38 protein-coding genes and 1 tRNA gene (2 of these 39 running past the window's edge) are annotated in these 57,671 nt (G+C 64.9%); 17 read left to right on the forward strand and 22 right to left on the reverse strand.

All coding sequences use genetic code 11. The features are described 5' to 3' along the window. Positions 1 to 144, reverse strand: partial view of an alpha-glucuronidase family glycosyl hydrolase gene (locus ASF09_RS01915; RefSeq protein ID WP_235529505.1) — the start only. It extends 1,920 nt beyond the left edge of the window; only the first 144 of its 2,064 coding nucleotides appear in the window; the start codon lies at positions 142 to 144; the stop codon falls past the left edge of the window. 176 nt (positions 145 to 320) lie between these two features. Here ASF09_RS01915 and ASF09_RS01920 point away from each other — a divergent pair, with 176 nt between their 5' ends. Beyond that, positions 321 to 2,717, forward strand: a complete 2,397-nt coding sequence (locus ASF09_RS01920; protein WP_443024937.1) for a glycoside hydrolase family 3 N-terminal domain-containing protein — start codon at positions 321 to 323, stop codon at positions 2,715 to 2,717. Positions 2,718 to 2,765: 48 nt separating this feature from the next. Here ASF09_RS01920 and ASF09_RS01925 read toward each other — a convergent pair whose 3' ends face one another. Then, entirely contained in the window at positions 2,766 to 4,823 is a 2,058-nt protein-coding gene (locus ASF09_RS01925; RefSeq protein WP_060524156.1) for a M13 family metallopeptidase, read from the reverse strand. 336 nt (positions 4,824 to 5,159) lie between these two features. Here ASF09_RS01925 and ASF09_RS01930 point away from each other — a divergent pair, with 336 nt between their 5' ends. Beyond that, the gene (locus ASF09_RS01930) at positions 5,160 to 6,743 is read left to right on the forward strand and encodes an alpha-N-arabinofuranosidase (RefSeq protein ID WP_082443989.1); all 1,584 of its coding nucleotides are present in this window, start codon (positions 5,160 to 5,162) and stop codon (positions 6,741 to 6,743) included. Between the two features lie 47 nt (positions 6,744 to 6,790). On the opposite strand, the gene ASF09_RS01935 is transcribed toward ASF09_RS01930, so the two are convergent. Next, positions 6,791 to 9,436, reverse strand: a complete 2,646-nt coding sequence (locus ASF09_RS01935; protein WP_060524901.1) for a glycoside hydrolase family 3 C-terminal domain-containing protein — start codon at positions 9,434 to 9,436, stop codon at positions 6,791 to 6,793. 299 nt (positions 9,437 to 9,735) lie between these two features. On the opposite strand from ASF09_RS01935, the gene ASF09_RS01940 reads away from it, so the two are divergent. After that, positions 9,736 to 11,649, forward strand: coding sequence for an NPCBM/NEW2 domain-containing protein (locus ASF09_RS01940; protein WP_060524158.1), 1,914 nt, complete (start codon positions 9,736 to 9,738; stop codon positions 11,647 to 11,649). Between the two features lie 107 nt (positions 11,650 to 11,756). Here the strand turns inward: ASF09_RS01940 and ASF09_RS01945 are convergent, their stop codons facing one another. The 4 genes from ASF09_RS01945 to ASF09_RS01960 form a co-directional block, all read right to left on the reverse strand. After that, positions 11,757 to 12,512: a FadR/GntR family transcriptional regulator gene (locus ASF09_RS01945; RefSeq protein ID WP_060524159.1), complete on the reverse strand. Its 756-nt coding sequence runs from the start codon at positions 12,510 to 12,512 to the stop codon at positions 11,757 to 11,759. 157 nt (positions 12,513 to 12,669) lie between these two features. Further along, positions 12,670 to 13,980 carry a xylose isomerase gene (xylA, locus tag ASF09_RS01950; RefSeq protein WP_121903487.1) on the reverse strand — a complete coding sequence of 437 codons (1,311 nt, stop codon included), beginning with the start codon at positions 13,978 to 13,980 and terminating at the stop codon, positions 12,670 to 12,672. After that, positions 13,977 to 15,437, reverse strand: a complete 1,461-nt coding sequence (gene xylB, locus ASF09_RS01955) for a xylulokinase (protein WP_060524161.1) — start codon at positions 15,435 to 15,437, stop codon at positions 13,977 to 13,979. Before xylB ends, xylA begins: the two co-directional genes overlap by 4 nt. A 4-nt stretch (positions 15,438 to 15,441) precedes the next feature. Further along, complete coding sequence (locus tag ASF09_RS01960) at positions 15,442 to 16,536, reverse strand: glycoside hydrolase family 43 protein (RefSeq protein WP_060524163.1); 1,095 nt, start codon at positions 16,534 to 16,536, stop codon at positions 15,442 to 15,444. Positions 16,537 to 16,765: 229 nt separating this feature from the next. Here ASF09_RS01960 and ASF09_RS01965 point away from each other — a divergent pair, with 229 nt between their 5' ends. From ASF09_RS01965 to ASF09_RS01975, 3 genes are all read left to right on the forward strand, one after another. Next, a complete protein-coding gene (locus ASF09_RS01965; RefSeq protein WP_156359129.1) occupies positions 16,766 to 17,851 on the forward strand; it encodes a LacI family DNA-binding transcriptional regulator in 1,086 nt (361 codons plus the stop codon). 288 nt (positions 17,852 to 18,139) lie between these two features. Further along, on the forward strand, positions 18,140 to 19,564 hold the full coding sequence (locus ASF09_RS01970; RefSeq protein ID WP_056047701.1) for a sugar porter family MFS transporter: 1,425 nt from the start codon (positions 18,140 to 18,142) through the stop codon (positions 19,562 to 19,564). A 284-nt stretch (positions 19,565 to 19,848) separates the two neighbouring features. Further along, positions 19,849 to 21,630, forward strand: coding sequence for a sensor domain-containing phosphodiesterase (locus tag ASF09_RS01975; protein ID WP_060524167.1), 1,782 nt, complete (start codon positions 19,849 to 19,851; stop codon positions 21,628 to 21,630). 98 nt (positions 21,631 to 21,728) lie between these two features. Here the strand turns inward: ASF09_RS01975 and ASF09_RS01980 are convergent, their stop codons facing one another. The 3 genes from ASF09_RS01980 to ASF09_RS01990 are packed head-to-tail and all read right to left on the reverse strand — an operon-like array spanning position 21,729 to position 24,809. Continuing rightward, positions 21,729 to 22,454 (reverse strand): phytanoyl-CoA dioxygenase family protein, encoded by a 726-nt coding sequence (locus ASF09_RS01980; RefSeq protein ID WP_156359130.1) that lies wholly within the window; start codon positions 22,452 to 22,454, stop codon positions 21,729 to 21,731. Continuing rightward, positions 22,426 to 24,162: a flotillin family protein gene (locus tag ASF09_RS01985; RefSeq protein ID WP_060524169.1), complete on the reverse strand. Its 1,737-nt coding sequence runs from the start codon at positions 24,160 to 24,162 to the stop codon at positions 22,426 to 22,428. The genes ASF09_RS01980 and ASF09_RS01985 overlap by 29 nt, the downstream gene beginning before the upstream one ends. A gap of 14 nt (positions 24,163 to 24,176) precedes the next feature. Continuing rightward, positions 24,177 to 24,809 carry an OB-fold-containig protein gene (locus ASF09_RS01990; protein ID WP_060524171.1) on the reverse strand — a complete coding sequence of 211 codons (633 nt, stop codon included), beginning with the start codon at positions 24,807 to 24,809 and terminating at the stop codon, positions 24,177 to 24,179. 296 nt (positions 24,810 to 25,105) lie between these two features. Between ASF09_RS01990 and ASF09_RS01995 the strand changes: the two genes are divergently transcribed. The 5 genes from ASF09_RS01995 to ASF09_RS02015 all read left to right on the forward strand — a co-directional run bounded on the left by ASF09_RS01995 (position 25,106) and on the right by ASF09_RS02015 (position 33,383). Further along, positions 25,106 to 26,707: a DUF4153 domain-containing protein gene (locus ASF09_RS01995; protein ID WP_060524173.1), complete on the forward strand. Its 1,602-nt coding sequence runs from the start codon at positions 25,106 to 25,108 to the stop codon at positions 26,705 to 26,707. A gap of 11 nt (positions 26,708 to 26,718) precedes the next feature. Beyond that, positions 26,719 to 27,426, forward strand: a complete 708-nt coding sequence (locus ASF09_RS02000; protein WP_060524905.1) for a response regulator transcription factor — start codon at positions 26,719 to 26,721, stop codon at positions 27,424 to 27,426. Next, complete coding sequence (locus tag ASF09_RS02005) at positions 27,411 to 29,003, forward strand: sensor histidine kinase (RefSeq protein WP_235529509.1); 1,593 nt, start codon at positions 27,411 to 27,413, stop codon at positions 29,001 to 29,003. The genes ASF09_RS02000 and ASF09_RS02005 overlap by 16 nt, the downstream gene beginning before the upstream one ends. Before the next feature lie 484 nt (positions 29,004 to 29,487). Then, the gene (locus ASF09_RS20830) at positions 29,488 to 32,091 is read left to right on the forward strand and encodes an AAA family ATPase (protein WP_156359131.1); all 2,604 of its coding nucleotides are present in this window, start codon (positions 29,488 to 29,490) and stop codon (positions 32,089 to 32,091) included. After that, the gene (locus ASF09_RS02015; RefSeq protein ID WP_060524176.1) at positions 32,088 to 33,383 is read left to right on the forward strand and encodes an McrC family protein; all 1,296 of its coding nucleotides are present in this window, start codon (positions 32,088 to 32,090) and stop codon (positions 33,381 to 33,383) included. The genes ASF09_RS20830 and ASF09_RS02015 overlap by 4 nt, the downstream gene beginning before the upstream one ends. 80 nt (positions 33,384 to 33,463) lie before the next feature. Here ASF09_RS02015 and ASF09_RS02020 read toward each other — a convergent pair whose 3' ends face one another. From ASF09_RS02020 to ASF09_RS02035, 4 genes are all read right to left on the reverse strand, one after another. After that, the gene (locus ASF09_RS02020; RefSeq protein WP_060524177.1) at positions 33,464 to 34,918 is read right to left on the reverse strand and encodes a class I SAM-dependent DNA methyltransferase; all 1,455 of its coding nucleotides are present in this window, start codon (positions 34,916 to 34,918) and stop codon (positions 33,464 to 33,466) included. After that, on the reverse strand, positions 34,915 to 36,330 hold the full coding sequence (locus ASF09_RS02025; protein WP_156359132.1) for a restriction endonuclease subunit S: 1,416 nt from the start codon (positions 36,328 to 36,330) through the stop codon (positions 34,915 to 34,917). The genes ASF09_RS02020 and ASF09_RS02025 overlap by 4 nt, the downstream gene beginning before the upstream one ends. Positions 36,331 to 36,345: 15 nt before the next feature. Further along, the gene (locus ASF09_RS02030) at positions 36,346 to 39,078 is read right to left on the reverse strand and encodes a type I restriction endonuclease subunit R (protein ID WP_060524181.1); all 2,733 of its coding nucleotides are present in this window, start codon (positions 39,076 to 39,078) and stop codon (positions 36,346 to 36,348) included. A 67-nt stretch (positions 39,079 to 39,145) separates the two neighbouring features. Beyond that, positions 39,146 to 44,752 (reverse strand): DUF3320 domain-containing protein, encoded by a 5,607-nt coding sequence (locus ASF09_RS02035; RefSeq protein ID WP_060524183.1) that lies wholly within the window; start codon positions 44,750 to 44,752, stop codon positions 39,146 to 39,148. A 458-nt stretch (positions 44,753 to 45,210) separates the two neighbouring features. Here ASF09_RS02035 and ASF09_RS02040 point away from each other — a divergent pair, with 458 nt between their 5' ends. Beyond that, positions 45,211 to 46,434 carry an MFS transporter gene (locus tag ASF09_RS02040; RefSeq protein ID WP_060524185.1) on the forward strand — a complete coding sequence of 408 codons (1,224 nt, stop codon included), beginning with the start codon at positions 45,211 to 45,213 and terminating at the stop codon, positions 46,432 to 46,434. Positions 46,435 to 46,708: 274 nt separating this feature from the next. Here the strand turns inward: ASF09_RS02040 and ASF09_RS02045 are convergent. Further along, a tRNA-Ala gene (locus ASF09_RS02045) sits at positions 46,709 to 46,784 on the reverse strand. Between the two features lie 236 nt (positions 46,785 to 47,020). Between ASF09_RS02045 and ASF09_RS02050 the strand changes: the two genes are divergently transcribed. Together ASF09_RS02050 and ASF09_RS02055 are read left to right on the forward strand one after the other, a co-directional pair. Then, entirely contained in the window at positions 47,021 to 48,259 is a 1,239-nt protein-coding gene (locus ASF09_RS02050) for a DUF2171 domain-containing protein (protein ID WP_060524187.1), read from the forward strand. A gap of 141 nt (positions 48,260 to 48,400) precedes the next feature. Next, entirely contained in the window at positions 48,401 to 49,390 is a 990-nt protein-coding gene (locus ASF09_RS02055; protein WP_082443994.1) for an NADP-dependent oxidoreductase, read from the forward strand. Positions 49,391 to 49,572: 182 nt separating this feature from the next. Here the strand turns inward: ASF09_RS02055 and ASF09_RS02060 are convergent, their stop codons facing one another. The 6 genes from ASF09_RS02060 to ASF09_RS02085 are packed head-to-tail and all read right to left on the reverse strand — an operon-like array spanning position 49,573 to position 54,708. Continuing rightward, on the reverse strand, positions 49,573 to 50,541 hold the full coding sequence (locus ASF09_RS02060) for a magnesium and cobalt transport protein CorA (protein WP_060524188.1): 969 nt from the start codon (positions 50,539 to 50,541) through the stop codon (positions 49,573 to 49,575). Between the two features lie 38 nt (positions 50,542 to 50,579). Continuing rightward, positions 50,580 to 51,374, reverse strand: coding sequence for a MetQ/NlpA family ABC transporter substrate-binding protein (locus ASF09_RS02065; RefSeq protein WP_056047737.1), 795 nt, complete (start codon positions 51,372 to 51,374; stop codon positions 50,580 to 50,582). 22 nt (positions 51,375 to 51,396) lie between these two features. Beyond that, positions 51,397 to 52,059: a methionine ABC transporter permease gene (locus ASF09_RS02070; RefSeq protein WP_060524190.1), complete on the reverse strand. Its 663-nt coding sequence runs from the start codon at positions 52,057 to 52,059 to the stop codon at positions 51,397 to 51,399. Continuing rightward, positions 52,056 to 52,790: a methionine ABC transporter ATP-binding protein gene (locus ASF09_RS02075; RefSeq protein ID WP_060524192.1), complete on the reverse strand. Its 735-nt coding sequence runs from the start codon at positions 52,788 to 52,790 to the stop codon at positions 52,056 to 52,058. Before ASF09_RS02075 ends, ASF09_RS02070 begins: the two co-directional genes overlap by 4 nt. Continuing rightward, positions 52,787 to 53,803 carry an LLM class flavin-dependent oxidoreductase gene (locus tag ASF09_RS02080; RefSeq protein ID WP_060524194.1) on the reverse strand — a complete coding sequence of 339 codons (1,017 nt, stop codon included), beginning with the start codon at positions 53,801 to 53,803 and terminating at the stop codon, positions 52,787 to 52,789. The genes ASF09_RS02075 and ASF09_RS02080 overlap by 4 nt, the downstream gene beginning before the upstream one ends. Beyond that, positions 53,803 to 54,708 carry an ATP-grasp domain-containing protein gene (locus tag ASF09_RS02085; RefSeq protein ID WP_060524195.1) on the reverse strand — a complete coding sequence of 302 codons (906 nt, stop codon included), beginning with the start codon at positions 54,706 to 54,708 and terminating at the stop codon, positions 53,803 to 53,805. The genes ASF09_RS02080 and ASF09_RS02085 overlap by 1 nt, the downstream gene beginning before the upstream one ends. Before the next feature lie 114 nt (positions 54,709 to 54,822). Here ASF09_RS02085 and ASF09_RS02090 point away from each other — a divergent pair, with 114 nt between their 5' ends. Further along, on the forward strand, positions 54,823 to 55,443 hold the full coding sequence (locus ASF09_RS02090) for a peptidylprolyl isomerase (protein WP_060524197.1): 621 nt from the start codon (positions 54,823 to 54,825) through the stop codon (positions 55,441 to 55,443). Between the two features lie 247 nt (positions 55,444 to 55,690). Here ASF09_RS02090 and ASF09_RS02095 read toward each other — a convergent pair whose 3' ends face one another. Continuing rightward, positions 55,691 to 56,575: a diacylglycerol/lipid kinase family protein gene (locus ASF09_RS02095; protein ID WP_060524199.1), complete on the reverse strand. Its 885-nt coding sequence runs from the start codon at positions 56,573 to 56,575 to the stop codon at positions 55,691 to 55,693. Positions 56,576 to 56,666: 91 nt separating this feature from the next. Between ASF09_RS02095 and hemB the strand changes: the two genes are divergently transcribed. Both hemB and ASF09_RS02105 read left to right on the forward strand, forming a co-directional pair. Then, complete coding sequence (gene hemB, locus ASF09_RS02100; protein ID WP_060524201.1) at positions 56,667 to 57,659, forward strand: porphobilinogen synthase; 993 nt, start codon at positions 56,667 to 56,669, stop codon at positions 57,657 to 57,659. Next, positions 57,652 to 57,671 carry the start of a fused MFS/spermidine synthase gene (locus ASF09_RS02105; protein ID WP_235529512.1) on the forward strand. 2,224 nt of this gene lie beyond the right edge of the window, so only the first 20 of its 2,244 coding nucleotides appear in the window; the start codon lies at positions 57,652 to 57,654; the stop codon falls past the right edge of the window. The genes hemB and ASF09_RS02105 overlap by 8 nt, the downstream gene beginning before the upstream one ends.

Consider the following 57,671-nt stretch of genomic DNA (forward strand, 5'->3'; position numbering starts at 1 on the left):
CCGCAGCTCCTCGGCCGCCGCGCGGAACGTTGGCGTATCGCCGCGCGCTTCGATCGTCGGAACGCGACGCTCACCTGTTGCTGTCGGGGTGCGATAGCGAAGCCAAAGGTCGTAACCGTCTTCGGCATACGCCGTTTCGGTCATACCAATTATCGCCGCAAAAAGCAGCGCGAACCTAACGATCGATCGGCTGAGTGCCGTCATAATCCTCTCCCGCGGTTCCACGATCGATTGACAGGATCGCGGATGACCAGTCATGGTATCGCTATCACGACGATGGCTTCGACAGCAATGCCGCGTTTCAGATCGGGAGATGAAGATTGCCGGGCACACCAACTGTTACGATCGCACCGACGCGGCGCGACCTTCTTGGGTTGTTCGGATCGGTTTCCGTCGGCGGATTGATCCCCGGTATCGCGCAGGCTGCGACCGCGTTGCCGATCTATCGCGACGCCCGTGCGCCAGTCGACCTCCGGGTCCGCGACCTGATGGCGCGGATGACGCTGGAAGAGAAAGTTGGCCAGACCATTTCGCTGTGGGCGACCAAGGCGGACGTGATGACGCCGGGGGGGCTCGATTTTGATCCGGCGCGTGCGTCGGCGGCGTATCCCGCGGGTTTCGGCCAGGTCACGCGGCCGTCCGACAAGCGCGGTGGGCCGTCGGTGGCCGCGGTCGCCGGCGGTACAGGTGCGCAGTGGCGCGGGTCGGCCTCGACGATCGCGTTCGTCAACGCGGTCCAGCGCTGGGCGCGCGGGACGCGGCTCGGCATTCCGGTGATCTTCCACGAAGAGTCGCTGCACGGCTACATGGCGCCCGACGCGACGATGTTCCCGCAGGCGATCGGCATGGCCGGCACGTTCGACCGTGATCTGATGCGGCGTGGTCAGGCGATCATCGGCCGGGAAGTACGCGCGCACGGCAGCCACCTCTCGCTGTCCCCGGTCGTCGATATCGCCCGCGATCCGCGCTGGGGGCGGATCGAGGAAACGTTCGGCGAGGATCCGTATCTGTGCGGGGAGATGGGGGTGGCCGCGGTCGAGGGATTACAGGGCGACAGCACGACGCTGGCGCCCGGCAAGGTCTTCGCGACGCTGAAGCACATGACCGGCCACGGCCAGCCGCAGGCCGGCAACAATATCGGCCCCGCACCGATCGGCGAGCGCGAATTGCGCGAGAGCTTCTTCCCGCCGTTTCGCGCGGTCGTGACGCGGACCGGGATCGGCGCGGTGATGCCGTCGTACAACGAGATCGACGGCGTGCCGAGCCATGCGAACCACTGGCTGCTCGGCGAGGTGCTGCGCGGCGAATGGGGGTTTTCGGGCGCGATCGTCAGCGATTACGGCGCGATCGAGGAGCTGGATACGATCCACCACGTTGCGCGAGACCTGAACGGGGCGGCGAAGCTCGCCTTGGCAGCCGGGGTGGACAGCGCGTTGCCGGATGGGATCGCGTTTCGGACGTTGCCTGCGCAGGTGCGGGCGGGGACGGTGCCGATCGCGGCGGTCGATGCCGCCTGCGCGCGGATGCTGGCGTTGAAGTTCCGCGCTGGTTTGTTCGAGCAGTCGGCAGTCGATCCCCGTGCCGCCGCTCGCCTGACCGGTAACGCGGAAGCACGCGGCGTCGCCCTGGACGCGGCGCGCAAATCGCTGTGCCTGCTAACGAACGACGGCGCGCTGCCGCTCGCGCCCAAGGGCAAGATCGCGGTGATCGGGCCGAATGCGGCGATCGTGCGGCTTGGCGGCTATTCCGCGCCGCCGCGCCAGACGGTGTCGCTGCTCGACGGCGTTCGGACGCTCGTGGGTAACGCAGTGACGATCGTCCACGCGCAGGGCGTGTTCATCACGCAGAGCGAGGACCGGTCGCAGGATGCGGTGCTGCTCGGCGATCCGGCCAGGAACCGCGCGCTGATCGCCGAGGCGGTCGCGGTCGCGCGCGGAGCCGATACGATCATTCTCGCGATCGGCGATACCGAGCAGACCAGCCGCGAGGGGTTCTCGAAGAACCATCTCGGCGATCGCACGACGCTCGACCTGATCGGCGAGCAGAATGCGCTGTTCGATGCGCTGCACGCACTGGGCAAGCCGATCGTGGTCGCCGCGATCAACGGGCGTCCGCCGAGCTGGCCCAATGTGATGGCGAAGGCCAACGCGGTGCTCGAATGCTGGTATCCGGGGCAGGAGGGCGGCACGGCGATGGCCGAGGCGCTGTTCGGGCGGATCAATCCGGGCGCCAAGCTGCCCGTCACCGTCGTCCGCGAAGTCGGACAGGTGCCGCTTTATTACAACCGCAAGCCGTCGACCGAGCGCGGCTATCTGTTCGCGGAGACGGCGCCGCTGTTCCCGTTCGGTCACGGCCTCAGCTACACGCGCTTCGACGTCAGCGCACCGCGGCTGTCGGCGGCGAAGATCGGCATCGCCGGCAGCGTCGGGGTCGAGGTCGACGTAGCCAATATCGGGCAGAGGGCTGGCGACGAGGTCGTGCAGATCTACGTCCGCGATCAGGTGTCGTCAGTGGCGCGGCCGGTGATGGAGTTGAAGGGGTTCGAACGCGTAACGCTCGCGCCCGGCGAGCGGCGGACACTGCGGTTCACGCTGGGGCCGGACGCGTTCGCGCTATGGGACGTCGATATGCGCGAGGTTGTCGAACCCGGCCTGTTCACGATCATGGCCGGACCGAGTTCGGCGCAGGTGAAGACCGCAATCCTCGAGATCGCCTGACCCATCGACAAGCGAGGGTGCGCGGGCAGGCCGCGCACCCTCGGCAGATTACCAGATGTGAACGCGCTGCGCCGGCGTCAGGTACAGTGCATCGCCGGGCTTGACGTTGAACGCAGTATACCAGGCGTCGACATTCCGGACGATGCCGTTGACCCGGTAGAACGGCGGTGAGTGCGGATCGGTCAGCAGGCGCGCGCGCGCCGCGCCCTCGCGGAGCTTCGCCTGCCACGCCTGCGCATAGGCCAGGAAGAACCGCTGGTCGCCGGTGAGACCGCCGATCACCGGTGCCTTGCCGTGCACCGACTGGTATTTCCGATACGCGGCATAGGCGGTTTCGACGCCGCCGAGATCGCCGATATTCTCGCCGAGCGTCAGCGCGCCCTTCACGTGCACGCCAGGGATCGGCTCATACGCGTCGTACTGCTTCGACAGCGCGGCGGTATGCTTCGTGAAGGCGGCGCGCGCTTCGGGCGTCCACCAATTCTCGAACTTGCCCGATGCGCTGAACTGGCTGCCCTGATCGTCGAAGCCGTGGCCCATCTCGTGGCCGATGATCGCGCCGATCGCGCCGTAATTGACCGCGGCATCCGCGTTGGGATCGAAATAGGGCGGCTGCAGGATCGCCGCGGGGAAGGTGATCTGGTTGTTGAGCGGATCGTAATAGGCGTTCACCGTCTGCGGCGTCATGCCCCACAGGCTGCGATCGACCGGCTTGCCGAGGCGCGACAGGTCGAGCTGGTGGTCGAACTCGCCCGATCGCATCGAATTGCCGAGCGGATCGCCGCGCACGATGGTGAGCGCGCTGTAATCGATATATTTCGTCGGATGACCGATCCGCGGATCGAAGGCGGCAAGCTTGGCGAGCGCCTGCGTCTTGGTGGGCGCGTCCATCCAGGTGTTGGCCCCGATCCGCTCCTTGTAGGCGGCGCGCAGGTTGGCGATCAGTTCGCCCATCTTGGCTTCGCTCTGCGGCGGGTAGTGGCGCTTGACGTAGACTTCGCCGACCGCCTCGCCCATCGTGCCGTTGACGACGGCGATGCCGCGTTTCCAGCGCGCGCGCTGCTGCGGCTGGTCGGCCATCGTCTTGCCGTAGAAGTCGAACGTCGCCTGATCGAATGCCTTGGGCAGGACCGGCGCGCTGGCCGATGCGAGACGGAACTTCATCCAGTCCTGCCACGTCGATACCGGCGTTGCGGCGAACAGCTTGGCCAGTTCGGTCAGCGCAGTCGAGTTCGTCATGTAGACGATCGGGAAATTGCGATAGCCGGCGGTCGTCAGCAGCAGCGGCCAATCGAAACCGGGCGCCAGCGCCTTACGGCCGGCAGCATCCATCGGCTTCAGCATCGCCTTGAGATCGCGCGACTGGACCGGCGACCATTGCACCTTCGCCATCGCGGTTTCTAGCGCGACGATCCGGTCCGCCTTGGCCGATGCATCGGCAATCCCCGACAGCGTCAGGATCTTCTCGACATAGGCGCGGTAGGCGGTGCGGAAGGTGTCGTACTTGGCACCCTGTTCTAGATAGTAATCGCGTCCGCCCATCCCGAGCGAACCCTGTCCGGCGGCGACCGCGTAGCGCGTCGGATCGGCAGGATTGGGCAACTGGCCGATCTCGACCGGCGAGGCATAGCCGACCGTCGAGAACAGCGTCTGCAGTTTCTGCTTGTCCCCGGCCGCATCGATCTTCGCGAAATAGGGTTTCAGGGGTGTCGTGCCGGCGCGTTCGATCGCCGCCTCGTCCATGAAGCTGGCGTAGAGATCGCCGAACTGTTCCGCGCCCGGCCCGACCGCCGCAGGATCACGCGCGGCATCGTCGAGTATTGCGCGAACCTGTTGCTCGGCCTGATCGGCCAGGACGACGCTGCCGCCGGCCGAGGTCCGGTCCGCGGCGATCTCGGTACGCTTGTTCCAGTTGCCGTTCGCGTAGGTCCAGAAATCGTCGCCGGGTTTCACCGACTTGTCGGCGGCGGTGAGATCGATTCCGAAGGTTCCGTAGCGCGTGCCGGTCGCGGCGGCGGTTGCGGGCGCCGTCTGCGCGAGCGCGGGTGAGGACAGCGCCAGCACGGCGACGCTCAGCGACAGACGCGAAACATGGTTGAACAGCATCGAGGCTCCTGTGGAAATTGCCGACCGAGTCCAGAGGTATCGGGGCGGGGATCGAATGGGCGAACATGGCGAGGTCGGGCTTTCGCCCTGTTGGGGGAAGCTGACGCGGAATAGGGACCGTAGCAATATGAATTCGATCGCGATTGGATCGGTCGTCTGTCCTCGGCACGGCGGTCTGCTCGGACAAGATCAGCCAGTGGCAGGGTGGGTTGTTCGGCCCTAATTGTATGCAAAGGCGGTCTTGCCGTGAGATCCTGTCGCGCAATTAGTCTTACATATTGACCGCGCTTCGACGGCCCAATATCGGTTGCGGCAGATAAAAACGGGAGGATCGAAATGCGCCAACTGTATCGCAACGTCGCGCTGGCAATGACTCTGATGACGACCACGGCGATGTCCGCCTCCGCGCAGGATGCGCCCGCGGCCGCTCCGGCTAGCGGCACGGCGACGGTCGGTATCGATGCGAGCCGGCCCGGCCCGGTGATGAACCGACAGGTGTTCGGACAGTTCGCCGAGCATCTTGGCCACGGCATCTATGGCGGGATCTGGGTCGGCGAGAAGTCGTCGATCCCCAACGACCACGGTTATCGTCGCGATGTGCTGGAGGCGCTGAAGGCGGTCAAGGTGCCGATGGTGCGCTGGCCGGGCGGGTGCTTCGCCGACGAATATCACTGGCGCGACGGCATCGGCACGCGCGGCAAGCGGCCGATCAAGATCAACACCAACTGGGGCGGCGTGAACGAGGACAACGCGTTCGGGACCAACGAGTTCATGGGGTTCGCCGAGCGCTTGGGCGCCGAAGCGTATATCTCCGCCAACGTCGGCAGCGCGCCGCCGAGCGAAACCGCGCAGTGGCTCGAATACATGACCTCGCCGAATGGCTCGACGCTCGCCAAGGAGCGTGCGGCGAACGGCCATCCTGCGCCGTACAAGGTGCCGTATGTCGGCATCGGCAACGAACTGTGGGGCTGCGGTGGCAACATGCGCGCCGAATATGCCGCCGACCTGACCAACCGCTACGGCGTGTTCGCCAAGTCGGGGAACGGCAAGATGCTCCGGATCGCCAGCGGCCCCAGCGAGGGGGATTACGACTGGACCGAAACGATGATGCGGATCGCCGGCAAGAACATCGATGGCCTGTCGCTGCATTATTACACGCGGCCGCGCGACAAGGTCTGGACCGACAAGGGGCCGGCGCTTGGCTTTTCCGAGCACGAATGGGCGCTGACGATGCAGCACACGCTGCAGATGGACGAGTTCGTCACCAAGCATTCCGCGATCATGGACAAATATGATCCGGGCAAGACCAAGTGGCTGGTCGTCGACGAATGGGGCACGTGGTATGATCCGACGCCGGGCAGCAACCCCGGCTTTCTGGTGCAGCAGAACAGCGTCCGCGATGCGGTGGTCGCCGGGCTCAACCTCAACATCTTCGCGCATCATGCCGACCGGGTGAAGATGGCGGCGATCGCGCAGATGGTGAACGTGCTGCAGGCGATGCTGCTGACCGATGGCGCGAAGATGGTGAAGACGCCGACCTATTGGGTGTTCGACCTCTACAAGCCCTGGCAGGATGCGACGACGCTGCCGGTCGATCTGAAATCGCCCTGGTATCACGAGTCCGAAGTGGCAGTGCCGGCGGTCAGCGTCTCGGCGGTCCGTGATGTCGCGGGCAAGGTGCATGTCGCGCTCGTCAACCTCGATCCGCATCGTGCGATCCCGGTGGCGATGACGCTCGCGGGCGTTCAGGCGAGCGGCGTGACCGGGCGGATCGTCACGGGCACGACGATGGACGCGCATAACAGCTTCGAGCAGCCCGATACGGTACGCCCGGTCGCGTTCAACGGCGCGCAGGCGGCGGGCGGTACGGTGTCGGCGACGTTGCCGCCGATGTCGGTGGTCGTGCTCGACCTGCAATAGGACGGCGCCCTACCGCTCCCGGTCGGGAGCGGTAGGGACTTTCGTATTCAGAGCGGTAGCGGCAACGCGCGCGGGGTGGTGAACGCCGCCGACTGGCCGGGGACGCCGGTGCCGGGTTGGCCGCTGCCGACCGTCACGCGGTATTTACCGGCGATTACCTGGCGCGTGCCGTCGGTCGCGACGCTGCTGAGATCGCGCGGCGACAGGTCGAAGCTGACGCTGCGGCGTTCGCCTGGTTTCAGTGCAACGCGTTTGTATCCGCGCAACGCCACGCGCGGCGTGCCCGGCTGGTCCGGAAAATTGAGATACAGCTGGACCACCTCGTCGCCGGCCCGCGCGCCGGTATTGCGGACTTCGGTGCTGACGCGCAGGCCGGTTTCGGGGCCGGTGGGGGCGGGAGTCACCTTCAATGGCGTGTAGGCGAAGCTGGTGTAGCTCAGGCCGTGGCCGAAGGCGTAGACCGGCTTGCCCTCGAAATAGCGATAGGTGCGGCCTTTCATCGCGTAATCGCTGAACGGCGGCAGGTCGGCGACGCTGCGATAGAAGGTGAGCGGCAGGCGGCCTGCGGGGTTGGTCCGGCCGCTCAGGACGTTGGCGATCGCGAGGCCCCCGGACTGTCCCGGATACCAGGCCTCGACGACCGCGGCGGCGTTATCCTTCGCCCAGGCGAGGTTGATCGGACTGCCGTTCATCGCGACGACGATCACCGGCTTGCCGGTCGCCTTGGCCTTGGCGAGCATCGCCACCTGATCCGCAGGCAGGTCGAGCGTCGTCTTGTCACCGCCTTCGAAGCCCGGCACCGTGACACCGGTCTCCTCCGCCTCGAGGTCGGACGTGAGCCCAACGACCGCGACCAGCACGTCGGCGGTCGCCGCCGCGCGAGTCAGGTCGGCATCGGGCGAGGCCGAGATCCGCTTCCACACGAGGTCTGCGCCATCGTTCGACGTGACGCGGAACGGATAGCGACGGCCCTTGACGAGGTCGATCGTGGTGAAGGTCGGCAGGTCGTTCCACTGCGACCCCTTGCGATCGGACGCGACCGCGCCGGCGAACTCGAGCACGCCGCCTTTGCCCGAGAGGCCAATCCGGTAGGTGCCGCTTTCGGGGGGAGTCAGCGATCCCGCCCACACGGTGCGGTGGTGCGTGTCGACCTTGGCGAGCGAGAGATTATAGTCGCCGACGTCGCGCTCGACCCGTTCGGCGACGGGGGTGTCCTGATAGCGGATCGCATCGAGTTGCTGCTTCATCGTCGCGGGATCGAACAGCGCGGGCAGCTTCTTGGTCGGGTTGTAGTAGCGCACCAGCACGCCCGGTTTGCCGTCGGGCGTCCGCAGCGCCGACGTCGGTACACGGTCGCCGTCGGTGACCGAGGGGGAGAACGGCACCAGCGTGACGTCGCCCGCCGGCATCACCGACCGTAAGCCGTCGAGGACCGACACCGGCGGCGCGGACAACGGTGACGAGTAATTGCCGCGCAGCACCCGCGTCGCGTCGCCGAGAGGGCCGATGACCGCGAGTTTCGTGCCCGGCTTGAGCGGCAGGATGCCGGCGTTCTTGAGCAGGACGAGGCTTTCCTCGGATGCCTTCAACGCCAGCGCGTCGTGCGCCGGCGTGCCGATCTGCGCGACCGGCACGACACGATCGCGCCCGGTCTGTATCCCCGGCAGGTCGCCATTGCGGATCCGCGCGGAGAACAGCCGGACGAGCGACCGATCGATGTCGCCGACCGAGATCAGATCGCGGTCGAGCGCCTCGCGGAAGCGTTCGCCGAGCCCCGCCTGATCGCCGAGCGTCGCGGTGTTGCATTCATTGTCGACGCCGGTCTTCAGCGCGGTAGCGACGGCACTCGCCTGATCGGGGGCGTAGTGATGGTTGTCGGCGATATCCTTCACCGCATCGCAGTCGGATACGACGAAGCCGGTAAAGCCCCAAGCCTGGCGCAGATGATCCTTGAGCAGCAGGTCGCTCGCGCACGCCGGCTGCCCGTCGATCCGGTTATACGCGCACATGATCGAGCCGGCGCCGCCCTCGACGATCGCCGCGCGGAAGGCGGGGAGATAGGTGTCCTCAAGATCGTGCGGCGAGACGAACACATTGGCCTTGTGACGCGTCGATTCAGGCCCGCTGTGCACCGCGAAATGCTTGGGCGTGGCGATCACGTCGGGCAGCGACGGATTGGGCCCTTGCATCCCGGTGACGAAGGCGACGCCCATATGCGCGGCGAGGAACGGATCCTCGCCATAGGTCTCCTGGCCGCGACCCCAGCGTGGATCGCGGAAGATGTTGACGTTGGGCGACCAGGTGTCGAGCCCGGTCCCGATCCGCCCAAGCCGTCCGGTCTGGCGCCCCAGCGTGTGCAGCGCGCGGACCTCCGTGCTGATCGCACCGGCGACATCGTGGACGAGCGGTGCATCGAAGCTTGCGGCGAGGCCGATCGGCTCGGGGAAGTTGGTGGTCGGTACCGGCCCGAGCGCGCCGTGAAGCGATTCGGTCCACCAGTTGTACGCAGGGATACCGAGCCGTGGGATTGCCGGCGCGACGTTGAGCAACTGCGGGAGCTTCTCGTCGACGGTCATCCGCGCGACGATCGCCGTGGCGAGCTCGTCGGCCTGGGTACGCGCGGCATCAGTCTGTGGTGCTGGCGACGTCTGCGCCTGAAGGGGCAGGGTGGCGAACGCAGCTCCGGTCAGCATGAGTGCGCGCAGTGCGCCGAACGTCGATTTGCCCTTCGCAGTGTTTCGCGACTGTATCACCCCAGCATCCTCCTGTATTTTGTAGGAGTGACCTTAAGCCGGGCGGCAGCGCAATGGCTACGACATTTCGTAGGTTCGACTTGGAAGTTGAGATTTTCTACTGGCGAGCGGAATATCGAATACTATCCTGCTGCGTTGACAGCGCCGCTATATAGCCTGACAAGATCCCGCATAATCAGGGGATACGCTCGCTGACGCGCAGGTCGTGCGTGACGATCGGCACGGATGAGGATCACACAATGCGCGCTACTCGCCGACACGGGATAACGGCTGCTCTGACGGTTTTGCTGTCGACCGCTGGAGCGCAGGTCGCGGCGGCGCAGGCCGATCCGCTGACGCCGACCGGCCGCTGGAGCGCGAACCAGCGCGGCGATGCCGCGCTGCCGCCGATGGGCTGGAGTTCGTGGAATGCGTTCGCCACCGACATCACCGAGGACAAGATCCTCGCATCGGCGCGGGTGATTGCGGACACGGGACTGGCGGCCAAGGGCTATCGCTATATCAATATCGACGATGGCTGGTGGCTGAAGCGTCGCCTGTCGGATAGCCGGATGATGATCCGATCGGCGAATTTCCCGTCCTCGGTGATCGCGGGCAAGGACCCGAGTTTCCGGCCGTTCACCGACAAGCTTCACGCGATGGGGTTCAAGGCGGGGATCTACAGCGACATCGGGCGCAATTCCTGTGGTCAGGTCTTCAGCTCGACGATGCCCAACCAGCCCGAAGGCAGCGTGATGGAGCGCGAGATCGGCCTGTACGGCCATGTCGATCAGGATATCCGGCTGTATTTCAAGGACTGGGGGTTCGACTTCATCAAGGTCGATGCGTGCGGTATCCGCGGTTTGCCGGCGAGCAATCCCGCCGTGAAAGCCGGCAAGTACCGCGCGTTCGTGCCACTGATCGACGCGGACTCGCTAGCGCGCACCGACATCCCCGCGGTGCGCGGGCTCTACACCCAAGTCGCCGACGCGCTGGCGAAGTATAACGACGCGAACGACTATCTGTTCTCGCTGTGCCTGTGGGGATCGGCCGATGTCCGCGCCTGGGGCAAGAATGTTGGCGGGATATCACGGACCAGCGAGGACATCTCGCCGCATTGGGGGCGGATGCTGCACAATCTCGACACCGTGTCGCGGCGCGCGCTGTATGCGCATCCCGGATCGTGGAACGACCCGGACATGCTGTTCGTGGGCAGCGGCGATTTCGACGAACGGCATATGACCGAAGCGAAATCGCATTTCGCGCTGTGGGCGATCGAGAACGCGCCGCTGTTCATCGGCTACGATTTGCGCAAGGCGTCGCCCGCCTTGCTCGACCTGATCGGCAACGCACGGATCATCGCGGTCAATCAGGATCGCGCGGGCAACCAGGCGACGCTGGCGTTCGATACCGACGAGGTGCAGATCTTCGTCAAGACGCTGGCCAACGGCGACAAGGCGGTGGCGGTGTTCAATCGCGGCAGCGGCGCGGCGGACGTCGTCCTGACCGCCGATCATCTCGCGTATCGCGATACCGCCGATGTCGAACTGACCGATCTGTGGACCGGCGCGCACAGCAAATTCCGCAAGCAGCAGAGCCTGAAGCTGGCCCCGCGTGAGACGCTGATCTTCACCGCGAAGGGCGATCGGCAGTTGCGCGATGGCGTTTTCCTGTCCGAGCAACCGGGCAGCGTCAATCCGGCGGTCGACGGGGTGGAAACGCCGCAACCCGATCCGCTGGTGCACCGTGCACCGTTGGCGTGGCAGGGTACGCGAGGAGCGGGGGACTTCCCGCGCTATGGCGGCTGGGGTGGCGCGCGCGTCGATCGCACGCCGTACGACCAGCCGCTGGGGGTGGCGGGGGAGGCACTGCCGCACAGTCTCGGCGTGCTCGCCAATTCGCGGCTGGAGGTACGCAACACCGGCTATCGCACGCTGCGCACGCGTGTCGGGATCGACGATTCGACGACCGACCGTGCGCGGGCGGTGACCTTCCTGGTGTACGGCGATGGGCGGCTATTGGCGCAGTCGCGGGCCGCGCGGGGCGGCGAGGCGGCGCAGGAGCTGTCGGCGAACGTCGCTGGGGTGAAGATCATCGAACTGGTCGCACGCAGTCCGGGTGCTGGCGGCGCGCAAATCTCGGTCGATTGGGGATCGGCGGCTCTCACGCCCTGACTTTTGGTTTTGCGGTGCCGTGGATGCCGGAACGAGCCCGGCATGACGAAGAAAAGGGCTGATCTGTCGGTCTCAAACGTGAATGGCAATCCGCCTTGGCACGTTGCTCAGCGCTCCATCGCGCTGCGCGTATCCTCCAGCGCCAGCGTGACGAGCGCGGTCATCGCCGCGCTGGCGCCTTCGGCATCCTCGGCGGCGATCGCGTCGAAGACCTTGACGTGATCGGGGATCGGATCGCGCGGCAGCGCGCGCAGGCGTTGCTTGTACTGCGTCGTCCAGTTGACCGCCGCACCGATCGACGCGCTGAGCACGACCATCGCGTCGTTCTGCGTCGCCTGCAATATCGTGTCGTGGAACGTACGGTCGGCCTGGCGGCCCTGCTCGGTCGCGAGCGAGAAGCGCTTCATCGCGGCAAGCGCGTCGCGCATGATCTTCAACTCGGCCTTGTTGCGCCGTGCCGCCGCCATCGCCGCGGCGGCGGGCTCGATCACCATCCGCATCTCGAACAGGCTGCGGACGAGTTGCGGATCGGGTTCGCCGGTAAACGCCCAGGCGAGCACGTCGGGATCGAGCAGGTTCCAGCGGTTGCGCGGCAAGACCCGCGTTCCGGCCTTGGGGCGACTCTCGACCAGCCCCTTGGCGGTCAGGACCTGGATCGCCTCGCGGTAGGCACCGCGCGACACGTTGAGTTCCTCGGCGAAGGCGATCTCGCCCGACAGCGTCTCACCCGGCGAGAACTCGCCCGACAGGATCGCCACACCGAGCTTGTTCGCCACCGCCCCGCGCAACCTGCGGCCCGACGATCGCAGCGGCAACGTCGCGTCTGAGATGGGCTCGGGTGTCGCGGAGAGGGGTTCGTCCATAACTTCGCATTATGCCTTTATCGTCGCATACGACACTATCAATTGCTCGGAGCAATCTGAACAGGTGTTTGACGCGCGCGGCGGTCGCTGTCGTCGACGCAAGGCAGCGACCCGGCGATACGGGTCCCTTGGTGGGACCGCATCGCCGGGCTGATGATCACATGAAGCGGTTCATCAGGTTCTCGATCCGCTCCTGCCGGCCCGAGCGCGGCTTCGGATCGATCGCGCGGTCGCCTGCCAGATCGGCGATCGTCGCGAGATCGCTGGTGCCGATCATCTTGCCGAGCTCACCGTTCCAGCCGGCGTAACGCTCGGTCTTGAACGCATCGAGACGGCCGTCCTCGATCAGCGCGGCGGCGTTGAGCAGGCCCTTGGCGACGACGTCGATCCCGCCGACATGACCGTAGAACAGGTCGATCGGGTCCATCGACTGGCGACGGACCTTGGCGTCGAAGTTGAAGCCGCCGGTCTTGAAGCCGCCGGCACGCAGGATCTCGACCATCGCGAGCGTGAGTTCCTCGACCGAGTTGGGAAACTGATCGGTGTCCCAGCCATTCTGCGGATCGCCGCGGTTGGCGTCGATCGAGCCGAAGATGTCGAGTGCGGCGGCGGTGGCGATCTCGTGCTCGAAGGTGTGGCCCGACAGCGTGGCGTGGTTCGCCTCGATGTTGACCTTCACTTCGTTCTCGAGGCCGTAGCGCTTGAGGAAACCGTACACGGTGGCGGTGTCGAAGTCGTACTGGTGCTTGGTCGGCTCGTGCGGCTTGGGTTCGATCAGGATCGTGCCCTTGAAGCCGATCTTGTGCTTGTGCTCGACCACCAGGTTGAGGAAGCGGCCGAAATTATCCAGCTCGCGCTTCATGTCGGTGTTGAGCAGCGTCTCATAGCCTTCGCGACCGCCCCACAGCACGTAGTTCTCGCCGCCGAGACGGTGCGTCGCCTCGAGCGCATCGCGAACCTGCATCGCGGCGAACGCGAACACCTCGGGGTCGGGATTGGTCGAGGCACCGGCGGCGTAGCGCGGGTGGCTGAACGCGTTGGCGGTGCCCCACAGGAGCTTGCGACCCGACGACGCCTGGAGCTTTTCGAGATGGTCGACGGCTTCGGCGAAGAATTTGCGATGCTCGGCGACCGAGTTCGCGTCGGCCATCACGTCGACGTCGTGGAAGCAGTAGAAGGGCACGTCGAGGCGCGTGAAGAAATCGAATGCCGCCTCGCGCTTTTCCGCCGCCGCCGCGCTGTCGTTGGCGCCGCGATGCCACGGGCGATCGAACGTGCCGCCGCCGAACACGTCGGAGCCGGGCCAGCAGAAGGTGTGCCAGAAGCACGCGGCAAAGCGCAGATGCTCTGCCATCGTCTTGCCGAGCACGACCCGGTCCTTGTCGTAGAAGCGGTAGGCGAGTTCGTTGGTCGTATCCGGGCCCTCGTACTTGATCGGGGCGATGTCGGCGAAGAAGTCGGCCATCAAAAATTCCTTGGCGAGTTTTTGGGGGTGATGCGGGAATAGGCGGCACGGAACGCGTCGCGCTTGGCGGCGAGCGTATCCGCGATGGCGGGATCGGGAACGATGGTGCGCGCGACGGGCGGCGCGACGCAGACCGAGGCCGGATCGCCGCCGTCGACCGCGAGCTGCGCGAGCCGGGCGGCACCGAGCGCCGGGCCGACCTCGCCGCCTTCGAGATAGACGAGTTCGACATCCATCGCCGCGGCGATGATCCGGCCCCAATAGCCCGAGCGCGCGCCGCCGCCGATCACCGACAGGCGATCGACCGTGGTGCCGGTCTCGCGCAGCACGTCGAGCCCGTCGGCCAGCGCGAAGGCGACGCCCTCCAGCACAGCCTGCGCGAGGCGGTTGCCGTCGGTGTCGTTGTCGAGCCCGAGGAACGCGCCGCGGACGTCGGCGTCGTTATGCGGCGTCCGCTCGCCCGAGAGATAGGGGAGGAACAGCTCGGGGCCGCCGGCGGGACCGACCGATTCGGCGCGCGCGAGCAGGTCGGCGACGCTCTGCGTGCCGGTAATCCGTGCCACCCAGTCGACGCACGAGGCAGCCGACAGGTGTACCGACATCTGATGCCACAGGCCGGGCAGCGCGTGGCAGAAGGTATGCGCCGCGCGCTCCGGGCTGGGCCGGAAGTCGTCGGTGGCGACGAAGATCACGCCCGACGTGCCGAGCGAGAGCAGCGCGTCGCCGTCACGGACGACGCCGACACCGACCGCGCCGGCGGCGTTGTCGCCGCCGCCGGCCGCGACCGGCACGCGCGGCATGCCCCAGGCCTCGGCGATGTCCGCCTGCAACTGGCCGGTGATCGCCGAGCCTTCGAACAGGCCGGGCATATTGGCGGTGGACAGGCCGCATGCCGACAGCAGCGTGTCGCTCCAGCGTCGCGCGCCGACGTCGAGCCACAGGGTGCCCGCGCTATCCGACAGGTCGGACGCCTTGTCGCCGGTCATCTGCAGCCGGACGTAATCCTTGGGCAGCAGCACCGTCGCGATCTTCGCAAAGACGTCCGGCTCGTGATTGCGCAGCCACAGCAGCTTGGGGGCGGTGAAGCCCGGCATCGCGATGTTGCCGGAGATCGCGCGCAGTTCGGGGACCGCAGCCTCCAGTTCGGCGCACTCCGCGGCGCAGCGCCCGTCGTTCCACAGGATCGCGGGGCGCAGCGGCCGATCGTCCGCGCCGAGCACGGTCGCGCCGTGCATCTGCCCGGCGAGACCGATGCCGCGGACCGAGCGCCGGACGCTGGCGTCGATCGCCAGCACCGCCGCATTGGTCGCGCGCCACCATGCATCGGGATCCTGTTCGGACCAGAGCGGGTGCGGACGCTGCACGGTGAGCGCGGCGGTGCCCTGGCCGACGACCGCGCCGGCCTCGTCGAGCACCACCGCCTTTACGCCGGACGTGCCGATATCGATTCCGAGAAACATGCGCTTACTTCTTGAACGGATCGATGGTGACGATCGAACCGTCGGGCCTGAAGGTGAGCTCGGTCATCTTCGCCGATCGCAGATGGTTGCGGTTCGACAATTGCGTGTCGTGGTAGACCAGTTGCCACGTGTTGCCGACCTTCAGGATCGAATGATGCGTCGTCCAGCCCTGCACCGGCAGCAGGATCTTGCCCTGGTAGCGGAACGGACCGAGCGGGCTAGTGCCGGTCGCATAGGCAATGAAGTGCGTGTCGCCGGTCGAATAGGTGAAATAGTATTTGCCGCCGCGCTTGAACATCCACGAGGCTTCGAAGAAGCGCCGGTCGTGATCGCCGCCGAGCAACGGCTTGCCGGCTTCGTCGAGGATCGCGACATCGCGCGGGGGCGCGGCGAACTGCTTCATATCGGCCGTCAGCTTGGCGACCTTGGGCATCAGCGCAGGCTTGCCGTCCTGCTTCAGGTCGGTGTCGCCGGCGTTCGGATCGAACCTGCCGGTCGCCCAGCGCTGCAACTGGCCACCCCAGATCCCGCCGAAATACATGTAGCTCGCGCCGTCGGTATCGGTGAACACCGCCGGATCGATCGAATAGCTGCCCTTGATCGGCATCGGTTCGGCCTTGAACGGACCGACCGGCGACTTCGACGTCGCCACGCCGATCCGGAAGACGCCCTTGGCGTCTCGCGCGGGAATGTAGAGATAATAGGTGCCGTTCTTGTACGCGGCATCCGGCGCCCAGCTCTGCTTAGACGCCCAGGGGATGTTCTTCACGTCGATCGCGACCGGATGAACGGTCACCGGTCCGCCGACCCGGTCCATGCTGAGGACGCGGTAGTCGTGCATCGCGTACTGGTTGCCGAGATCGTCGTCGGGGATGCCGGCATCGACGTCGTGGCTGGGATAGATGTAGATCTTGCCGCCGAAGACGTGCGCGGAAGGGTCGGCGGCGTAGATCTCGCGCGTCAGCGGTTGCGCGCGATACTGTTTGCCGTCCGGGCTGGTGGTCGATCCTGTCTTGGGCGGCGTCGATTGCGCGCCGGAGATCGTCGCGGTGAGCGCGATGGCGGCCAGGGCCACGCCGGGGAACAGACTGTTGCGCATTGCGGATCGGTCCTCTCTCTGTACCGCCTGCTCTCTATGAAGCCTGTCGGTGAATATCGATACCGCTACCATATGACCGGTATCGCCATTGGGCAAGCGTTCACGCCCTACGGCGTAGAATTCATTCCCGAGTTTCGGCGATCTCCCTCGGTGCTCGTATTTACGGTACGGTTGGGCGAATCTTGCCGCGCCGGTTGCGGTCCCCGATCGTTGCGCTAACACCCCTGTCATGACAGTTCATTCGCCAGCGCCAACTCGCTCCTCGCGCCGCGGAGGCTCGACTCCCACCATCAGCGACGTGGCGGCGCGCGCCGGGGTTTCCCCGATGACCGTCTCGCGCGTGATCAACGGCGAGACGAACGTACGGCCTAAGACGCGCGAGACCGTGAATGCGGCGATCGCAGCGCTGAACTACGCCCCCAATCCCGCGGCACGCAGCCTGGCCGGGGCAGGGCAGACGCGGATCGGTCTGTTGTACAGCAATCCGAGCGCAGGCTTCTTGAGCGAATTCCTGCTCGGCAGTCTCGAACAGGCGAGTCGCCGTGACGTTCAGATCGTCGTCGAGAAGTGCGAACTGGGCGATCACGAGCTCGAGGTGACCCGACACCTGATCGAGGGCGGGATCGACGGCATCATCCTGCCGCCGCCGTTGTGCGAAGCCGCCGGCGTTCTCGACCTCCTTGGCAAGGCCGGCATCCCGGCGATCGCGGTGGCGACGGCGATGCCATCGGCGGACCAGCTGGCGATCGGTATCGACGATCGCGAGGCCGCGTCGATGATGACCCAGCACATCATGGACCTCGGCCATCGGCGGATCGGCTTCATCACCGGCGATCCCAACCTGTCGGCGAGCGCCCAGCGCTACGCGGGCTATACCGCCGCACTCGAACAGGCGGGATTGCCGTTCGATCCGAGCCTGGTCGCCGACGGCCTGTTCACCTACCGATCGGGGCTCGACGCCGCAGAGCAGCTTCTCGCGCTTGAAAATCCACCGACCGCGATCTTCGCGTCGAACGACGACATGGCGGCAGCGACGGTCGCGATCGCGCATCGCCGCGGCATCGACGTGCCGGGCGACTTGACGGTCTGCGGATTCGACGACACGACGCTGTCGACCGCGATCTGGCCCGAACTCACGACCATTCATCAGCCGATCGCGGATATGGCGCGTGCGGCGGTCGACCTGCTGGTCACCGCGATCCGGCAGTCGGGCAGCGGCGCGAAGATCGAACGCCACCAGACGCTCGATTTCACCCTGATCCGGCGGCAGTCCGACGCCGCGCCGCGCCGGAGGCCGCGCGAGAGCCGCACTTGACGCGCGCACCAGACTTGATAGCGATACCATAGAGACGCGGATCGGCCGATCGATACCAGCGCCATTGTTGAGGATTGGGTGTGATCGAACCGACGCTAGATCCTCGCAAGGACCGGCACCAAGCCGGTGGGCGCGGCTGTCGATCCGCCGCGCGACTGCCGGCGCGATCGCCCGCATGATCGGCGTTTCCGAAACATCTGGACGACTGGCCACATGGTGAGGCCGCGTCCACACACCATCACGCAACATGCACAAATCAGCCGATAATAGCGGCGTTTAGGAGGGGTTATGTCGGAGAGTATCAGAGGATCGGGCGGATCGGCGGTGAACTACGGTTTCATCACCGCGATCGTCGCCGTCGCCACCATCGGCGGGTTCATGTTCGGCTATGATTCGGGCGTGATCAACGGCACGCAGAAGGGGCTCGAGGCCGCATTCGCACTCGGACGGCTCGGGATCGGCGTCAATGTCGGCGCGATTCTGGTCGGTTCGGCGATCGGTGCATTCGGCGCCGGACGGTTGTCGGATGCGATCGGTCGCCGCAGCGTCATGATGCTGTCGGCAGTGCTTTTCCTGGTATCGGCGCTGGTCGCGGGCGCGGCAGGCTCATCGGCGATCTTCATTCTGGCGCGTATCATCGGCGGTCTCGGCGTCGGCGCCGCCAGCGTCACCTCGCCGGTCTACATCTCCGAAGTCACGCCGGCGGCGATCCGCGGGCGCCTGTCGAGCGTCCAGCAGGTCATGATCATCTCGGGTCTCACCGGCGCGTTCGTCGCGAATTTCGCGGTCGCGCGCTATGCCGGTGGCTCGACCGCCGAGTTCTGGCTTCACCAGTCGGCGTGGCGCTGGATGTTCTGGTTCCAGGCGATTCCGGCTCTGGTCTATCTGATCGCACTGACGGTCATCCCGGAAAGCCCGCGCTTCCTGGTCGCCAAGGGGCGTGACGAGCAGGCGCGGACCGTCCTGACCCGGCTGTTCGGCCGTGAGGAGGCCGATCGCAAGGTGATCGAGATCCGCAATTCGCTCGCCAAGGATCACCACAAGCCCAAGCTGTCCGATCTGCTCGACAAGACCACCGGCAAGGTCCGTCCGATCCTGTGGGCGGGCATCGGTCTCGCCATCTTCCAGCAGTTCGTCGGCATCAATGTCGTGTTCTATTACGGCGCGGTGCTGTGGGAGGCGGTCGGCTTCACCGAGGACAACGCGCTCCAGATCAACATCCTGTCGGGCGTCCTCTCGATCGCGGCGTGCCTGTTCACGATCGCGACGGTCGACAAGATCGGTCGCAAGCCGCTGCTGCTGGTCGGATCGGCCGGCATGGCGGTCACGCTGGCGATCGTCGCCTATGCGTTCTCGACCGCGGTCACCGACGCGGCGGGCGCGGTCAGCCTGCCGGGCCACAACGGCCTGATCGCGCTGATCTCGGCCAACCTCTACGTCATCTTCTTCAACGCAAGCTGGGGGCCGGTGATGTGGGTGATGCTCGGCGAGATGTTCCCGCAGCAGATCCGCGGTTCGGGGCTGGCGGTCGCCGGCTTCGCGCAGTGGATCGCCAACGCGGCGATCTCGGTGAGCTTCCCGGCGCTGGCGGTCTCGCCTGGGCTCAGCGTCACCTACTTCGGCTACGCGTTCTTCGCGGCGGCGTCGTTCTTCTTCGTGAAGGCGATGGTCAACGAGACGCGCGGACGCGAACTCGAAGACATGCAGGGGTGATCCTCGCGGGAGGGCCTCGGCCCTCCCGTTGTTTCAGGGGATAATGATGATGGGTCGAGCAGCATCCGCTCGATCGGCGCATATCGCTCTGCTCTAGCGCGACGAACACGGTGCTCTAGTACGCGGCCTTGGCGTCACGCGGTCGCGTTGCGTGTCACCGGATTACGAGCCGGTATCCGCACGGTCCGGCGGCGGATTTTCCTAATTTTTCAATGCCCGTCACGTTTGACGTAGGTGAAACCGTTAACGATTGTAATTTATCAGCTATCCCGAAAGGGAAGCCCGTGCGTGACTATCTAGAGAAGGCTCGGCTTGACGCTTTGCACCAGCTCAAGCTGCTCGATACGCCGTCGAGCGAGAGCTTTGATCGTATCACGCGCATGGCCAGCCAGATCTTCGGCCTGCCGGTAGCCGCCATTTCGCTGACCGATCGCGATCGACAGTGGTTCAAGTCGCGTGTCGGGATCTCTCACGACTCGATCACACGACGAAAAGCGCCATGTTCGCAGGTCGCCGAATCGACGAGTCCGCTGGTTATCGAGGACCTGCAGGCGGACTGTTTTTATGCCGAAAGCCCGTTGGGTCTTGCCGGCACCCGGTTCTACGCGGGCGCACCTTTGGTCACGCGCGATGGCTATGGTCTCGGATCGCTTTGCGTGCTCGGCACCGAGCCTCGGCAAGCGTCCCCCGCCGAAATGGCCGCGTTGACCGATCTGGCTGCGATGGTGATGGCGCAAATCGAACTGCAGCATGCCTTTGGCCGGATCGATCCGATCAGCGGCATGCCCAATCGCAATCAGTTCTGCGAGGATCTGGTCGATCTGGCGCGCGATCACCGCGGCGAGCAACGCCTGGTCGTCGTCGTCGATCTGGCGCGGGACGAGCAGATCAATCGGATCATGCGCGTGATGGGCGGCAAGCGCGTCGACGAGCTGATCCGGGAGGCGGCACTCTCGATCCGGCAGGCGTTGAGTTCCTCCCGTGTCGCCTATCACGTTGCGCCGGCGCAGTTCGCCTTTCTGGGGCCACCCGCTGTCGACCAGGACGCGTATATGGCGGTGCTGGCGTCCGCGTTCGCGACGATCCGGGCGTCGTCGTCGGCGCGGTTCGTGACCAACGTCGCGATCGGCGTTCGCGCGTTCACGCTGGGTGACGCGGCGGCCGACGACGTGTTGCGTGCGGCGGCCAGCGCGGCGCAGGATGCCCGGCAGGTGGATGGTGCGATCGCGCTGTATTCGCCGGCCAGCGACATCGCGCATCGCCGTCAATATACGCTGTTGCAGGATTTCGGGACCGCGCTCGAAGCCGGCGATCAGCTTCGGCTGATGTTTCAACCGCGGGTCGAACTCGCGACGCGACGCTGCATCGGCGTCGAGGCGTTGCTGCGATGGCGGCACCCCGTGCTCGGTGAGATATCGCCCGCCGAATTCATCCCGATCATCGAACACACGTCGCTGGCCCGACCGACCACGCAGTGGGTGCTGGATGCGGCGATGGATCAGCTCGTCGGCTGGAACGAGGCCGGCATAGGCGTCGCGATTTCCGTCAATATCTCGGCCGCCAACCTCGAAGAGACGGATCTGATCGAACGCATCCAGCTGGGGATGCTGCGGCGGCAGCTGCGCCCCGATCAACTCGAGATCGAACTGACCGAGAGCGCGATCATGGATCATCCCGAGCAGGCGCTGGCGATGCTCGCGGAATTGGCGACGGCGGGCATTTGCCTCGCGATCGACGACTTCGGTACGGGGCATAGCAGCCTCGCCTATCTGCAGAGGCTGCCGGCGCAGGTCGTCAAGATCGATCAGGCGTTCGTGCGCAACCTCCGTGCGACGAGCGGCGCGGACTTCGTGCTCGTCGAGACGATGGTCGGCCTGGCCCAGAAGCTCGGCTACCGCGTCGTCGCCGAGGGCGTCGAAAGCGAGGACGCGGCCAACGTCCTCGCGCATATCGGTTGCGAAGAGGCGCAGGGCTTCCTGTTCGGGCGACCGATGGACGCGTCGAACTTCGTACGGTGGCTGTCGAGTTCGGATACGGGGAACGCGCCGATCACCAGCGCCGCCTGAGGCGCGGGCCACTGTCGTCGGTCCGTCGGCGCAGGGCGATAGAATAGGGTTTGTCGGCAGGCGCTGGTCGCTCCGATAGAGAATCGAACCCTTGACCTCTACAGTCCTTGCCATCGAAGCGGGGCGGGCAGGTCTTCGGCTGCGTAGTCGATCTGGAGCACGCGTCGGCGACGTGGTGGATCGGCTGCGCGCGAGCCGTGGACGATCGGTGTCGCGTAGAGCCAGACATCGCCGCGATTCGCGCGGCACAGGCGTTCGCCGCGCTCCTCGACGACATGCGCGATGCTCGTTTCCGGCAGGCGACCAAGTCGGTGAGAGCTGGGTACGATGCGGAGCGGGGCATTCGTGGCGTCGACGGGGTCGAGGTGGACGCGGATCGTGACCATCCGCTCCAACAATGCGAAGGGCGGTTCGACCTGGATGAGTCCGGCCTTCACCGTCCAGGGGCCGAACCCGTCGATGGCAGCACGCTGCTCGACGACGACAGTGCGATCCTGATGCCAGCCGAGCGCCCAGTTCCGGGCCGCCGTCTTGTCGAACAGCACGGCTCGGACGGGGCGTGCGTAAGGCCCCAGCACAGATCCGGCGATGCGGCCGATGGGACCGTCCACGGCGAGCATGCCGCGCAGGGCAGGGGCGGACCCGATCCGCACGCCGGGGACCTCGCGGGGTAGATCTGCCACGGCCTTTTCGATCGAAAGGCACGCGGCAGGACCCAAGGCTCCCGGAAAGATCTGCGCGCCGTCGTCTTCGAAGCGCAGATCGATTTCTAGGGCCTTGGCCTGGGGACTCACGTCAGGCCGGCGGGTTGCCCGACCCGCCATTGAGAGCAGTGGGATGTTTGTGGGCATCGGTGGAGGAGCTTCGCGCAGACGCCGCGTCAGCGCTGCTGCCGGCGAGCATGCCGTTCAGCGAACTGCCGGTCATGCCGAGTTCCGCCATGAGGCCATCGATGAGCGGGCCGCCGACGCGGTAGCGCATCGCCGCGGCGACCGCGGCATCGGCGAGGTTGCCCTGGCCGGCGCCGGTCGCGCCGTCGCTGCCGCCGTCACCGTGTAGCCCTCGAGCGTCGAGGATGCTGATCTTGTCGATGTTTTCCATCGGCTTGCTCGCGGCAGCGATGATCGCGGGCAGTGCTTCGAGCATCGCGCGCCGGATCAGCAACGCTGTCTGCGCGTCGCTCAGCAGGTTGGTCGCCTCGTTGAGCGACGCCTGACCCGCTGCATCGACCTTGAACGCTGCCTCGCGACCTTCGGCACGCGCCTTTTCGGCGTCGGCTTCGGCAGTCGCTTCGGTCCGCAGGGCACTGGCGCGGGCTTCGGCGGCTTCCTTCTCGGCGGTTGCGGCGACAGTGATGCCGACGGCCTCTTCCTGCGCGCGCTGGGTTGCGGCGATCACGGCCACGTTCTTGTTGCGGTTGGCGATCTCCGTCGCCTTGGCAGTGGCGACGCTTTCCTCGGCGCGGACGGCGAGTGCACGGGCCTCGTTTGCGGCGGCGGTGGCGGTCGATTCCTCCTCGGACTTCTGCGCAGTCTGCACAGCCGTCGTGATGCGAGCGATCTCGATGGTGCGGTCGCGTTCGATCGTTGCCGTCTGGATCGCACCGTCGCGGGCGATCGTCGCGGTCTGGATCACCTTGTCGGCTTCTGTCTGTGCGACAGTCTGCGCCTGGCCGGCGGTGATGCGGGCGATCTCCGCTAGGCGGGTCTGCTCGGCTTCGGCGGTGGCAATGGCCGTTGCCTGTTCGGCGCGGCGGGCGGACAGCGTCTGCTCCTGCGTCAGGCGCGCCTGCTCGGCGGCCTGCGCGATCTCGAGCGATTGGTTGTTCGCGTCGAGGTTGCGCTGCTCGATCTCGACGCGGTTGGTGGCGACGATGTCGTTGCGGATCTTCTTGCGCTCCTCGATCGTCCGCGTGAGCACGGTCAGCCCCTCGGCATCGAATGCGTTGTTCTCGTTGAAATGCTCGAACGCGGTCTGGTCGAAATGCGTGATGCTGACGGACTCGAGCTGGAAGCCGTTCATGTCCAGGTCGGTCATCAGCGCCTCCTGCACCTTCTGGATGAAGTCGGCGCGGTTGGCGTGGAGGTGCTCCATCGTCATCGTCGCGGCGACCGAGCGCAGCGCCGACACCAGCTTGCCGTCGAGCAGCGACTTTACCGCATCGGGGCTGTTGACCGAATCGCCGAGCGTCTGTGCAGCGGCGGCGATCGATTCCGCGTCGGGCTTCACCTTGATATGGAACAGCCCGACGACGTCGACGCGCAGCTTGTCGAGCGTGATTAGCGCGTCCTTGTTGAGGCGAGATACCTCCAGCTTCACGGTGGTCAGGCGGACCTGCATCAGTTCGTGGAGCACCGGGATGACCATGATGCCGCCGTTGAGCACGACCTTCTCGCCGCCGAAGCCGGTGCGGATCAGCGCCACGTCCTTGGTCGCGCGGCGGTAGAGCCGGGTCAGGATGATGCCGATCACCACCAGTGCGAACAGCACGATGCCGGCGTAGATCAGGACGTTCAGAAGCTGTGCGGGCATGAAACCCTCCCCGGTTATGATTGTGGTCGGATCGACTGCAGAAGCGCGTTGGCGTCGGGCAGTGCGTAGAAGAGTTTGCCGTCGCGGCGGACGATCAGCGCGGTCTCGCCGGCGGCGATGGCGTCGGCATCGTCGTGCGGCTCGACCATGATGAAATGCGCCTGGCCGTGCTGGTCGACGATCTTCGCGCGGGCCGGCGATCCGCGTCGGGCGGTGCCTTCGAGGATGGTGCCGCGGCGGCGGAGGAAGTCGTCGGTCGAGATCACGCTGGTCTCGAAGCCGGGCATGATCCGGGCGAGGCCGTTGGCGGCCAGCGTGTTGAGCAGGCTGCCAATGATCAGCGCGCCACCCGAGGCGAGGCCCCAGTGCAGCGGGCCGCCGGTCATCGCGGTCGCGCCCTGCTGGATGGCGATGCCAGCCAGCGTGAAGCAGCCAAGGAGCGAGGTCAGCCAGATCAGGATCGGAAGTTCATGGCCCAGCCCGAGCCAGTCGAGCACGCCGCCGCCATCGGCTTCGGCATGCATATCGGCGTGAAGGTCGAGATGACCAAGTCCCAGTCCGATCGCCTCGATCAGCCCGATCCCGATCATCACGACGAACGCAATCGCGAAGGGTACGTAGGCGGGCGTCAGGAAGATCGTGAACATAGGCCGTAGTGCTGGTTCGGGTTCTGCATCGGCAACTGGGTAGCGGACAGACGATAACGCTTCGTTGCGAAACGCCGACCGATCCGGTCTTTGCACGCCATGTGTCGATACTCCCCGGAGCAAGGCTAGCCCTACGCCGAGGCATTCGCAACGCGGGCCAAGGGAAACCGGCCGGGTTTGGATTCATCCTCTGCACAGGATCTGCACGACAAGCGAACGGATCGCGCACGGACCTCGCGATCGGTCGATCACAGAACCACGGCAAAGCCGATCCTCGACAATCGGGGAGTGCGAAGATGAATCGTCATGGAAGTCTGGTGGGCAAGATCTGCGCTGCCCTGGCGCTGATCGTCCTCGCGGAGATACTGATCGACGATGGCAATGGCGCCGTTCTTGGCGGGTTCGCGTTCGCCTGGATCACCGCCCTGTTCCTGACGCGACGGGCGATCTGGAATGACCGATCGGCGCGACTGGCGTTGGTTGCCTGCGTCGGACTGGCGGTGGTGCTCCTCGACGATCCAAGCGTCCTCGGCTGGGTTCTGTTCTGGGCGGCGGTATCGCTAGCCGCACTCCTGCCGCGTCACGGGTTCGACGATGCGCTCGCTTGGGCGCGCAGGCTCGGCTGGCATGCGATGTCCGCCGTCGTTGCGCCGCTGAAGGATGTTGCGCGGCTGTCGATGGTCCGCCAGCGTCGAGGGCCATCCTCCGGCGGCATCCGCGCGATCGGGGCTGTCGTTGCGTTGCCCTTGGTGGGCGGCGTGGTTTTCCTTGCGCTGTTCGCGAGCGCCAATCCGCTGATCGGTCAGGCGTTTTCGCAGATCGTGTTGCCGGATTTGTGGGCGGTGACCTGGCGGACGCTGTTCGGGCTCTGTGTGCTGGTTACGATCTGGGCAAGCTTGCGGCCAGGTCCGCCCACGACGCGGGCATCGCGTTTTGACGATTGCTCGATCAGCATGGCGTTCGAGCCGGGTGTGGGCACGCTGATCCTGTCGCTCGTGACGTTCAATGTGATTTTCGCAGTCGAGAATGCGCTCGACATCGTGTTCCTTTGGAGCGGCGCAGGACTGCCTGCGGGTGTGACGATGGCGGACTATGCGCATCGTGGTGCGTATTCGTTGATCGTGACCGCATTGCTCGCCGCGGTGTTCGTGCTGCTGGCATTACGTCCGTGCAGTGCCGCTGCGGCGAGCCCGCTGGTGCGGCGGCTGGTGACGGTGTGGATCGTGCAGAACCTGCTGCTGGTGGCGTCGAGTGCATTGCGAACGCTCGATTATGTCGACGCCTACGGGATGACGGTATTGCGACTGTCCGCGCTGGCTTGGATGGGGCTGGTAGCGACGGGGCTGGCGCTGATCGGCTGGCGATTGCTGGCAGGCAAGTCGGCTTCGTGGCTGATCAACGCCAATGCGCTGGCGGCTGTCACGGTCTTGGCGGGGGCGAGCGTCGTCGATCTTGGTGCGACCGCAGCGGCGTGGAATGTGCGCACGACGCTCGCCAGAGGTAAGGCGGGACCGCCGCTGGACCTCTGTTATATGGCGCGGCTCGGGTCATCGTCGCTGGTCTCGCTGGCGATGCTGGAGCAGCATGCGAAACAGCCCGATCTGCGCGACCGGCTGGCGTATCTGCGGTGGGAAAGTCAGACCGAAACTGCGGACGGGCAGGCCGATTGGCGCCGCTGGACGCTGCGCAACGCAAGGCGGCTTGCGACCGTCCGGGAGATGTTCGGTACCAATGCGCCGCGTTTGCGGTCCGCGCCGGACGGACGGAACTGCGACGGGCTGATCCTGCTGCCGCCGAAGGTGGAGGTCCGGTCAGCGCCGCCGTCCGCTCCAGCGCCGCAGACGCCCGCGCCTACCACGTCGGCACCAAAGCCGTTGACGCCGGGTGCGCAACAATGATCCTGTGCCCGATGCCCCGCACTATCCTGGTTGTCGATGACGATCCTCATATTCGCCAGTTGCTCGTGTTCGCGTTCGACAAGGCCGGGCTCGGCGCGATCGAGGCGGCGGACGGCGAAGCCGCGCTGGCGCTTGTCGAGACGCATGCGCCCGACCTTGTTGTGCTCGACATCAACATGCCGCGGATGGACGGGCTGGAGGTGTGTCGACGCCTTCGTGGTGGTGAGGGCAGGGCGGACATACCGATCCTCTTCCTGTCGAGCCGCGACGACGAGATCGACCGGGTACTCGGCATCGAACTCGGCGCCGACGACTATGTGGTAAAGCCGTTTTCGCCGCGCGAGGTGGTAGCGCGGGTCATGGCGATCCTGCGCCGCACGTCCGCACGGGCACCGAACACCGAGGACGGGCGCGATCTGTCGCACGGTCGGTTGCGGCTTGACCTGGAAGGCTGGCGCGCGCTCTGGGGCGAGGTCGAGATCGCGCTAACCGTTACCGAGTTCCAGATCCTCCGGCTGCTCGCGTCGATGCCGGGTCGGGTATTCAGCCGCGACGCGATCATCGACCGGCTGCATGGTCCCGGTTTCGCGGTTACCGACCGGACGATCGACAGCCACATCCGCAACCTACGCGGCAAGTTCGCGAAAGCTGGCGCCGATGACCTGATCGAGACGCGCGCCGGGATCGGCTATCGTCTCGGATCGTGCACGGGCGCGTGATCGGCAGGGTCAAGGACTGGGCGAAACGCCACTGGCCCCGGTTGCGATTGCGGACGATCCTGTTCGCGACATTGTTCCTAGTCGCCGCGCTACCCGGCTTCGGCGCGGTCTTCCTGCGCGTCTACGAGAACACGCTCGTCCGCCAGACCGAGGCGGAACTGGTCGCGCAGGGCGCGGCGCTGTCCGCGACGGCGGCGGCACTCTGGCCTGCCGCACCGCCGGGTCGGGTTGCGCCTCGCGAGGTTGCAGGCGACGACACCCCCTATAGCGCACAGGCGCCCGCATCCGGTATCGACCTCAGCACGACGCCGATCCGCGCGGAGCGGCCACCGGTTGCGGTCGGTACGAGACCATCGCCCGATGCGGTGGTCGTTGCCGCGCGGCTTTCGCCGATCATGGACGCGACCCGGTCCGCCACGCTGGCCTCGATCATCCTCCTCGATCGCAACGGCAGCATCGTCGTCGGGAGTTCGGCCGTCGGCAGCTACGCCGCTCTCCCCGAAGTTGCCGTTGCACTTGCTGGGCGCGCCACGACCGTGCTCCGCCGCAACGGGGCATACCGCGCGACGTACCGCTTCGAATGGCTGTCCCGAGCCGCAGCGATCCGCGTCCATTACGCGCGCCCGATCCTCGTCGGCGACCGCGTGGTCGGCGTGCTCCTGCTGTCCCGGTCGGCGCGCGCGCTGTTCAGGGGCCTGTACGAAGATCGCGGCAAGATAGCACTTGGCATCGCCGCGATCTTCGGGATGCTCGTGGTGCTGAGCGGCATCATCTCCCGCGGCGTCACGCGCCCGATCGAACAGCTCGGCGCGGCGACGCGCGCCGTCGCGAGCGGCCGCGGTCGGGTCCCCGATCCGCCACCGACCGCGGCGATCGAAATCCAGGGTCTCTACGCCGATTTCGCGGTGATGGCGGCGGCGATCGAGCGTCGTTCGCGCTATCTGCGCGACTTCGCCCACGCGGTCAGCCACGAGTTCAAGACCCCGCTCGCCGGCATCCGCGGCGCAGTGGAATTACTTCAAGATCACCCGGACATGGCCGCGGAAGACCGACGTCGCTTCCTAGCTAACGCCGATGCAGACGCCCGCCGTCTCGCGTTGCTGGTCACGCGGCTGCTCGATCTCGCACGCGCCGACATGGCTGAGCGGGGCGAAGAAAGAACCGATGCAACACAGGTCATCATGCGGGTTGCCGCTGCTTGGCGAACGACCGGTTTTTCGATAGAAATCATACGCTTGGACGTCCTGCCTGTTGTAACTGTACCAGCAACGACCCTGGAAGCCGTCCTCGGGACGCTACTGGAAAACAGTAGGCAGGCTGGTGCCCGATCCGTGACGATCCAATTGTCTAGCACGGATACTCACTTCGAGGTTCGAGTGAGTGACGACGGACCCGGCGTTCCAATCGCCGATCGGGGGCGGCTGTTCGAGCCTTTCTTCACAACGAAGCGAGATTCAGGCGGCACCGGTTTGGGACTTGCAATATCTCGGTCTCTAATTGAAGTTCAAAAGGGCAGTCTAAGCATATTGGATAGCGAGCTAACTACCTTCGTTGTCCGTCTTCCCTTGGCGAATTAGTGAACGACGAGAGTAGATTCGCCGCAAGCCGATCATCCAAACTAATTTTGGCGTGGTTCTTAGGAGAATCGATCACCTTATTTCCGCATTACGAATGCGACAGTTTTTGACAAAAACCGCAGAAAACCGTGGGATATTGTCGGCATTATAAGCATCAAAGCGCCAAGATCGACGCATCTGCGATACCAGCGCCGTACCAGGACTCGGCACGCCTCGACACCGCCGCGACTAGTCGTGCGTGCCTACGAACGAGGCACGCGACGATCACTGCTATGATCACGGTTCGACCAGAGCCCGGAATGTACCCTGATATAACCAGGGGCCGGTTGGCGCTATCAGGACATGGTGATGACACCTGCCCTATCGCATTAGGGCTCTATCTGTTGCCATTGTTGCGGACACCATCTCGTATCCACGCATCCAGACCCTGTTTGCCGTGACGGCTGCCACCACAGCGGAATGCTAGAACTAGGAGACATCGAACGTGAAGCGTGAAGCATTTGGGGAGTGGCTGGGCCTTAAAGGCATCTCCACAGTGACACTCCGTCGTTCGTTAGCTACGCGGATCGAACGCGCGCTAACAACGCTGGGATACGCTTCTAACGATCTCGACGATGCTTTCGCTGCGGACGAATTGGCAGGCGCTCTTAATCGGCTTCAAACGCTAGGCCGGACGCTCTCGCTCGGAGAACCACTGCCCATTCTCCTGCCGAGCGGATCGCGCAATCCGTCAAGTCGGTTGACGGGCATGGCGGCGGCGCTGCGTAATTACCGGGACTTTGCTGCTGGCAAGCCTGCGGTTCCCGATGCTGAAGATGCACAGAAAGAAGCTGTGTGGCTCGTTACGGCTCGCCACGGAGACGAAGATGGACTCGCTGGCTTTATTGAGAGAGGGGAATGGTCGCTCGTATACGAAGGCCGCTACAGCCAGAAAGTTCGAGAGATGCAGCCTGGTGATCGAATCGTGATGCGGGATTACCGGTCGCGCTCGGTCGAACCACCGTTTGAAACCAACGGTGCGGGCGTTTCTTCGATGGTCATCCGAGCTATGGGCACGATAACCCAGAACCGGAATGATGGACTATCGGTTGCCGTGGATTGGGATGAAATTTCGGAGCCCCGGACTTGGTTTTTCTATACCAATAACGAGACGGTGTGGCGCCTCCCGGAAAATGAACACTCCATAAGACTGATCGCCTTTTTGTTAGATCGGGAGGAGCAAGATTACGCTTGGTATCTCGCGCGACCATATTGGCGCGATCGGCTGTCTTCTGGCGGGAGCGATGCCGATCGTATCCGGCGACATGCACTGGAAGAGTTTATCGAACCGGCGAGAGCGCGGGGCGATGCCTCGGTGACTATCGGGGTGCGCGCAGTAAACGAAGCACTCGGCCTAAAGGACGGATGGCCAAACATCTGTCAGGCTCTTGAAGGACGCAAATTCCTCGAAATGGCCGCCCTTGCTCCCCCCAATCGGATCGGCAAACCGATGAGTTCCGCAACGAGCTTTCGGTTCCTTCTGGCTGAAGCATCCGTTGCGTGGTCTCCAGATCCGACAAATCTAATCCTTTATGGCCCGCCCGGCACCGGGAAGACCTACGCCACCGCGCGTGAAGCGGTTCGATTGTGCACGGGCATGGAGATGGACGACAGCGATCCAGTAGCGCGGGCTGCACTCATGATGGAGTATGAGCGTCTCGTCGGCACCGGGCAGATTGCGTTCGTCACCTTCCATCAATCCTATGCATATGAGGATTTCGTAGAGGGCCTACGTCCCCCGTCGGGGGGTGAGGCTGCTGAGGGAGGGCCAGGTTTCCGGCTCGATGTCCGGCCAGGACGTTTTCGCGAAATCGCCACTTTGGCGGAGCAGGCGCGCAAGCGTGCATGCGAACACCATAGCGTTGCCGATGGAAATCTGGCCGGCCGACGCTTTTGGAAAATGGGGCTTGGTGCAATTGGCACTGAAAATGATGTCTACCAAGCGTGTATAGACGGCAGGTTCGTAGCCCTTGGCTGGGGCGGCGATCTCGATTGGAGCGATCCTCGTTTCACAAGTCTCGACGCGATGAGAGACGAATGGCAGGTGCACTTTGCCGCCGATCAGCACCCCGACGATCAGCAGCCGAGCCAGACCGGACAAACCTGGACCTTTCGAAACGCCATGCAAAACGGAGACATTGTCGTCGTTCCGTATGGCAACACCGCATTCCGCGCGATTGGCCAGGTCACTGGTGAATATTATTTCGAACGAAGCGATCTCGGTACTTATAGCCAGCGCCGGCAGGTACAGTGGCTACTTACGCTCGACGAGCCACTTCCTCTAGATCTGATCATCGACGGCAAGTTTACGATGCGGACGTTGTATGAGATCGACGACACGCGCATTCGGCACGCTGCCCTCGAACGGCTCTTGGGTAGGGCGGATGATGGGTCTGACAACCGAACGCCGGATCAGTTTGTGCTAGTGATCGACGAGATCAACCGCGCGAACATCTCCAAAGTTTTTGGTGAGCTGATCACGCTGATAGAGCCCGACAAACGGCTGGGTCGACCCAATGCATTGACCGTAAAGCTGCCTTATTCGCCAGGCGACTTCGGCGTGCCAGCAAACCTTCATATCTTGGGCACGATGAACACGGCCGATCGCTCGATCGCGCTGCTCGACACGGCACTTCGGCGTCGGTTCGATTTCAAGGAGTTGATGCCAGAACCGGAAAAGCTCGCGGAAGCTGCCAAGCGAACCGGTATAGATCTCGTCGCCCTGCTCGGTGCAATAAACGACCGGATCGAGTATCTCCATGATCGCGAGCATCAGATAGGCCACGCCTTTTTTATGCCCTGTATCACGAGAAACGATGTGGACCTTGTTTTGCGCCGTAAGGTCATTCCGCTGCTTCAAGAGTATTTTTACGAGGATTGGGAGAAGGTCGCTCAGGCACTCGGCGACGGAGAGGCCGTAAAGACGGGCCAAGGGCGTTTCCTAACGCGAAAGATTCTAGCCCCCCCGCCTGGCGTTGAGGATCAGCGCGACGAACGGTGGCGTTGGACGATCCGGCCGGCCTTTGATCTACCACTCCTGAACGCATGACCCGCCACCTTATTCGTCTACGGGAATGGGAGCGTGTCAGGATTGGCGAAGGGCACCTCACGCCTACCCGTGCCGACGCTCTCCTTGCTGCTGCGCGCGCTTCCGATCTTGGCGGCGAAGAGGGAACGCGCATACTCGTTCATGCCGGTTCGCAAATCGCTACACGACAAGTCGTCGGACTTATCTCAGCCGGTGATTGCCAGCTGGAGATCTTACCGAAGATCGATGGCGTCGAAAGCGATGCCGGCGTTCGGGACCGGCTCGTTCACATGCTTGCTGAAGTATATGACCTACCAGTGGCGACAGGCGCGGCGGCGGCGCTCGGCGAACAGAATGATACACTTCTCGAACGCCTAATCAGGCTGTTCGCAGATCGGCTGATCGACGCAGCGCGCGCTGGACTACCGCGCCGCTATCAGCAGCGAGAGGAAGATCTTCCAACACTACGGGGACGGCTCGCGATCATGCGACAGTTCACCGCACTGGCGACGGATCCGACACGTCTTGCCTGTCGCTACGACGAGCTGTCACGAGACATCCCCCTCAACCGAATTATGAAAGCTGCTGTAACGCGTCTTCGGGCGTTGGCCCGCGGGGCAGAGACGCAACGCCGGCTCGGCGAGTTGGCCTTCGCCTATGATGACGTTGCCTCCATAGGGCGGCGCAGTTTGCCTTGGAGCCAGCTTCATCTCGATCGTAGCGATCGACGGTGGCGCCCCCTTATTGATCTTGCCCGCTTGCTGCTCGGCGATCGCTTCCAGACGACCAGCGCAGGCAAGGAGGAAGGCACCGCGCTACTCTTCGAGATGCATGTGCTATTTGAAGCCTACATTGCACGCGTCTTGGCCAGGGAGCTGCTCGGAACCGGTCTGCGTGTCGTGGCTCAAGGCGGCTTACGCTTTTGTCTCACCGAATTGGATGGTGATGGGCGGCTGGGGAAAGACCGTTTTCAAACGCGTCCTGACATCCTGATTAAGCGCGGCGAAGTCGTCGTCGCGATTATTGATACAAAGTGGAAACGGTTGAGCCCTCGCATCGACGACGCGAAGCAAGGTGTATCGCAAGTCGACGTCTATCAAATGATCGCCTACGGCAGGCTTTACGACTGTTCGAACCTGATTTTATTATACCCGTGGCATTCAGAAATTGATGCCGACGACGAACCACAGCGCTATGCGGTGCGCGGCGGCAGCGACACCCTGAGCATCGTAACCGTCGACGTCGCACGAAGTGGACGTGAAGCGGGACGGCAGGTCGCTGCCGCGCTAACGGCATTGGATATTGGCAATTAAAGCCCGAACCCGGGCTTCATCCAATACAACGCAATCGCTACCAAATCCATTTGGCTGCATTCGCGGCAACAGCTAGTCGCCTACCCCCCGGCCAGCTTCGACGCTACCAAGCGGAACTTCTCCAGCGCCGTCTCGAGGCTGTCGACGATCTCCGCTGCGATCTCCGCGGGCGGGGGCAGCGTGTCCGGGTCGGTCGCGCTGGCGTCCTTCAGCCAGAACAGGTCGAGGTTCAGCTTGTCGCGCTTGGCCAGTTCGTCATAGCCGTAGCGGTGGAAGCGTTCCGTCTCCACGCGCTTGGCCCGTCCGTATTTCGAGCCGTAGCTGGTGACGAAATCGTTGAGGTCGGCGCGCTTCAACGGGCGTTCGCGCAGCGTAAAGCGCTGGTTGGTGCGCAGATCATACACCCACAGATCCTTGGTCGCGATCCCGGTGCCGGGCGTCGCGCGATCGAAGAACAGCACGTTGGCCTTCACCCCCGCGCTGTAGAAGATGCCGGTCGGCAGGCGCAGCAGCGTGTGGAAGTCGAACTCCTCTAGCAGCCGCTTGCGCAACGCCTCGCCTGCGCCGCCTTCGAACAACACGTTGTCGGGCATGACAACCGCCGCGCTGCCGTTGACCTTCAGGATCGACATGATGTGCTGGAGGAAATTAAGCTGCTTGTTGCCGGTGGTGACGGTGAAGTCGTCGCGGACGTAATCCTGTCGCTCGCTCTCGATTCCGCCATCCTCGCGGACGATGCGGAACGACTGGCGCTTGCCGAAGGGCGGGTTGGTCAGGATGACGTCGAACGCCTTGTCGCCGCGATCGAGCAGCGCGTCCTTCTGCTGCACCGGCGACGTCGCGCCACCAATGCCGTGCAGATACAGGTTCATCGCGCAGAGCCGCACCACTTCGGCGACGATGTCGGTGCCCGACAGCTTGTCCTCGCGCAGCGCCTTGGCGACGCGCTTGTCCTGCGCCTTGGCCTTCGCCTTCATGTGATCATAGGCGGCGAGCAGGAAGCCGCCGGTGCCGACCGCGGGATCGTGCACGGTGTCGTCGGGTTCGGGATCGACGAGCTGAGTGATCACCTCGATCAGCGGGCGCGGCGTGAAATACTGGCCCGCACCGGACTTCACCTCGCCCGCGTTGCGTTCGAGCAGCCCCTCGTAGATCGTGCCCTTCACGTCGACGTTCATGCCCATCCACGTCTCGGCCCCGATCAGCGTGACCAGCCGCTGGAGCTTGGCGGGGTCACCGATCTTGTTCTCGGCCTTGAGGAACAGAGTACCGACGATGTCGGTGCGCTTCGACAGTTTTTCGAGGATGCCCCGATAGGTCACCTCGAGGCTCTCGCCCGCCTTGCCGGCGAGCGTGTCCCAATTGGCGTCGGCGGGCAGCGCGGACGCCTCGCCCAGCGCCTCGGCGCGCTCCTTGTCCATCTTGAGGAACAGCAGAAAGCTGATCTGGCCGAGATAGTCGCCGTACGACACGCCGTCGTCCCGCAGGACGTGCGCATAGTTCCAGACCTTCGCGACAAGTGCCTGTTCGTTCATGCGAGGTCTCCACGGAAGGCGGCGGCGAGGATGGATTGGCGGAGGGTGGCGGCGTAGGTCTGTTGATCGCGAATATCTGTTACGCAATCCGTCGTAGCCAGGAGCGCGTGTTCCAAGCGCCGCAGTATTTCTTCCTGTTCGGCCGCCGGCGGCAGCAAGATAGGTATCTGACGTATCGTCCCCATAGAAAGTGATGGTTGCGCTACAGCTTTCATCGCCGCAGTGGCCAGCGCCTTGCCGACCGGCGACCGCAGGAAGAGCTCCACGTAACGGGGTGAAACAATGTCAGTTTCAACCCGCATCATACCGATGTTTGGACCGAGGAAGAACTCTTCACCATCCGGCACGATTGCGACGTTCCCGGTTCCAGCGCCTACAAACACCATAAGTAATTCACCGCCATGCAGGCGAGATCGTGTTAGTTCGGTGACAGAGGACGATTTTATGCGAGAATATTGGGTCTTCTTGAACCCTTGCAGGCCAGCATTCTCCGCCTTGATGACCCGAAGGTCACCGTCATCATCATATTGAACGAACTTCGTATATTCGAAGCCCGCAAGCTTGGTGACGAAGGAAAACGTTCCGAGCTGCATCCAAGTCCAGCCGTCTGGAGCGGCCCACATAAGGCGTTGCTGCGAAGGTGTGACGTCTTCCGGCGCCTTATCACGCCGCTTTCCAAGACGCGTTGCCGCTACGCTCGCACGGTCTGCGAGGATACGGACCGAAAGGTTGGCGCCCGACTCGGCGGGTAGGTTGGCAGCACGCCAATCGGCCGTCAGTTCCCCGGTGACGGCAGCCTTGAGCAGCGCCTTGCGCCACGTTGCTAAATCGTCGCGCGCTCGCGTCAGCGCCGCTTCACCATCGTCGACCTCGGCGAACAGTTCGTCGATGCGGGCAACAATGCGCGTTTGCTCGTCAACCTTGGGCAAAGCGATCGGCTCGTCGAGAAGAATGGTCTGGCTAATATTCTGTTGTGTTCCACCTTGGCCCAACGACAGCAGATGGTATCGGCGAAACAGCAAGAAGTAGAAGAGATACCTGAGATTTACATGTATAGTATCCGGGATGCAGAACGCTATCGCCTGATTTGTGGTTACTGGCTCGGTGGTTAGACCTAGCTTACCGATAGATCCATACATCGCGATCAAGAGTGCGTCGGCGGGCACCCATTTGGCTGAGGATGCCTTAAGACCCGCCTGCGTTATCGTATCGGCGGAACCCCTTAAGATACCATTGGTTAGATCACCGATTTTATACCAGGGGATACCACCCCCATAGTATTCGGGCGACTTAGCTTTAGGCGTGCCGCCGCTGCCCCAGCGACCTATCGACCCAAGCCGCTCCCACCGCCAACCGTCCGGCAACGTCCAAGGCCCATCGACGGGCCCCGTAGCCGCCACCCGTTTAGCCATCTTCCGCGCCCCCACTTACGCCACCAGCGCGTCCTGAAGGTCGTCGAGTAGAACATCGAGTCGCGGACCGAAAGCCCTGCGTGCGCCGAGGATGCTGCCGCGCGCGCCGAACTGGTCCTGGATGTCGGCGGTGGTCAGCTCGATGTTGGCGGCGAGATAGTCACGGATCGCCTCCAGCCAGCCGAGCTGTTCCTGCGAATAGACGCGCCCGGCGCGCTGTTCGCGGCCCAGCCACAGGTTGAACCGCCCCGCCATGTCCGACGACAGCGGCGCCAGCGTCTCGCTCGCCCCCATGGCGAAGCGCACCAGCGCGACGATGTCGGTCAGCGTCTTCGCCGGGTTGGCGCGCACCTTGTCAGCGCTCAACCGGCGATAGGCGCTCCACAGCGCTAGCGGCTCGAGCAACCATGGCGGTCGCATCATCGCGTCGCGCAGATCCACCAGGCTGTCATAGGTCAGCCGCTTCGTCGCGGCGGGCAGGCCGTATAGGATGCGCAGCGCGGTCAGTCGATCGCGATGCTCGTCGAGAAAGCGGCCGAAGTCGGTCGTCATCGTCGTCGCCTGCCCCGCGTCCCATGCGGACGAGATGACGACGTCGCGGCTGATGTCGTCGATGACCACCTCCGACGCCTTTTTCAACTCGATCAGCACGCGGCGCAGCGCCGGATCGTTATAGGCGGCCAGCGCCGCCTCGCGCCGTTCGGTGGCGACGGCTTCGATCTCGGCGTCGGTGACGGTAGCGCCGTGCCGCTGGCGCGCGGCATCCTCGATCGCGCCGGCATCGATCGCGTCGACCAGCTCGCCCGCCAGCGCCGTCAGGGGCTTGCCGGCGATCGCCTCGATCCGTGCCTTGCCGGCGTCGTCGAGCTTGCGGTTGAGCCGGGCGAGGCGACCGGCGAGCGTCGCGACGGCGGGCTCGTCGCTGCGGCCGCTGGCGATCTGTTCGAGGAGCTTGTCGAACGCGACAGCGGGCTCGCGCTCCAACGGGATCGCCTGCGTTTTCAGGCTGTCGGTGACGCCGACCGCGTCGATCAGCACGAACCGGTCCTTGACGCGCGCGTCGGGCGTGATTGTCGCGAGCGTCGGTGCATCGATCGTCCGCACGCCGCGCCCGCGCATCTGCTCGAAATACACCGCAGAGCGCACGTCGCGCAGGAAGATCAGCGCCTCGATCGCCTTTACGTCGGTGCCGGTGGCGATCATGTCGACGGTGACGGCGATGCGCGGATTGTAGGCGTTGCGGAACGCCGCGATCACCTCTTCCGCATATTTCGCGCCGACCTTGTAGGTGATCTTCTTGGCGAAATCATTGCCTTGGTCGAACACTTCGCGGACGATGCGGACGATCTCCTCGGCGTGATTGTCGTCCTTGGCGAAGATCAGCGTCTTGGGGACTTCAGTGCGGCTTGGGAAGAGTTCGGTAAACAGCGTGTCGCGGTAGGTCTCCAGCACGGTGCGGATCTGGTTCTGCGCGATCACGCTGCGATCGAGATCCTGCGGCGTATAGGTCAGGTCGTCGTCGAGCAGGCGGTAAGTCTGCGCACGGGTATGACGATCGCGGACGGGGAGCGTGTAGCCCTTTTCAACGCGCCCGCCATGTTCGCCGATCTGCGTGCGAATGCGGTAGATGTCGAACGGCACGTTGACGTCGTCAGCGATGGACCGTTCGTACGGATAGTCGGCGACCAGATTCTCGTCGAAGAACGCGGCGGTCTGCACGGTCGGCGTGGCGGTCAGCCCGATGATCTGCGCGTCGAAATAGTCGAGCAACTGGCGCCAGCTGCCATAGATCGAGCGGTGGCATTCATCGACCACGACTATGTCGAACGTCTCGGGCGGAAGCGTGGCGCTGTAGGTCACGGTCTTGGGCGGCGGGGTCCAGCTGCGTTCGAAATCGCTGGCTTCCTCGTCCTCCTCGGACAGGTCGGTGCCGGTCAGCTGCGCAAAGACGCGCTGGATGGTCGAGATAACGACCTTCGCGGGGGTGTCGAGTCCCGCCGCGCCAAGACGCTGGACGTTGTAGAGTTCGGTGAACAGCCGCCCAGTGCCCGGCGGGCGATACGTCTGGAACTCCTTGAGCGCCTGCCGCCCGAGGTTGTTGCGATCGACCAGGAACAGGATGCGCCGGGCATCGGCGTGCGCGAGCAGGCGATAGGCGAGCGTGGCGGCGGTGAAGGTCTTGCCCGCACCCGTCGCCATCCGCACGAATGCGCGCGGCCGGTCGCTGCCGAGCGACGCCTCCAGCCCTTCGATCGCCTCGGCTTGGCAGTCGCGCAGGTTCGTGGTGATCAGCGGCGGCATGTCGACGAGGCGCGCACGCAGCGACGATCCCGACTTCAGCCACTCGTGCAGCGTTTCCGGCCGGTGGAAGGCAAAGACCCGACGCGAGCGGTGAAGGGGGTCGACGCGATCCGAGAACAGGATCTCGGTCCCAGTCGCCTGATAATCGAAGCGAAACGGTGTGCTCCAGGCCGCCAGTATCTGCTGCGGCTGCGGCTGATAGCCCCGGGCTTGCTCGGTCACGCCCGACAACGTCGTGCCCGCCGGCTTGGCCTCGATCACGCCGCACGCCTTGCCCGCGACGATCAGGAGATAGTCGCAGGGCCCGGTCGCCAGGCGGAACTCGCGCACCGCGACTCCCGGCGCGGCGAGACGGTTCATTTCGGCGCGGTCCTGCACCACCCATCCCGCCGCCGCGAGTTGCCCGTCGATGACCGCGCGGGCCCGTGCTTCTGGCGTGCTGTTCACGTTCCGGTCCTGGCCGGGCAGACTGGGTTCTGCAACGCGTTGCGACGCAGACTGAAGGGTCGCTTACTCACAGGCTGGACGCCGCAGGCCCGAGCACGAGCATACCGCTTTGTCGTGTCAGTCGCTCGCCCTTGATCGCCGCCGCGATCACGTCCGCCAACAGATCGCGCAGCTGGCTGCTGGTCGACTTGAAGCCGACCGCGCGGGCGGCGGACTGCATCACCTGATCGTCAGTCGCGCCATAGTTGATCCGCACGACATCGAGGATCGCGATGTCGAGTTCGGTCGGCGGCAGCGTATCGAACTTGCGTAGCGAGGTGGAGCGGACCGTGCTGCGATCCCGGACCTTCGGCGTCCGGCCCGGCACGTCGAGAAAGTCCTGGTCCTCCGTGATGCGGCCTTCGCGGACCGACACCGCGATCGCCGCCTCGACGGCATCCTGGATTCGGCCGCCGGCGCGTTTCAATCCCCAGGCGTCGCGGATGCGGTTGACGACTTCGCAGACATGGACGGGGCCCTCGATCCGCACGACCTCTTCCGCGAGCATCGACAACGCGCCACGCGGCGTCTCGTGAAGCTCGCCGAACAGATGCGACGGTCGGGTGAGTTCGGCCTCCTCGTACAGGGTGTTCGCGGGCTCCACGTCGGGCGCGGCTAGGCCGACCTCGGTGAAGCCTTCGCGTTCGAGGGTAGTGATCTCGACGTTCACGGCGCGCGTCGCCTTTACGCCGGCGGCCTGAGAATCATGCTCGGCCTTGGCCGCCTCGATCCGTGCAATGACGAGATCGATCTGTTCCTTAGGCCGCTGGAACCAGTCGGTGCTCCAGATGCGGTGGATCGTCCAGCCGTGGCTCTCCAGCACCGATTGACGGAGCCGGTCGCGATCGCGCGCTGAACGTGCGTCGTGATACGATGCGCCGTCACACTCGATACCAATGAGATAGCGGCCGGGCCGATCCGCGTCGGATACCGCGAGATCGATGAAGAAGCCCGCGAGGCCGACCTGCCGATGAACCTGATAGCCCCTGGCTTGCAGCGCCTTGGCGACCTGCTCCTCGAACACGCTGTCGTGATCGCGACCGGTGCTCTCCGCCATTGTCATCTTGCCGGTGCGCGCGAAGTGCAGGAACAGCTTGAAGGCGAGCACGCCCTTGCGGGTGCCCGCGAAATCGGGATCGATGTCCTCGTCCGACATCGAGGCGAACACCTCGCAGCGTTGTTTGGCGCGGCTGATCAACACGTTCAGCCGCCGCTCGCCGCCGTCCATCCCGAGTGGCCCGAACCGCATCGGTACGCGACCACCGGGTACCGTCGGCCCGTAGCCGACCGAGATGAAGATCACGTCGCGTTCGTCGCCCTGCACGTTTTCGAGGTTCTTGACGAAGAACGGCTCGGAATGATGCATCTGGAAGAACGTCTCGACCTCCTCGGGGAGGCCGCGGCGCAGGATTTCGAGCTGGTCCATGATCGCGCGGCGCTGGGCCGCGGAGAAGGCGGCGACGCCGAGCGAGAGTTCGGGATGATCGCGGGCGTGCGCGACGATCGCCTGCGCCACGACCTTCGCCTCGACCATGTTGGTGCGCGTGGCGCCGGCGTCGAACACGCCTTGCGGGATGCGGTGAAAGCGCAGGCCCATGCCCGCTTCCGCAGTGTAGGGACTGGGGACGATGAACAGCTTGTTCTCGTAGAACTGGCGGTTGCTGACCGCGATCAGCGACTGGTGCTTGCTGCGGTAATGCCAGCGCAGCATCCGCATCGGCAGGCCGCGCGCGGTGAACAGGCCGAGGATGCTCTCGATGTCGGTGACTCGGGTGCCCGCATCGTCGTCATCGTCTGCGCCGCCGCCGGTCATTTTCGAGAAGAAGGCGGTGGGCGGAAGCTGCTTCGGGTCGCCGACGACGACGACCTGCTTGGCCCGAGCGACCGCACCGAGCGCGTCGACCGGCTGGATCTGGCTCGCTTCGTCCATCACCAGCAGATCGAAGTCGAACAGGCCGGGTGCGAGGAACTGCGCCACCGACAAGGGGCTCATCATGAAGACGGGTTTGAGCGCCTGAACTGCCGGTGCGGCCTTCTCCATGAGCTTGCGGATCGGCATGTGACCGCGCTTGCGGGCGATCTCCGCGCGCAGCACGCCGAGTGGACCGACCGCGCCGCCGTCCCGTGCGGGAACCGTCTGGTGATGCGCCTTCACGACTTCGAAGCTCGCGGTCGCGATCCGCTGACGATCCATGTCGGCGAACTCGCGTGCCAAGCGACCGTGCAGCGTGCCGTCGAACGTGCCGAGGTCGGGATCGGCTTTGATCTGGTCGGCGTAGACCGCTTCGTAATAGGCCATCTCGAAGGCGGGCACGGCGCCGTCGGTATCCAGGCGACCGTCGGCGAGCCGCTTGACGACATCGTCGCAGCCGAGCTTCGACGTCCGCTCCGCGCGGTCACGATACGCCGTCCACTGCGTCAGGCGCTCGCCCGACTGGTACCAGCGTTCCAGATGCACGCGCAGATCGGCGAGCGGCGTAGCGGCGAACGTCTCGCGGCCGAGTGCGATGCCGAGATCGAGGCGAAGCTGTTCGCCGATCGCGGTGAGATCTTTGAGCAGGGCTTTGGCATCCGCTTCTACAAGTGCCGCGTCCGCAGCGGGTTTCGCGCGGTCGTCTATCCTGCTGCTAAGAAGGCGTATGTCGCCGTTGGCCTGGATCCAGTCGGCGGTGGTACGCAAAGCGCTCCAGTCGGAGCTTGTCCCACGCCATGTCGTTCCAAACGCCGCGGTGCCGACCTCTGCCAGTTCGGCGATCGCGGCATCCTTGCGCTGAAGTTCGGCAAGGTCGTCGAGCAGCCGGCGGCGTTCGTCGAGACAGGCTGGCGCGGAAACCAGTACTGCCGAACTGGCGGTGTCGGCGGCATGCAGCCGTGTCACGACGGTCATCAAGGCTTCGAGATCGGCACGGTCCGCTGCCAGCGCATCGCCGAACGCCAGCGATTGCGTAGCACCCAAGCCGGACCACAGGGCTGACAGTGACGGTGCGACCTGTTCGATCAGTGCCGTCGTTCGTGAAGCGCGCGTGCTGATCTCGCTGCGGTCGGGCCGGCGTGCGGCGATGATGCGGGGTTCGGCGCCAAGCCCGCGGAGCGAGCGCATCCACTCGACCACGCTTAATAGGGGCGCCGACGTCGAGCGCTCGCCGCGCCATTCCGCCCCGAAGGCGGAGCGGGCAAAATCATTCTCCTGCTCGATCGTCCGCTTCGCCGCCCGCCCTTTCGCAAGCGCGTCCAGCAACAACAGCGTCTCGTCGAGCGGCGTCGCCGGGGACGTCAGCACCGATCGAACGAGGCGGTTCGTGCGCCGCCATTCCCCGCTGAATATCTTCATGAAGCCGCTGCCGTGCGAGGCGAGAGTGACCCGCGCATCTGTCAGGTCCAGATCCCAAGCTGCATCGGTCAGCTTTCCGGTCGTCGCCGCGACCGCATTCTCGTACGCCGCAACCGCATCGACGACATCGGCGGCGCGTTCGACTCCTGAGTTCCAGACGTCGGAGGCAAAGGCATCCGCGTCGGCATCGGGTGCATTGGCGACGCGTTCGCCGATCGCGGCAAGCTTCCGGGCGTCGTCGATCGAATTAGGCGCATCACGACCGATCGTCCGTGCCAGCGCGCCCGCTTCGGCCTGCAACCGGGGCAGCACTGTCGCCAGCGCACCGACCTGTTCGAAATCCGCGAGCGCGAACGTCGACGGCAGCGCACGCAGGGCGGCAATCGCTTCCGACAGGTCGGTCGTCCAGCCGCTCTCGGTTACAGACGACGCAAGAAGGCCGCGGAGATAGGCGTTGCGCTGACCGGTCACGAGCAGCCGATCGATCTCGTCGAAGCGATGCTCCCAGACCGTGTCAGCCAAGGCGGTACCCTCGATCGCGGGGGCCTGAGCAACTCGGTTCGCCAGCATGACAAGGACTCCGATGTCGCCGAGCGACGACATTGGCGGCACCTCGAGACGGGCCGCAAGACTGCCCTGTGCGACGTCAAGTCCGGCAAGCTTCTCGATCACTACCGAGAGGCGTTCCTCAAGCCGCTCGACCTCGGTCGGCAGGATCGAGGACAGGCCGACGCCGCGCCACGCGTGCTCACCTGGGCGGCCGATCAAGGTGATCCGTTCGGCAAGCTCACCGATCACGTTATGGCGCTCGGCGAAATCATCGATCGACCAGGTTTCCGGCTCGACAAGCTTCAGATCGCCGGGCTTCTCGCCGTCCAGCCGTAGCCGGCTCAACTGGCCGATGACCTGAAACGGGGTTAGCCTGGATGCCGGATGCGGCGTGTGCATCCGCTGGACATGACCGTTCAGGCTGTCGCGCGCGATCGTCAGCCGAGCATGCAGGCTCCCGGCATCCTGATGCTTCGGCGCGCCGAGCTCCCACGTACGGCGCAGTTCTTCGAGCACCGCACGCTTGTTGGCCTTGTTGCTGTGAAGCTCGAGACACGCATCGCCGACGCCGGTCGCGTCGAGCCTGCGCTTGACGACTTCAAGCGCAGCCATCTTCTCCGCGACGAACAGCACGGTCTTACCGTCGGCGATCGCGGACGCGATGATGTTGGCGATCGTCTGGCTCTTACCCGTTCCCGGAGGCCCCTGGATGACCATGTCGCGGCCACGGCGCACCTCGTGCACGGCCAATGCCTGCGAACTGTCGGCATCGACGATGTGGAGCATCTCGGATGGCGGGATGAACGGATCGATATTGGCATCTTCGGGGATCATGCCCGCGCTGCCCTCGAATCCGTCGGCCAACAACCCACGGACGAGCGCACGCTCGGTGATCTTGCCGCCGTTCGGCCAGGTCTGCGGGTCGAGATCGCGGTACATCAGGAACTTGGCGAACGAGAAGAAGCCGAGCACGATGACGTCGGGCTGGACCTCCCAACCGGGTTTCGAGGAAACCGCCTCGGCGACGTCCTTGAAGTAGGCGACCGGATCGAACTCCTCTCCGCCCTCGAACGTCGGCAGCCGGATGCCGTGCGCGCGGTCGAGGAAAGCCTCCAGCGACAGGTTGGAGGCATAATCCTCCTGCCGCATCCGCAGCTTGAACTTCTCGCCCGCATTGCCGCGCTCGAGTTGCACGGGCACGAGCACCAGCGGCGCGAACCGGATATTCGCGGCATTGTTGGGGTCGATCCACTTGAGCGCACCGAGCGTCAGATAGAGGATGTTAACGCCCTGCTCCTCCTCCAGCGTGCGCCCGTCGAAGTAGAGCTCGAGCAGGCGCTTTTGCAGGCCCTTGGGCGTCAGACGGGTCTGGAGACGTGTATCGACGTGCCGCGAAAACACACCGCGCTCGTCGGCAACGTCATCCTCGGGTTGCGCGAGATCGGCTATCTCGTCCGACTCTTCCGCCGGCACGTCTTCGCTGGCTCGTTCGCCGGCAGGGGCCGCCTTGCCCGCGAGGAACGAGAAGGGGCGCGTTTCGCCGACGAGCATGCGAAAGATTTCGCTGCTGACCTCGTCGACGACTTCGACCGCCTTCGCGCCTTTGGCGGCGCGCGGCATGTTGAGCAGCCGGTTCCTTGCCGAGAGATCTAGCAGTTCGGTTCGTGCCCGATCCAGCTTTTCGTCTATGGGAAGTTCGCTCTGGAACACGGAAAGCGTCGGCTCGTCCTGATCGATACTCGGTACTGTAGCCAATTTCCGCCCCCGCCTTGCGATACTTGCGGCGATAAGGCGTGAAAAGCGACAGCAAGTCTAGTGTGACGTGTCGGTCGAAGATGGTTTGGGCGCCATGCTAGCGCCGACGATCGGCAGCACTAGGGAACAGCCCTTTTCAAAACTCTTAAATCTCGCTGGGTCGAATAGATCGATCAAGCTACTGACATCGGTGCGTCCCCCCAAAGATCCTCGTAGTGCCACCGCTTCTGGCACGACGCGGCGGGTTGGGCCTCCGCAAACCTCATTCGGCAAGTGCTCGGATCGGACCGTCTGACCGGGGTATGTTGAGGATCTCACGTCGAACGATGGCGCGCGTAGGACGCGTCGAGCGCCGGAGCGTTCTCGGTAGTGCGCGATAAGGCTTTTAATGCGAGCGATCGCCCGGCGGATTCGCCTGGAGCGTTGACGAAGGGGGCCGGACAGCATGAACTGCGGACATGGGAATAGTCGCGTTCAGGAACGGGTGGGGGTGGTTGCTGCTCGTCGCGCTGACGATCTCGACGATCGGCGACGAAATTTCGCTGATCACCCTGATGTTTCGGACAGCGGGCGACCGAACCGCTTTTGCCGTGCCGATGCTGCTGGTGGCCCAGTTGCTGCCGGGTCTGCTCGTCACGCCGTACATCGGCCGCCTTGTCGATGCGCACGATGCGGGCAAGCTGCTGGCCGGTGCGGCGCTGGCGGATGCGATGGTCCTGTCATGGATGGCGTATCATCCGGATCCGGTCTCGACGATGGTCGGTGCCGGCGTACTCAGCATCCTGTTCGCGGTCGGGGGAACGGCGACCTTCGCACTGATCCCGGTGCTGGCTACCGGGTTGGGAATGACGTTGGCGCGTGCGAACGCGGTACTGGAGTTCGTGCGCAGCGCCGGGATGCTTGCCGGGCCAGTCGTCGGCGGCGCACTGGTGGCATGGAGCGGCGCGGGCAACGCGTTGCTGATCGATGCGGCGAGCTTCGCGTTGCTGGCGGTGGTCGTGCTGGGAAGCGGGTTGCGGCGGCCGGTCGAGGTCGATGTGGATGCCGATGCGGATGGTCGAGCTCGGACGCTGTTCGCCGAGTATCTGCCGGTGCTGCGCGATCGGCGGATCGTGATCATGATCGGTGCCCTCGCAATGGGAGTCTTCGCCAGCGCGATTGCCGATGTCGCGTTCGTGTTCCTGGTCACCGTATCGCTGGCGGCGGGTGCGATGGCGTTCGGGCTGCTCACCGCGTGTTGGGCGGGGGGAATGATGGCGGGCGCAGCGGCCGCCGGGGTTTGGCCGATGCTCCGGCCGGCCCCACTGGCCTTTGTGTCCGCCATCGTGATGGGCGCGATGATGCTGGCGATCGGCGTTGTCGGCGGGATTGCCGACATGACGATGACCTCCGGGCTCGTCGTTGTGGGGATTGCCTTCGTGATCGGCGGTGCCGCGAACAGCGTGCACAACGTCGCGGTGCGGACGATGCTGCAACGCGAGGCTCCTGCGGGCGCACACGGCAAGGTGGCCGCGATCTACAGCGCCGCGACGAGCAGCGCGGGTATCCTTGGATATATGGCCGGCGGGATGTTCATGCCGACAGGGGCGATCGACGCCTATCTGCTTGGTGGCGCGCTCGGCGTCGTCGCAGGAGGTGTCGGCTGGCTTTTGTTCACGGCGTCGAGGCCGGAGGATGCTTGATCATGTCCTGGGCCGACCGAAAACGGACCCGTCGGTTCGGCCGATGAATATCTCCAGCGTGCCCGGCGTCATCCCCCGCGTCCTAGTATTCGCCACATTATCGATTTTATCCGAGATCGAACGTTTGTCGGCGGGATGTGGGGGGCATCGAGCGGTCGTGAAGGACATCGATAAAGCGGTCCTTGGCAGCTTTTACTGCGCGGTTACCGCGCACACCGCCCCGACGCTTCGGGCAATTGCAGGGGCACATGTCTAGTCATCATCGTGTTGCGCGTGGTGGAGCCACGGGGAATCGAACCCCGGACCTCTGCAGTGCGATTGCAGCGCTCTCCCATCTGAGCTACGGCCCCGCGCGATTGGCCACAGGCCAGGATCGAAGGCTTAGCGGCTCGATTTCGCTGTTGCAACCGGGTTGGTGAAGCCCGTCGCTCTGCTTCTGGCCCGCCGTCGCAGCGGTGCGTCGTGTCGGCGTCAAGCGACGGCAAACACAGGAACAATCGACGATCCTGGCGCTTGTAGACCTCGGAATGCACGACGCCGCATACGACGACGCCGGCAGCCGCAGGACAGCAATTAGGAGGCTCCTATGGTCTACGAACGCAATACCAGAGACCGTCAGTCGGGTGATTATTACGGTCGGCCGAACTCGCAGGATTACGGTCGCGATTTTCGCTCCGATGGTGGCGACTATGGTCGATCCAGTGCGCGCGATTATGCAGCGGCCGGTGAGTTCGATCGCGACGATGATCGCGGGGATCACGGGTATCGTGGGGGGTATCGCGGGCGCGACGACCAGGGTAGCCGTGATTATTACGGTGGCCACAACGATCGCCAGCAGCCATCGGGCAGCGATCGCTATGGTCAGTCGCGCTACGGACAGGCGGCAGGCCAGTCGTACGGCCAGCAGGGCTATGGTCGCCAGGATTCGGCTCAGCCCCGTTACGGCCAGCAGAATTATGGCCAGCGCAGCCCGGGTTCGGGCGATACCGAATATCATGGCAGCTATGCGTCGGACGGGCGTCGTTTCGAGGACGTAGGGCGCAACCGCCATGCGGACGACGACAACCGCACGTCGCGCGGTGACAACCGTAACGATGGGCGCGACTATGGACGCCAGCCGCAGGGCTATGACTATGACGATCGCGGGTTCATCGCGCGGGCAGGCGACGAGGTTCGCTCGTGGTTCGGCGACGACGAGGCCGAGCGCCGCCGCGAAGCCGATGCGCGCTATGACGAGCGGTCCTATGGCGGCTCGGAGAACCGGTCGTTCGGCAATCGCGCGTCGAACCCGCATGACGATCACTATCATAGCTGGCGCAGCACGCAGATTGCGGCGCTGGACCGCGACTATGACGAGTATCGCCATGAGAACCGCTCCAAGTTCGAGACCGAGTTCTCGTCATGGCGCAATGAGCGGCAGGGCCAGCGTAGCTCGCTGTCGCAGGTTACCGAGCATATGGAAGTCGTCGGCTCCGACGGCAGCCATGTCGGCACGGTCGACAAGGTGAAGGGCGACCGGATCCTGCTGACCAAGAACGACCGCGATGCGGGTGGCGTGCATCACTCGATCCCGTCGCGCTGGATCAAGACCGTCGACGGTAAGGTAACGCTGTCGAAGTCGGCCGACGAAGCCAAGGCGACGTGGAAGGAAGAAGAGCGCAACTCGGCGATGTTCGAGTACGGTGATCGCACGGGCGGCGACAAGAAGGATGCCGGTACGACGGGGTATGCTTCGACCACGCAGGCCGGCAGCACTGCCGGCGCGACGTCGACCACGGGCACGGCATCGGACACGCTCGGCAAGTCGGGGTCGACCACATACTAAGCGTTTGAAAGCATTGGCTGACGTCGCGTGACGCCTGTCGAAACGAGCCCGGGCGATACCGTCCGGGCTTTTTTTGCGGGTTGCGCTGGACGCGCGTTTCGCCATACCCGGTTCACGAATAATCAAGACAGGAGCAAGTTTATGGCCCGTGCATGGAGCCTGAAGGCACGTCCGCAAGGCATGCCGAAGCATACCGACTTCGCCATGATCGATCTCGACACGGCCGCGCTGGGCGCCGGCGCGGTGCGGATCGCCAATCGCTGGCTGTCGGTCGACCCGTACATGCGCGGGCGGATGAACGACGTGAAGAGCTATGTCCCGCCGTTCGCACTGGGCGAGGCGATGCAGGGCGGCGCGGTCGGCGAAGTGGTCGAGAGCAACGACGACGGCATCAAGGTCGGCGACATGGTGCTGCACATGGCCGGCTGGCGCGACGAGGCAGTCGTGCCCGCTGCGCAGGTGCAGAAGCTGCCCGCGCTCGACGTGCCTCCGCAGGCGTTTCTGGGCCAGCTCGGCATGCCGGGGATGACCGGGTATTTCGGCCTGCTCCAGGTTGCCGAGGCGAAGGCGGGCGACACGGTGTTCGTGTCGGCGGCGGCGGGTGCGGTCGGATCGACCGTCGTGCAGGTTGCCAGGGCCAAGGGCATGACGGTGATCGGCTCGGCCGGCGGCGCAGAGAAATGCGCGTGGGTGAAGTCGCTCGGCGCCGATGCGGTGATCGACTATAAGAGCGACGTGCCGGTAGTGAAGGCGCTCGGCCAAGCTGCTCCGAAGGGTATCGACGTGTATTTCGACAACGTCGGCGGCGAGCATCTCGATGCGGCGCTGGCGCATGCGAACATGCATGCGCGGTTCGCGGTGTGCGGGATGATCGACGTGTATAACAGCGGTGCGGCGACGCAGCTGAAGTATCTCGCGCGGCTGATCGGTAACCGGATCCAGATCCGCGGGTTCATTGTCAGCGACTACATGAATCGCGCCGAGGAGTTCTACAAGGACATGGGCGGGATGCTGGCGGCGGGGACGCTGAAGCGGGAGGAGACGGTGCACGAGGGTCTCGAGACGATGCCGGATGCGTTCCTGGGGCTGTTCTCGGGTGGGAATACGGGGAAGATGCTCGTCAAGGTTTGAGCTAAGCTTCTGCCATTCCGGCGCCTACCCCCCCCCCGGCGGAGGCCGGGGCCCAATTGGAAAGGTCGCAGTAACGGGGCGTATCGCCCGTCATTGGCGGCCCCCAATTGGGCCCCGGCCTTCGCCGGGGGGGGCGAGGTCTGACCGCTTGGCTGAGATGACGATAAGGTCGATCCGTGGGTCTACAGCCACTTCGCCTGCTTGAACTTCACGTACAGCGCGGCGCAGACGATCCCGATCACGCCCAGTACGACGAAATACCCGTATTCCGTCTTCAGCTCGGGCATGTTCTCGAAGTTCATGCCGTAGATCCCGGCGATCGCGGTTGGCACCGCGAGGATCGCGGCCCAGGCGGCGAGCTGGCGAGTGATCGCGCCGGTGCGTTGCTGTTCGAGCAGGTTGCTGAATTCGAACACCGACGTCAGCACTTCGCGCAGGCCCTCGACCATCGTCTGGACGCGGCGGACGTGGTCGAGCACGTCGCTGAAATACGGTTTCGCCTCGGTATCGATGCAGGGGAGGTCGAGGCGGACGATCTTGCCCGCAACCTCGCCCATCGGGCCTAGGATGCGCTGGAAGCGGATCATTTCGCGTCTCAGACCAAAGATACGGACAATTTCGTCGCGGCCCAGGAAGGCGTCGATCGTGCGTTGTTCCATCGCCAGCACCTCGTCCTCGATGCTTTCGACGATCGGGAGATAGCCGTCGACGACGTAGTCGAGGATAGCGTGGAGGACGTAGTCGACGCCGTTGATCAGCAAGGTTGGCGCGGCTTCGAGCTGTTCGCGGAGTGCCTTGTGCGAGCGTGCCGAGCCGTGTCGGACGCTGATGATGTGGCTGTGGCCGACGAAGATCGCGGTTTCGCCGTATGCGATCTTGTCGTCTTCGAGCTGCGCGGTGCGGGCGACGACGAAGAGCTGATCGCCATAGACGTCGACCTTGGGCAACTGGTCCGCCTTAATCGCGTCCTCCACTGCCAGCGGGTGGAGGTTATACTGGTCCTTGAGCGTCCGCATCTCGGCGTCGGTCGGGTCGCAGATGCCGATCCAGACGAACTCCGAACGATCCGCGGGGCAATCGACCTTTTCGTCGATCGAGACCGCGCGGACGCGCTTGCCATGGCGATAGAGATACGCGGCGACGACCGTCATGGAGCCTCAGGGATTACGCTAACGAGGCCGCGCCGGTATCAGAACGCCGGCAGCACCGCACCCCGATAATGCTGCTCGATGAAGGTCTTGGTCGCCGGGCTGCGCAGCGCGGCGATCAGCTTCACGACGCGCGGATCCTTCTCGCCGCCGGGCAGGCCGACGACGAAATTGACGTAGGGGCTGTTCTTGTCCTCGATCGCGAGCGCGTCGCGGACCGGGTTGAGCTTCGCGTCGAGCGCGTAGTTGGTGTTGATCAGCGCAAGATCGACCTCGCCGAGTGTGCGCGGCAGGGTAGCGCCCTCCAGTTCCTTGAACTGCAGGTTCTTCGGGTTGGTGGCGATGTCGTTGAGGCTCGACAGCGGATTGGTCGGGTTCTTGAGCGTGATCAGCCCGGCCTTCTGCAACAGCAGCAGCGCGCGGCCGCCGTTGCTCGGCTCGTTCGGGATCGCGACGGTCGCGCCGTTCGGGATCTGCGCGATCGACTTCCACTTGCGCGAATAGGCGCCGAGCGGTTCGACGTGGACGCCGGCATAGGTCACGAGATGCGTGCCGCGCGAGGCGTTGAACTCGTCGAGATACGGCTTGGTCTCGAAATAGCTGACGTCGATCTGCTTCTGCTCGACCTGGAGGTTGGGCTGGACGTAGTCGTTGAAGACGCGGATCTGGAGGTCGACGCCTTCCTTGGCGAGCGTCGGCTTGATCGACTCGAGAATCTCGGCGTGCGGAACCGCGGTCGCGGCGACGGTCAGCGTCTTGCCGTCATTGGTCTTGGTACCACCGCAGGCGGCGAGCGCGAGCAGCGAGAACGAGGCGAGCAAGGTGCGGCGGTTCATGCGAATTCCTAGCGGCGTTAAATCAGCGGCGGGTGAAGTGGCGGGCGAGCGCGTCGCCGGCATATTGGATGATCTGGACGAGTACGACCAGCAGCACGACGGTGACGACCATCACGTCGGTCTGGAAGCGTTGATAGCCGAAGCGGATCGCGAGATCGCCGAGTCCGCCCGCGCCGACCACGCCGGCCATCGCGGTGAACGAGACAAGCGCGACCGCGGTGACGGTGGCGCCGGCGATCAGCCCGGGGAGCGCCTCGGGGATCAGCGCGCCGGTGACGATCTGACGGGTGGTGGCGCCCATCGCCTGGACCGCCTCGATCGTGGTGCGGTCGACTTCCTTGAGCGATCCCTCGACGAGGCGCGCGTAGAACGGCGCGGCACCGACAACGAGTGGCGGGATCGCGCCGGCGACGCCTAGCGAGGTGCCGACGAGCATCACGGTGAGCGGAATCATCACGATCAGCAGGATGATGAAGGGAACCGAGCGAAGGACGTTGACGATGATCCCGAGCACGGCGTTGGCGACGCGGTTCTGCGACAGGCGGCCCCGGTCGGTGAGGTAGAGCAGGACGCCGAGCGGCAGGCCGAACGCGATCGTCAAGATCAGCGATCCGCCGAGCATGATCAGCGTGTCGAGGCACGCCTGGCCGATGTCCGACCAGTCGATGTTGGCGAAGAAGCTCATGCTGCCAGCGCCGCCAGCATGCGCTGCGTTGCCGGGTGGGCGGCGTTGGCGAAGATGTCGGTAACGTCTCCGGTCTCGACGATACGGCCGCGTTCGAGGACGGCGACGCGGTCGCAGACGTAGCGAACGACATCCATTTCGTGGGTGATGAGGACGATCGTCAGGCCGAGGTCTCGGTTGAGGTCGCGGAGGAGGGTGAGGACCGAGCGGGTGGTTTCGGGGTCTAGTGCGCTGGTGGCTTCGTCGCAGAGCAGGACGTCGGGATCGGTGGCGAGCGCGCGGGCGATCCCGACGCGCTGCTTCTGGCCGCCGGAGAGCTGGGCAGGATATTTGGCGGCGTGATCGGCGAGACCTACGCGGTCGAGCAGCGCGGCGACTTTCGTCTCTCGCTCGGCTTTGGATACGCCCGCGAGCACCAGCGGGAACGCGACGTTCGCCGCGACCGTGCGCGACGACAACAGGCCGAAGTTCTGGAAGATCATGCCGATCCGCCGGCGTAGCGCGCGCAGGTCCGCCGCCGACAACGCCGCGACGTCGACGCCATCGACTTCGACCCGGCCCGAAGTCGGACGTTCGAGCGCGTTGATCAGGCGGATCAGCGTCGACTTGCCCGCGCCGGACTGGCCGATGACGCCGAATACGCCGCGCGCCGGAATTTCGAGCGATACGCCGTCGAGGGCGGCGGCCTCGCTTGCCGGGTAGGTTTTGATGACGTCGGTGAGGCGGATCATGTGGTGCCCATGACCTGCGCGGCGAACCGCTCCATTTCCTCTGCCTGCGGACTCATCTGGAGCAGCAGCAGGTCGAGACCGGCCGCCTCATACTCCGCGACGCGCTCCTTCAATTGCTCGGGCGTGCCGACCAGATTGGGGCGCAGGCCGCGGTTGGAGACGGAGTATTCCTGGATCTTCAGCTCGCGTTCGAGCTGCGTGCCCGACAGCCACTGGTCGAAGTTCGCATAGCCCGCGGGGAGTTCGGTGACGCTGGTGATGCGCTCCAGCTCGCGCTTGGCCTCCGCCTCGCTGTCGCGGACGATCGCATAGGCGGCCATGCCGTATTGCATCGGCGCGCCGCCGGCCGCCTCCCGCCGCGCGGCCATATCGGCGATCTTCGGCGCGATCGCGTCGGCGGGGTCGCCGTGCATGACGTACGCGTCGCACTGCGCGGCGATCATCGCCTTCGCCTTCTCGCTTTCGCCGCCGGCATAGACGGTCGGGCGCTTGGCGGGCTTGGGCGCGCAGATCGCCTGCTGCGTGGTGTAGAACTGGCCCGCGAAGTCGAACCGCTCCTGCGTCCAGAGCCCATCGACGACCGTCAGCCACTCCGCCGTCCGCGCATAGCGATCGTCATGCTGGTCGAACTGGAGGCCGTATTGCTTGGCTTCATCCGCCCACCAGGACGAGACGACGTTGAGCGCGAGGCGGCCACCCGAGATCCGATCGATGTTCGCCGCAGCCTTAGCGAACAGCGCGGGGTGGTGGAAGTTCGGGCGGACCGCGACCATCAGCTCGATGCTGTCGGTCACCGCCGCCAGCGCCGCCGCGGTCGACCATGCGTCGAGCGCGGGCTGTTCTATGCCCTTGATATCGTTTAGGTTCAGCTCGGCGATCAGCGTCAGGTCATAGCCCCAGCGCTCGGCATTCTGCGTGAGCGCCTTGGTATACGCCCAGCTCGCCTCCATCCCCTCGTCGGGGACATTGCGAAGCCAGCCGCCGAAGACGGGAGTCCAGTAACCATAGCGCATCAGCGGGCCTTCTCGATCTGTTCGACGAGGTAATCGACGAGGCGGTCGTGGGGATCCCAGCCGAGCACATCCAATGGCTTGGCGACGAAGTTCGACAGTGCGTTGATGTCGTAGAAGCGCGCGACGCCGTCGCGGTCGTCGATCATGACTTCCACGCCACCTACGTCGAGATCGACCGCGCGGGCGATGGCTTCGGCGGCGTCCTTCAAGGTCTGCGAGGGCTCGACCGCGGCCATCTTGATGCCTGAGCCGGGGACGACGCAGGCGTCTGCGGGGCAGAGATCGAACGCGCCGCCGCCGGCGACTTCGATCGCGTAGAGGAATTTGCGGTCGAGCGTCTCGATCCGGGTGATCGCGCCGTCGCGGACGGGGACGTATTCCTGGACCAGCAGGACGCCGTCGACGCTGCTTGGGAGGCCTGCGTCGGCGACGGCGGTGCGCAGTTCGTCGAGGCTGTCGAAACGGATGATGCCTGCGCCTGATCCGCCGATGTTCGCTTTGACGACCAGCGGGAAGCGGAGCGTTTGCGCGGCGGGGACGACGTCGGCGGCGCGGTGGACGACACGCGTCTCGGGGATCGCGAGGCCGAGCGAGGCGATCAGCGACAACTGCCGCGCCTTCGAGGCGTCGATCGCGAGCACGTCGGTGCCGTTGATCACGCGCGCGCCGGTGCGGCGCCAGTGATCGAGCATCGCCATCGTGTCGAAGATCGGATGCTCGTCGTTGCGCAGGAAGCTCGACATCGCGATGCGGTTGAAGACGACGGGGGCGGGAGCGCTCTGGTCGGCGGGGTTCCAGAAGCCGTCCGGCGTAGCGCGGGTGAACGCGACGCCGCGGCGGTCGAGGGCCGCGAACAGCGGTTCGAACCAGAGCGGGTGCTCGTAGAGAATGGCGAGATCGGTCATCGCTCTCCGGATACGCATTGCGCGCGGGTGTGCAAACCCAAGCAAAACTTTGCCGCGCGCAATATCGTGTCGCGGGGGCGCTGACAGCGAGGGGGCGACGCGGTAGCGTGGCGGATGATCTCCAGATTCTTCACGCTCGCTCTTGCCGTTCTCGGCGCCGTTTCCGTCTCGGCGCAGGAGGCTCCGCCTGCGCCTTCGCCTGTCGTCCCGGCGACGGTTTCGATCGTGATGACGACGAGCGAGGGGCCGATCACGCTGGCGCTGGAGAAGGAGCGCGCGCCGCTGACGACCGCTAACTTCCTTCGGTACGTCGACCAGAAGCGGCTCGACGGGGTGACGTTCTATCGCGCGATGAAACTGGGGGCGGACGCCGGACTGATCCAGGGCGGGCCGCAGGGCGAGGTGAAACGTCTGCTGCCGCCGGTCAAGCATGAGCCGACCAGCCAGACCGGGTTGTCGCATGTCGACGCGACGATCTCGATGGCAAGGTTTGCGCCGGGGAGCGCGACGGCGGACTTCTTCATTACCGTTGGGCCGGTGTTGTCGCTCGATGCTAATCCGGCGGGGAGTGGGGATACGGCTGGGTTCGCGGCGTTCGGGCATGTGGTGGAGGGGATGGATGTGGTGAAGCGCATCCTTGCTGCGCCGACGTCGCCGACTGCCGGGGTCGGGGTGATGAAGGGGCAGATGATTGCTGCGCCGGTTAAGGTGCTGACGGTGCGGCGGGTGCAGTAGGGCTTAGACCTACGTCGCTGTATCAAAACCACCCCGGCGGAGGCCGGGGCCCAATTGGGGGACGTTGCTAACGTGGGACTGCGATCAGTTACTCCTACCTTTCCAATTGGGCCCCGGCCTTCGCCGGGGTGGTGTGAGGAAAGGTTACCCGCCACTAGATTGTTTCCCCGCGTAGGCGGGGACACAGACTGTTCTCCCGCCTTTGCGGGAGAACAAGGGGGCGGGTGGTGCCGTTAGTCGAGGGCCCTCAGGCTGGCGCCATCACCCGGATGATCCCGGCCGCGACCTTCGCCGTCACCGGCGTCTTCGCCAGCACCTCGCCGTCGATCGAGATCGGCAGTGGCGGAATGGTGTTGATCTTCAGGCTCTTGCCCCGGAAATCGCGCACCTTCTCATGCCGCGACTCAAGCCGGAACACGCTGGCATACCAGTTCTGCACCAGTCGCCGCTTCACGTGCCCCATTACCGCCTGCACCACGATCTCGCCCGAATCGACCGCCGCTGCATCCACCAGTTCGGTGCCGCCGTGATACGGTCCGTTCGAGATGCGCACCTCGACGACGCGGATCTTCACCGCGGTCGGGCCTTCGCCGACGATCAGCGTGAACGGGCGGAAGCGCATGTATTGATACGTCGCCCACGCCAGATATCCGACCTTGCCGAAGACCTTCTTCAACCCGTGCGGGACCGTCTCGGCGATCTTCGGGCTGATGCCCATCGCCGCGCAGTTCGCGAAATAATCGCCGTCGATCATGCCGAGATCGATCCGGCGCGGCTTGCCGGTGCGGATCACCTCGACCGCGCCCTCGACGGTCAACGGTATGCCGAGCGTGCGGGCGAAACTGTTGGCGGTCCCGAGCGGGAGGACGCCAAGGATCACGTCGTGACCAACCATCAGGTCGACCAGTCCGCTGACCGTGCCGTCACCGCCGCCGAGGATCAGCAAATCCGGCTTCTTCGCGAGCGCCCGCAACACCGTCGCCTCCAGGTCCTTCGGATCCTCGACCGCATGCGCGTCGACCTCATAAGGCAGCCCCGACATCGCCGCACACGCGCGCTTGAACAGCTTCTGGCCCTTGCGCGACTTGGCGTTGACGACGAGCGCGGCGGACGTGATCGTATCGTTCGACATAAGGCCCCCAACGCACGGCATGCGGTTTCGCACCCGTAACGCTTCTCCCGTAAAACTTGATCCGTCGCCGCGCATCCCGCAAAGCCCCGGCATGACCGCAAGCTATCCCGCGCTTCGCCTCCGTCGCACCCGCGCCTCCGCCTGGAGCCGCCGCCTCCATGCCGAGACCGTGCTGACCCCCGCCGACCTGATCTGGCCGCTGTTCGTCGCCGAAGGTGAGGGTGTCGAGCAACCGATCGCCAGCCTGCCGGGCGTGTCGCGCTGGTCGGTCGACGGGATCGTCGCACGCGGCCGCGAGGCGCGCGACCTCGGCATCCCGTGCATCGCGCTATTCCCGTACACGCAGGTCGAGCGCCGGACCGAGGACGGGCGGGAGGCGCTCAACCCCGACAACCTGATGTGCCAAGCAATCCGTGCGCTGAAGGACGCGGTGCCCGAGGTCGGCGTGCTGACCGACGTCGCGCTCGATCCGTATACGAGCCACGGCCATGACGGGCTGGTCGACGCGGCGGGCTATGTCGTCAACGACACGACCGCCGAGATGCTCGTCGCGCAGGCCTTGAACCAGGCGAACGCGGGCGCCGACATCATCGCGCCGTCGGACATGATGGATGGCCGGATCGGCATGATCCGCGATGCGCTCGAGGCGGACGCGCACCACAACGTCCAGATCATGTCCTACGCCGCCAAGTACGCCAGCGCGTTTTACGGTCCGTTCCGCGACGCGGTCGGCTCGCGCGGACTGCTCAAGGGCGACAAGAAGACGTACCAGATGGACAACGCCAACGCCGAGGAAGCGCTACGCGAGGTCGCGATGGACCTGGCAGAGGGCGCCGACACGGTGATGGTCAAGCCCGGCCTGCCGTATCTCGACATCATCGTCCGCGTTCGCCAGGCGTTCGAGGTGCCGGTGTTCGCGTATCAGGTGTCGGGCGAATACGCGATGATCGAGCACGCCGTCGCAGCCGGCGCGGCGGAGCGCGACGTGATGGTGCTTGAGACGCTGATGTCGTTCAAGCGTGCTGGTTGTTCGGGCGTGCTGACCTACCACGCAGCGCATGCGGCGAAATTGCTGAATGGCTGACACCGTCAGCGC

The organism is Sphingomonas sp. Leaf242, assembly GCF_001422045.1.
Taxonomy (GTDB): Bacteria; Pseudomonadota; Alphaproteobacteria; order Sphingomonadales; family Sphingomonadaceae; genus Sphingomonas.

Bases quoted from the DNA above. Each gene is read 5' to 3' on its own strand.
- ASF09_RS01980 (WP_156359130.1), bottom strand. From the start codon at position 22,454: ATGGCGGGTCGGGCAACCCGCCGGCCTGACGTGAGTCCCCAGGCCAAG.
- ASF09_RS02090 (WP_060524197.1), top strand. From the start codon at position 54,823: ATGATCTCCAGATTCTTCACGCTCGCTCTTGCCGTTCTCGGCGCCGTT.
- ASF09_RS01965 (WP_156359129.1), top strand. From the start codon at position 16,766: ATGACAGTTCATTCGCCAGCGCCAACTCGCTCCTCGCGCCGCGGAGGC.
- ASF09_RS01945 (WP_060524159.1), bottom strand. From the start codon at position 12,512: ATGGACGAACCCCTCTCCGCGACACCCGAGCCCATCTCAGACGCGACG.
- ASF09_RS02050 (WP_060524187.1), top strand. From the start codon at position 47,021: ATGGTCTACGAACGCAATACCAGAGACCGTCAGTCGGGTGATTATTAC.
- ASF09_RS01930 (WP_082443989.1), top strand. From the start codon at position 5,160: ATGCGCCAACTGTATCGCAACGTCGCGCTGGCAATGACTCTGATGACG.
- ASF09_RS01995 (WP_060524173.1), top strand. From the start codon at position 25,106: ATGAATCGTCATGGAAGTCTGGTGGGCAAGATCTGCGCTGCCCTGGCG.
- ASF09_RS01925 (WP_060524156.1), bottom strand. From the start codon at position 4,823: ATGCTGTTCAACCATGTTTCGCGTCTGTCGCTGAGCGTCGCCGTGCTG.
- ASF09_RS02000 (WP_060524905.1), top strand. From the start codon at position 26,719: ATGCCCCGCACTATCCTGGTTGTCGATGACGATCCTCATATTCGCCAG.
- ASF09_RS02070 (WP_060524190.1), bottom strand. From the start codon at position 52,059: ATGAGCTTCTTCGCCAACATCGACTGGTCGGACATCGGCCAGGCGTGC.
- ASF09_RS01935 (WP_060524901.1), bottom strand. From the start codon at position 9,436: ATGCTGACCGGAGCTGCGTTCGCCACCCTGCCCCTTCAGGCGCAGACG.
- hemB (WP_060524201.1), top strand. From the start codon at position 56,667: ATGACCGCAAGCTATCCCGCGCTTCGCCTCCGTCGCACCCGCGCCTCC.
- ASF09_RS02085 (WP_060524195.1), bottom strand. From the start codon at position 54,708: ATGACCGATCTCGCCATTCTCTACGAGCACCCGCTCTGGTTCGAACCG.
- ASF09_RS02020 (WP_060524177.1), bottom strand. From the start codon at position 34,918: ATGAACGAACAGGCACTTGTCGCGAAGGTCTGGAACTATGCGCACGTC.
- ASF09_RS01990 (WP_060524171.1), bottom strand. From the start codon at position 24,809: ATGTTCACGATCTTCCTGACGCCCGCCTACGTACCCTTCGCGATTGCG.
- ASF09_RS01960 (WP_060524163.1), bottom strand. From the start codon at position 16,536: ATGCGCAACAGTCTGTTCCCCGGCGTGGCCCTGGCCGCCATCGCGCTC.
- ASF09_RS02080 (WP_060524194.1), bottom strand. From the start codon at position 53,803: ATGCGCTATGGTTACTGGACTCCCGTCTTCGGCGGCTGGCTTCGCAAT.
- ASF09_RS02040 (WP_060524185.1), top strand. From the start codon at position 45,211: ATGGGAATAGTCGCGTTCAGGAACGGGTGGGGGTGGTTGCTGCTCGTC.
- ASF09_RS02095 (WP_060524199.1), bottom strand. From the start codon at position 56,575: ATGTCGAACGATACGATCACGTCCGCCGCGCTCGTCGTCAACGCCAAG.
- ASF09_RS02065 (WP_056047737.1), bottom strand. From the start codon at position 51,374: ATGAACCGCCGCACCTTGCTCGCCTCGTTCTCGCTGCTCGCGCTCGCC.
- ASF09_RS01970 (WP_056047701.1), top strand. From the start codon at position 18,140: ATGTCGGAGAGTATCAGAGGATCGGGCGGATCGGCGGTGAACTACGGT.
- ASF09_RS02075 (WP_060524192.1), bottom strand. From the start codon at position 52,790: ATGATCCGCCTCACCGACGTCATCAAAACCTACCCGGCAAGCGAGGCC.
- ASF09_RS02055 (WP_082443994.1), top strand. From the start codon at position 48,401: ATGGCCCGTGCATGGAGCCTGAAGGCACGTCCGCAAGGCATGCCGAAG.
- ASF09_RS02060 (WP_060524188.1), bottom strand. From the start codon at position 50,541: ATGACGGTCGTCGCCGCGTATCTCTATCGCCATGGCAAGCGCGTCCGC.
- ASF09_RS02025 (WP_156359132.1), bottom strand. From the start codon at position 36,330: ATGGCTAAACGGGTGGCGGCTACGGGGCCCGTCGATGGGCCTTGGACG.
- ASF09_RS01985 (WP_060524169.1), bottom strand. From the start codon at position 24,162: ATGCCCGCACAGCTTCTGAACGTCCTGATCTACGCCGGCATCGTGCTG.
- ASF09_RS01940 (WP_060524158.1), top strand. From the start codon at position 9,736: ATGCGCGCTACTCGCCGACACGGGATAACGGCTGCTCTGACGGTTTTG.
- xylB (WP_060524161.1), bottom strand. From the start codon at position 15,437: ATGTTTCTCGGAATCGATATCGGCACGTCCGGCGTAAAGGCGGTGGTG.
- ASF09_RS02015 (WP_060524176.1), top strand. From the start codon at position 32,088: ATGACCCGCCACCTTATTCGTCTACGGGAATGGGAGCGTGTCAGGATT.